The sequence below is a fragment of the Enterobacter chinensis genome, from assembly GCF_034008295.1.
Lineage (GTDB): Bacteria > Pseudomonadota > Gammaproteobacteria > Enterobacterales > Enterobacteriaceae > Enterobacter > Enterobacter chinensis.
On the sequence record NZ_JARDVI010000006.1, the window covers coordinates 115,344 to 173,014 of the forward strand.

Annotated in this window: 54 protein-coding genes (2 of these 54 cut by a window edge); 15 read left to right on the forward strand and 39 right to left on the reverse strand. The window is 55.8% G+C overall.

Annotated elements, in window-relative coordinates:
• Nucleotides 1–694: the 3' portion of a formate-dependent phosphoribosylglycinamide formyltransferase gene (purT, locus tag PYW49_RS17975; RefSeq protein WP_320387125.1), read on the forward strand. Its footprint begins 485 nt before the window's first position; 694 of the gene's 1,179 nt are visible here — the last part of the coding sequence; its start codon lies off the left edge, out of view; the stop codon is at nt 692–694.
• Between the two features lie 41 nt (nt 695–735).
• Here purT and kdgA read toward each other — a convergent pair whose 3' ends face one another.
• The 3 genes from kdgA to zwf all read right to left on the reverse strand — a co-directional run bounded on the left by kdgA (nt 736) and on the right by zwf (nt 4,937).
• On the reverse strand, nt 736–1,377 hold the full coding sequence (gene kdgA / locus PYW49_RS17980; protein ID WP_134350674.1) for a bifunctional 4-hydroxy-2-oxoglutarate aldolase/2-dehydro-3-deoxy-phosphogluconate aldolase: 642 nt from the start codon (nt 1,375–1,377) through the stop codon (nt 736–738).
• A 39-nt stretch (nt 1,378–1,416) separates the two neighbouring features.
• On the reverse strand, nt 1,417–3,228 hold the full coding sequence (gene edd, locus PYW49_RS17985; RefSeq protein WP_134350675.1) for a phosphogluconate dehydratase: 1,812 nt from the start codon (nt 3,226–3,228) through the stop codon (nt 1,417–1,419).
• A gap of 233 nt (nt 3,229–3,461) precedes the next feature.
• On the reverse strand, nt 3,462–4,937 hold the full coding sequence (gene zwf, locus PYW49_RS17990) for a glucose-6-phosphate dehydrogenase (protein ID WP_134350676.1): 1,476 nt from the start codon (nt 4,935–4,937) through the stop codon (nt 3,462–3,464).
• A 356-nt stretch (nt 4,938–5,293) separates the two neighbouring features.
• Here zwf and PYW49_RS17995 point away from each other — a divergent pair, with 356 nt between their 5' ends.
• Together PYW49_RS17995 and pyk are read left to right on the forward strand one after the other, a co-directional pair.
• Nucleotides 5,294–6,163, forward strand: a complete 870-nt coding sequence (locus PYW49_RS17995; RefSeq protein WP_023336102.1) for a MurR/RpiR family transcriptional regulator — start codon at nt 5,294–5,296, stop codon at nt 6,161–6,163.
• 140 nt (nt 6,164–6,303) lie between these two features.
• Nucleotides 6,304–7,746 carry a pyruvate kinase gene (pyk, locus tag PYW49_RS18000; RefSeq protein ID WP_134350677.1) on the forward strand — a complete coding sequence of 481 codons (1,443 nt, stop codon included), beginning with the start codon at nt 6,304–6,306 and terminating at the stop codon, nt 7,744–7,746.
• A gap of 45 nt (nt 7,747–7,791) precedes the next feature.
• Here the strand turns inward: pyk and lpxM are convergent, their stop codons facing one another.
• The 3 genes from lpxM to znuA all read right to left on the reverse strand — a co-directional run bounded on the left by lpxM (nt 7,792) and on the right by znuA (nt 11,164).
• Nucleotides 7,792–8,763: a lauroyl-Kdo(2)-lipid IV(A) myristoyltransferase gene (lpxM, locus tag PYW49_RS18005; RefSeq protein ID WP_134350678.1), complete on the reverse strand. Its 972-nt coding sequence runs from the start codon at nt 8,761–8,763 to the stop codon at nt 7,792–7,794.
• Between the two features lie 121 nt (nt 8,764–8,884).
• A complete protein-coding gene (mepM, locus tag PYW49_RS18010) occupies nt 8,885–10,204 on the reverse strand; it encodes a murein DD-endopeptidase MepM (protein ID WP_134350679.1) in 1,320 nt (439 codons plus the stop codon).
• A gap of 15 nt (nt 10,205–10,219) precedes the next feature.
• Nucleotides 10,220–11,164, reverse strand: a complete 945-nt coding sequence (gene znuA, locus PYW49_RS18015; protein WP_134350798.1) for a zinc ABC transporter substrate-binding protein ZnuA — start codon at nt 11,162–11,164, stop codon at nt 10,220–10,222.
• A 77-nt stretch (nt 11,165–11,241) separates the two neighbouring features.
• On the opposite strand from znuA, the gene znuC reads away from it, so the two are divergent.
• Entirely contained in the window at nt 11,242–11,997 is a 756-nt protein-coding gene (znuC, locus tag PYW49_RS18020; RefSeq protein ID WP_134350680.1) for a zinc ABC transporter ATP-binding protein ZnuC, read from the forward strand.
• The gene (gene znuB, locus PYW49_RS18025; RefSeq protein WP_320387126.1) at nt 11,994–12,779 is read left to right on the forward strand and encodes a zinc ABC transporter permease subunit ZnuB; all 786 of its coding nucleotides are present in this window, start codon (nt 11,994–11,996) and stop codon (nt 12,777–12,779) included. Before znuC ends, znuB begins: the two co-directional genes overlap by 4 nt.
• A 54-nt stretch (nt 12,780–12,833) precedes the next feature.
• Here znuB and ruvB read toward each other — a convergent pair whose 3' ends face one another.
• From ruvB to aspS, 6 genes are all read right to left on the reverse strand, one after another.
• Nucleotides 12,834–13,844, reverse strand: coding sequence for a Holliday junction branch migration DNA helicase RuvB (gene ruvB, locus PYW49_RS18030; protein WP_320387127.1), 1,011 nt, complete (start codon nt 13,842–13,844; stop codon nt 12,834–12,836).
• An 8-nt stretch (nt 13,845–13,852) separates the two neighbouring features.
• The gene (gene ruvA / locus PYW49_RS18035; protein ID WP_023617042.1) at nt 13,853–14,467 is read right to left on the reverse strand and encodes a Holliday junction branch migration protein RuvA; all 615 of its coding nucleotides are present in this window, start codon (nt 14,465–14,467) and stop codon (nt 13,853–13,855) included.
• Nucleotides 14,468–14,546: 79 nt separating this feature from the next.
• The gene (gene ruvC / locus PYW49_RS18040; protein ID WP_320387128.1) at nt 14,547–15,068 is read right to left on the reverse strand and encodes a crossover junction endodeoxyribonuclease RuvC; all 522 of its coding nucleotides are present in this window, start codon (nt 15,066–15,068) and stop codon (nt 14,547–14,549) included.
• A 34-nt stretch (nt 15,069–15,102) separates the two neighbouring features.
• Nucleotides 15,103–15,843, reverse strand: a complete 741-nt coding sequence (locus tag PYW49_RS18045) for a YebC/PmpR family DNA-binding transcriptional regulator (RefSeq protein ID WP_010432574.1) — start codon at nt 15,841–15,843, stop codon at nt 15,103–15,105.
• A gap of 27 nt (nt 15,844–15,870) precedes the next feature.
• Nucleotides 15,871–16,314 (reverse strand): dihydroneopterin triphosphate diphosphatase, encoded by a 444-nt coding sequence (gene nudB, locus PYW49_RS18050; protein WP_047345934.1) that lies wholly within the window; start codon nt 16,312–16,314, stop codon nt 15,871–15,873.
• Nucleotide 16,315: 1 nt separating this feature from the next.
• Nucleotides 16,316–18,088, reverse strand: coding sequence for an aspartate--tRNA ligase (gene aspS, locus PYW49_RS18055; RefSeq protein ID WP_134350683.1), 1,773 nt, complete (start codon nt 18,086–18,088; stop codon nt 16,316–16,318).
• A 263-nt stretch (nt 18,089–18,351) separates the two neighbouring features.
• On the opposite strand from aspS, the gene PYW49_RS18060 reads away from it, so the two are divergent.
• From PYW49_RS18060 to cmoB, 5 genes are read left to right on the forward strand one after another with little or no spacing between them, the layout of a single operon-like run.
• A complete protein-coding gene (locus PYW49_RS18060; RefSeq protein WP_320387129.1) occupies nt 18,352–18,918 on the forward strand; it encodes a hydrolase in 567 nt (188 codons plus the stop codon).
• Nucleotides 18,915–19,733 (forward strand): DUF72 domain-containing protein, encoded by an 819-nt coding sequence (locus tag PYW49_RS18065; RefSeq protein ID WP_134350685.1) that lies wholly within the window; start codon nt 18,915–18,917, stop codon nt 19,731–19,733. Before PYW49_RS18060 ends, PYW49_RS18065 begins: the two co-directional genes overlap by 4 nt.
• Nucleotides 19,734–19,784: 51 nt before the next feature.
• The gene (locus tag PYW49_RS18070) at nt 19,785–20,180 is read left to right on the forward strand and encodes an MAPEG family protein (protein ID WP_021240443.1); all 396 of its coding nucleotides are present in this window, start codon (nt 19,785–19,787) and stop codon (nt 20,178–20,180) included.
• A gap of 40 nt (nt 20,181–20,220) precedes the next feature.
• A complete protein-coding gene (cmoA, locus tag PYW49_RS18075; RefSeq protein WP_320387130.1) occupies nt 20,221–20,964 on the forward strand; it encodes a carboxy-S-adenosyl-L-methionine synthase CmoA in 744 nt (247 codons plus the stop codon).
• Complete coding sequence (gene cmoB, locus PYW49_RS18080; RefSeq protein ID WP_320387131.1) at nt 20,961–21,932, forward strand: tRNA 5-methoxyuridine(34)/uridine 5-oxyacetic acid(34) synthase CmoB; 972 nt, start codon at nt 20,961–20,963, stop codon at nt 21,930–21,932. The genes cmoA and cmoB overlap by 4 nt, the downstream gene beginning before the upstream one ends.
• 175 nt (nt 21,933–22,107) lie before the next feature.
• On the opposite strand, the gene cutC is transcribed toward cmoB, so the two are convergent.
• Both cutC and PYW49_RS18090 read right to left on the reverse strand, forming a co-directional pair.
• Complete coding sequence (gene cutC / locus PYW49_RS18085) at nt 22,108–22,851, reverse strand: copper homeostasis protein CutC (RefSeq protein ID WP_320387132.1); 744 nt, start codon at nt 22,849–22,851, stop codon at nt 22,108–22,110.
• 78 nt (nt 22,852–22,929) lie between these two features.
• A complete protein-coding gene (locus tag PYW49_RS18090; RefSeq protein WP_320387133.1) occupies nt 22,930–23,490 on the reverse strand; it encodes a VOC family protein in 561 nt (186 codons plus the stop codon).
• Between the two features lie 239 nt (nt 23,491–23,729).
• Here PYW49_RS18090 and argS point away from each other — a divergent pair, with 239 nt between their 5' ends.
• Nucleotides 23,730–25,463: an arginine--tRNA ligase gene (gene argS, locus PYW49_RS18095; RefSeq protein WP_320387134.1), complete on the forward strand. Its 1,734-nt coding sequence runs from the start codon at nt 23,730–23,732 to the stop codon at nt 25,461–25,463.
• 56 nt (nt 25,464–25,519) lie between these two features.
• On the opposite strand, the gene flhE is transcribed toward argS, so the two are convergent.
• The 14 genes from flhE to PYW49_RS18165 all read right to left on the reverse strand — a co-directional run bounded on the left by flhE (nt 25,520) and on the right by PYW49_RS18165 (nt 40,896).
• On the reverse strand, nt 25,520–25,912 hold the full coding sequence (flhE, locus tag PYW49_RS18100) for a flagellar protein FlhE (RefSeq protein WP_134350691.1): 393 nt from the start codon (nt 25,910–25,912) through the stop codon (nt 25,520–25,522).
• Complete coding sequence (flhA, locus tag PYW49_RS18105) at nt 25,912–27,990, reverse strand: flagellar biosynthesis protein FlhA (RefSeq protein ID WP_134350692.1); 2,079 nt, start codon at nt 27,988–27,990, stop codon at nt 25,912–25,914. The genes flhE and flhA overlap by 1 nt, the downstream gene beginning before the upstream one ends.
• Nucleotides 27,983–29,131 carry a flagellar biosynthesis protein FlhB gene (gene flhB / locus PYW49_RS18110; RefSeq protein WP_134350693.1) on the reverse strand — a complete coding sequence of 383 codons (1,149 nt, stop codon included), beginning with the start codon at nt 29,129–29,131 and terminating at the stop codon, nt 27,983–27,985. The genes flhA and flhB overlap by 8 nt, the downstream gene beginning before the upstream one ends.
• Before the next feature lie 148 nt (nt 29,132–29,279).
• Nucleotides 29,280–29,924, reverse strand: coding sequence for a protein phosphatase CheZ (cheZ, locus tag PYW49_RS18115; RefSeq protein WP_023312251.1), 645 nt, complete (start codon nt 29,922–29,924; stop codon nt 29,280–29,282).
• Nucleotides 29,925–29,934: 10 nt separating this feature from the next.
• Entirely contained in the window at nt 29,935–30,324 is a 390-nt protein-coding gene (gene cheY, locus PYW49_RS18120) for a chemotaxis response regulator CheY (RefSeq protein ID WP_008500431.1), read from the reverse strand.
• Nucleotides 30,325–30,341: 17 nt separating this feature from the next.
• Nucleotides 30,342–31,391: a protein-glutamate methylesterase/protein-glutamine glutaminase gene (locus tag PYW49_RS18125; RefSeq protein WP_063143692.1), complete on the reverse strand. Its 1,050-nt coding sequence runs from the start codon at nt 31,389–31,391 to the stop codon at nt 30,342–30,344.
• On the reverse strand, nt 31,388–32,254 hold the full coding sequence (gene cheR / locus PYW49_RS18130) for a protein-glutamate O-methyltransferase CheR (protein ID WP_023312253.1): 867 nt from the start codon (nt 32,252–32,254) through the stop codon (nt 31,388–31,390). Before cheR ends, PYW49_RS18125 begins: the two co-directional genes overlap by 4 nt.
• 19 nt (nt 32,255–32,273) lie before the next feature.
• Nucleotides 32,274–33,875, reverse strand: a complete 1,602-nt coding sequence (gene tap, locus PYW49_RS18135) for a methyl-accepting chemotaxis protein IV (protein WP_320387135.1) — start codon at nt 33,873–33,875, stop codon at nt 32,274–32,276.
• A 44-nt stretch (nt 33,876–33,919) separates the two neighbouring features.
• Entirely contained in the window at nt 33,920–35,587 is a 1,668-nt protein-coding gene (gene tar / locus PYW49_RS18140) for a methyl-accepting chemotaxis protein II (RefSeq protein ID WP_320387136.1), read from the reverse strand.
• 84 nt (nt 35,588–35,671) lie between these two features.
• Entirely contained in the window at nt 35,672–36,634 is a 963-nt protein-coding gene (locus PYW49_RS18145; protein WP_320387137.1) for a Csu type fimbrial protein, read from the reverse strand.
• Nucleotides 36,631–39,015, reverse strand: a complete 2,385-nt coding sequence (locus PYW49_RS18150) for a fimbria/pilus outer membrane usher protein (RefSeq protein ID WP_320387138.1) — start codon at nt 39,013–39,015, stop codon at nt 36,631–36,633. Before PYW49_RS18150 ends, PYW49_RS18145 begins: the two co-directional genes overlap by 4 nt.
• Complete coding sequence (locus PYW49_RS18155; RefSeq protein WP_320387139.1) at nt 38,991–39,746, reverse strand: fimbrial biogenesis chaperone; 756 nt, start codon at nt 39,744–39,746, stop codon at nt 38,991–38,993. The genes PYW49_RS18150 and PYW49_RS18155 overlap by 25 nt, the downstream gene beginning before the upstream one ends.
• A gap of 16 nt (nt 39,747–39,762) precedes the next feature.
• A complete protein-coding gene (locus tag PYW49_RS18160) occupies nt 39,763–40,311 on the reverse strand; it encodes a Csu type fimbrial protein (RefSeq protein WP_320387140.1) in 549 nt (182 codons plus the stop codon).
• A gap of 12 nt (nt 40,312–40,323) precedes the next feature.
• On the reverse strand, nt 40,324–40,896 hold the full coding sequence (locus PYW49_RS18165) for a spore coat protein U domain-containing protein (protein WP_134350700.1): 573 nt from the start codon (nt 40,894–40,896) through the stop codon (nt 40,324–40,326).
• 429 nt (nt 40,897–41,325) lie between these two features.
• Here PYW49_RS18165 and PYW49_RS18170 point away from each other — a divergent pair, with 429 nt between their 5' ends.
• Nucleotides 41,326–42,591 carry a dicarboxylate/amino acid:cation symporter gene (locus PYW49_RS18170; protein ID WP_320387141.1) on the forward strand — a complete coding sequence of 422 codons (1,266 nt, stop codon included), beginning with the start codon at nt 41,326–41,328 and terminating at the stop codon, nt 42,589–42,591.
• A 96-nt stretch (nt 42,592–42,687) separates the two neighbouring features.
• Here PYW49_RS18170 and cheW read toward each other — a convergent pair whose 3' ends face one another.
• The 6 genes from cheW to flhD form a co-directional block, all read right to left on the reverse strand.
• Nucleotides 42,688–43,191: a chemotaxis protein CheW gene (cheW, locus tag PYW49_RS18175; protein ID WP_134350702.1), complete on the reverse strand. Its 504-nt coding sequence runs from the start codon at nt 43,189–43,191 to the stop codon at nt 42,688–42,690.
• Nucleotides 43,192–43,210: 19 nt separating this feature from the next.
• Nucleotides 43,211–45,247 (reverse strand): chemotaxis protein CheA, encoded by a 2,037-nt coding sequence (cheA, locus tag PYW49_RS18180; RefSeq protein ID WP_320387142.1) that lies wholly within the window; start codon nt 45,245–45,247, stop codon nt 43,211–43,213.
• Between the two features lie 4 nt (nt 45,248–45,251).
• A complete protein-coding gene (gene motB / locus PYW49_RS18185; RefSeq protein WP_134350704.1) occupies nt 45,252–46,181 on the reverse strand; it encodes a flagellar motor protein MotB in 930 nt (309 codons plus the stop codon).
• Complete coding sequence (motA, locus tag PYW49_RS18190) at nt 46,178–47,065, reverse strand: flagellar motor stator protein MotA (RefSeq protein WP_008500417.1); 888 nt, start codon at nt 47,063–47,065, stop codon at nt 46,178–46,180. The genes motB and motA overlap by 4 nt, the downstream gene beginning before the upstream one ends.
• Nucleotides 47,066–47,188: 123 nt before the next feature.
• Nucleotides 47,189–47,767 (reverse strand): flagellar transcriptional regulator FlhC, encoded by a 579-nt coding sequence (gene flhC, locus PYW49_RS18195; RefSeq protein WP_134350705.1) that lies wholly within the window; start codon nt 47,765–47,767, stop codon nt 47,189–47,191.
• A 2-nt stretch (nt 47,768–47,769) separates the two neighbouring features.
• Nucleotides 47,770–48,120 carry a flagellar transcriptional regulator FlhD gene (flhD, locus tag PYW49_RS18200; RefSeq protein WP_023312264.1) on the reverse strand — a complete coding sequence of 117 codons (351 nt, stop codon included), beginning with the start codon at nt 48,118–48,120 and terminating at the stop codon, nt 47,770–47,772.
• A gap of 795 nt (nt 48,121–48,915) precedes the next feature.
• On the opposite strand from flhD, the gene uspC reads away from it, so the two are divergent.
• A complete protein-coding gene (uspC, locus tag PYW49_RS18205) occupies nt 48,916–49,344 on the forward strand; it encodes a universal stress protein UspC (RefSeq protein ID WP_320387143.1) in 429 nt (142 codons plus the stop codon).
• A gap of 15 nt (nt 49,345–49,359) precedes the next feature.
• On the opposite strand, the gene otsA is transcribed toward uspC, so the two are convergent.
• The 5 genes from otsA to araF form a co-directional block, all read right to left on the reverse strand.
• A complete protein-coding gene (otsA, locus tag PYW49_RS18210; RefSeq protein WP_134350707.1) occupies nt 49,360–50,784 on the reverse strand; it encodes an alpha,alpha-trehalose-phosphate synthase in 1,425 nt (474 codons plus the stop codon).
• Nucleotides 50,759–51,562 (reverse strand): trehalose-phosphatase, encoded by an 804-nt coding sequence (gene otsB, locus PYW49_RS18215; protein ID WP_320387144.1) that lies wholly within the window; start codon nt 51,560–51,562, stop codon nt 50,759–50,761. Before otsB ends, otsA begins: the two co-directional genes overlap by 26 nt.
• A gap of 177 nt (nt 51,563–51,739) precedes the next feature.
• Entirely contained in the window at nt 51,740–52,726 is a 987-nt protein-coding gene (gene araH / locus PYW49_RS18220; RefSeq protein WP_023336141.1) for an L-arabinose ABC transporter permease AraH, read from the reverse strand.
• Between the two features lie 14 nt (nt 52,727–52,740).
• A complete protein-coding gene (gene araG / locus PYW49_RS18225; RefSeq protein ID WP_134350709.1) occupies nt 52,741–54,255 on the reverse strand; it encodes an L-arabinose ABC transporter ATP-binding protein AraG in 1,515 nt (504 codons plus the stop codon).
• A 71-nt stretch (nt 54,256–54,326) separates the two neighbouring features.
• Nucleotides 54,327–55,316 carry an arabinose ABC transporter substrate-binding protein AraF gene (gene araF, locus PYW49_RS18230; RefSeq protein ID WP_134350710.1) on the reverse strand — a complete coding sequence of 330 codons (990 nt, stop codon included), beginning with the start codon at nt 55,314–55,316 and terminating at the stop codon, nt 54,327–54,329.
• A gap of 789 nt (nt 55,317–56,105) precedes the next feature.
• Here araF and PYW49_RS18235 point away from each other — a divergent pair.
• Together PYW49_RS18235 and PYW49_RS18240 are read left to right on the forward strand one after the other, a co-directional pair.
• The gene (locus PYW49_RS18235; RefSeq protein WP_320387145.1) at nt 56,106–56,609 is read left to right on the forward strand and encodes a non-heme ferritin-like protein; all 504 of its coding nucleotides are present in this window, start codon (nt 56,106–56,108) and stop codon (nt 56,607–56,609) included.
• A gap of 157 nt (nt 56,610–56,766) precedes the next feature.
• On the forward strand, nt 56,767–57,671 hold the 5' portion of the coding sequence (locus tag PYW49_RS18240) for an anaerobic C4-dicarboxylate transporter (RefSeq protein ID WP_134350712.1). Its footprint extends 439 nt past the window's final position; only the first 905 of its 1,344 coding nucleotides appear in the window; the start codon lies at nt 56,767–56,769; the stop codon falls past the right edge of the window.

Sequence of the window (57,671 nt, forward strand, 5' to 3'; positions counted from 1 at the left end):
TAAGGGGCAGAGCTTCATTCGCGACAGCAGCACGCTGGACAAAGCGTGGGATTATGCCCAGCAGGGTGGCCGCGCCGGAGCCGGTCGCGTGATTGTCGAAGGCGTGGTGAAGTTTGATTTCGAGATCACCCTGCTGACGGTCAGCGCCGTTGACGGCGTCCATTTCTGTGACCCGATTGGCCACCGCCAGGAAGATGGCGATTACCGTGAATCCTGGCAGCCGCAGCAGATGAGCGCCCTTGCGCTGGAACGTGCGCAGGAGATCGCTCGTAAGACCGTCCTGGCGCTGGGCGGATATGGCCTCTTCGGCGTGGAGCTGTTTGTTTGCGGTGATGACGTGATTTTCAGCGAAGTCTCCCCTCGCCCGCATGACACCGGCATGGTCACGCTCATTTCGCAGGATCTTTCCGAATTCGCCCTGCACGTGCGCGCGTTCCTCGGCCTGCCCGTCGGCGGTATCCGCCAGTACGGTCCGGCCGCCTCAGCGGTGATCCTGCCGCAATTAACCAGCCAGAACGTCACGTTTGATAACGTCGACGCGGCGGTGGGTGCAGGGCTGCAGGTGCGTTTGTTCGGCAAGCCGGAAATCGACGGCTCCCGTCGACTTGGCGTGGCATTAGCCACCGGGGATAACGTGGACAATGCCGTGGCGAGAGCGAAAGCGGCCGCAGCGAGCGTAAAGGTAGCAGGATAAAAAAACGGGCCGTAAGGCCCGTTTTTCATACGGCGTATAACTTACTGCTTCGCGCCTTCAACCGCTTCACGAGCCAGTCTGGTGATACGATCCCAGTCGCCCGCTTCCAGCGCATCTGCAGGAACCAGCCATGAGCCACCGATGCACAGCACGCTTTTCAGCGCCAGGTAGTCACGGTAGTTAGCAGGAGAGATACCGCCCGTCGGGCAGAAACGCACCTGAGAGAATGGGCCCGCAATCGCCTGCAGCGCTTTGGTGCCGCCGTTCGCTTCCGCCGGGAAGAATTTGAACTCTTTCAGACCGTAGTCCATGCCCAGCATCAGTTCAGAGACGGTGCTGATACCCGGGATCAGCGGAATAGTGCCTTCGGTGGCGGCTTTCAGCAGCGGCTCGGTCAGGCCCGGGCTGATGGCAAACTGTGCGCCCGCTTCGGTCACTTCGGCCAGCTGCTGTGCATTAAGAACGGTACCCGCACCGATGATGGCATCCGGCACTTCTTTCGCAATGGCGCGAATAGCATCCATCGCGCAGGCGGTACGCAGGGTCACTTCCAGAACGCGAACGCCGCCCGCAACCAGCGCTTTCGCCATCGGTACAGCGTGCTCCAGCTTGTTTACCACGATAACCGGCACGACAGGGCCAGTGGTCAGGATTGCTTCTGCACTTGTTTTCCAGTTTTTCATCAGAGTCTTCTCTCGCCAGATCGTTAAAATCAAGTCGTCTTAAAACGTAATACAGGTTGCGCCCTGCTCAGCACCGGAGAGTTTCTCACGCAGCGCACCAAACATTTCGCGTCCAGTCCCCACGCGCGAGGCGCTCAGGTCAGGAATATGGGGTTTACGTGCTGCCAGCTCTGCGTCATCAACCAGCAGGGTTAACTCACCTGTCTGACCGTTAACGCGGATCATGTCACCGTCACGCACTTTCGCCAGCAGGCCGCCGTCGTAAGCTTCCGGCGTCACGTGGATGGCTGAAGGCACTTTACCGGATGCGCCAGAGAGGCGTCCATCGGTCACCAGCGCAATTTTGAAACGGCGGTCCAATAATACACCAAGTGGTGGCATAAGTTTATGTAATTCTGGCATCCCGTTGGCTTTTGGCCCCTGATGACGCACCACCACTACGCAGTCTTTGTCGAGAAGACCGGCGTCAAAGGCGGGTAATACGTCGTGCTGGCTTTCAAACACCACTGCCGGCGCTTCGATAATCTGGTTCTCTTCCGGTACGGCAGAGGTTTTCATCACCGCACGACCGAGGTTGCCGCTCAGCACTTTGGTGCCACCGTGAGGAGAGAAAGGTTTATCGATGGTGGCAATCACCTGCGCATCAAGAGAGACGCTTGCCCCATCACGCCAGTCCAGCTCGCCGTTGTTCAGCCACGGCTCCTGGGTATAGCGCTGCAGGCCAAAGCCCGCCACGGTGTTTACATCTTCATGCAGCAGACCGCCCTTCAGCAGCTCGCGCATCAGCAGCGGTACGCCGCCTGCAGCCTGGAAGTGGTTAATATCCGCCGGGCCGTTTGGATACAGGCGAGCCATCAGAGGTACCACGGAAGAGATCTCGGAGAAATCATCCCAGTTAATCAGAATACCTGCCGCACGCGCCATAGCCACCAGGTGCATGGTGTGGTTAGTTGACCCCCCGGTTGCCAGCAACGCGACGATACCGTTGACGATGACTTTCTCGTCAACCATTTTGCCCATAGGCATCCATTCGTTGCCGTTGCCGGTCAGACGCGTGACCTGACGGGCCGCGGCCTCGGTCAGCGCCTTGCGCAGCGGTGCATCCGGCTGGATAAAGGACGAGCCCGGAAGCTGCATCCCCATAAACTCCACGACCATCTGGTTTGTGTTAGCCGTACCGTAGAAAGTACAGGTACCCGGCGCATGGTAGGACGCGGCTTCCGCCTCCAGCAGCGCCTGGCGGTCTGCCTTCCCTTCCGCGTACAGCTGACGAATACGGACTTTTTCTTTGTTCGGCAGACCGCTTGCCATTGGGCCGGACGGCACGAAGATCGCAGGCAGATGACCAAACGACAGGGCTGCCATCACCAGGCCCGGGACAATCTTGTCACATACGCCGAGATACAGTGCGCCATCAAACATGTTATGCGACAGGCCCACCGCCGCAGACATGGCAATCACTTCGCGACTCAGCAGGGACAGCTCCATACCGTCCTGACCCTGCGTCACGCCGTCGCACATCGCGGGTACACCGCCCGCCACCTGGCCCACGGCATTCACGCTGTGCAGCGCTTTACGGATGATATCGGGATAAACCTCATAAGGCTGGTGCGCGGAAAGCATATCGTTATAGGAGGTAATGATGGCGATATTGTTACGCAACATGCTTTTCAAGGAGGCTTTATCATCGGGTTGGCAGGCGGCGAAACCGTGCGCCAGGTTACCGCAGGCCAGCTGCGAGCGATGTACGGTGTTGCTCTTTGCCTGTTCAATGCGGGCGAGGTAGGCCGAACGGGTCTCTTTCGAGCGCTCGATAATGCGCTTTGTTACGCGTAACAATGTCGGATTCATAAAAGCTCCTCTTATTTATCTGTCCGGGCTCGGGAGTTTACAAAGTCGCTGGCAGTTGTTAACAACGCTGAAACGCTTGCTGTCCGGAGCTCAGGGGCAAAATCACTTCCGGCAGTGTAATAAAAAAAGCTCCGCGGGTGAATCCACGCGGAGCTTAAAAGTTGAAAATTGTGCCTCTAGCTGTGTTAGATCATGTTACCGGTAAAATAACACTTTCGAGCTAGAGGATTATCTTACTCAAACTCGTTCCAGGAGCGGCCATCGCGGGTGATCATCGCAACCGACGCCACAGGTCCCCAGGTACCCGCCTGATACGGTTTTGGCGCATCCTGATCGGCAGCCCAGGCTTCGGTAATGGAATCGACCCATTTCCACGCCTCTTCCACTTCATCGCGACGCACGAACAGCGCCTGAATACCGCGCATGGTTTCCAGCAGCAGACGCTCGTAAGCATCGGCCAGGTGCGTCTGGTTGAAGGTTTCGGAGTAGCTCAGATCCAGCTTGGTGGTCTGCAGGTTGTGTTTATGATCCAGGCCCGGCACTTTGTTCAGGATCTGGATATCCACCCCTTCGTCCGGCTGCAGACGGATGGTCAGTTTGTTCTGCGGAAGTTCCTGCCAGGACTCTTTGAACAGGTTCAGTTCCGGGTTTTTGAAGTAAACAACCACTTCGGAGCACTTGGCTGGCAGACGCTTACCGGTGCGCAGGTAGAACGGAACGCCCGCCCAACGCCAGTCGTCGATATCTACGCGGATCGCCACAAACGTCTCGGTGTTGCTGGACTTGTTCGCGCCCTCTTCTTCCAGGTAGCCAGGCACTTTTTTGCCTTGCGCAAACCCGGCGGTGTACTGACCGCGAACGGTCTTCTCGCGCACGTTGGAGCGGTCGATGCGGCGCAGTGACTTCAGCACTTTCACTTTGGCGTCACGGATGCTGTCAGCCGTCAGGTCAGACGGCGGAGACATGGCGATCATACACAGAATTTGCAGCAGGTGGTTCTGGATCATGTCGCGCATCTGGCCTGCCTGGTCAAAGTAACCCCAGCGGCCTTCAATCCCCACCTCTTCCGCCACGGTAATTTCCACGTGGTCGATGGTACGGTTGTCCCAGTTATTCACAAACAGGGAGTTCGCAAAACGCAGCGCCAGCAGGTTCAGAACCGTCTCTTTACCGAGGTAATGGTCAATACGGTAAACCTGACACTCTTCAAAGAACTCGCCCACCTGGTCGTTGATTTCACGCGAGGTGGCCAGTGAGGTACCCAGCGGCTTTTCCATCACGACGCGAGCTGGCTTGGCGTTCAGCTTTGCTTCGCCCAGACCTTTGCAAATGGCGCCGAAGGTGCTTGGCGGCATGGCGAAATAGTTAATGGTGACACGGTTTTTCTGATCCAGCATCGCGCCTAAACGGTTAAACGCGCTGACGTCATTCACGTCCAGGTTGCAGAAATCGAGACGTCCACTCAGGGTATCCCACAAACTTTCATCAATTTTTTCTTTCATGAAAGTTTCGAGCGCCTCGCGGACGACTTTGGTATAAGCGTCCTTGTCCCAGTCGGCGCGCCCTACACCCAGGATACGGGTATCCGGATGAATTTGGCCCGCTTTCTCCAGTTGATACAGGGAAGGCAGCAATTTTCGGCGTGCAAGATCGCCTTTCGCGCCGAAAATGACCAGGTCACATGCCTGGGCTGTTTGCGTTACCGCCATGTCATTCTCCTCAGTTGGATCACCTGGTACTTCTGCCAGGTATCGTTGTAATTTTATTACAATGCACTGTACTGCTTTTACGTCATTCCCGAAACCATTAGCGCTTATCGTCGCGTGCGATACCGCGATTTTTCACCCTCCGAGTGATTAAGATGGCGTAATGACGCAACAACCGTCGATTCTTTGCGCAACAGGGTCACAGCAAAACCCGACACCGATCAAGTAATGAAAAAAAACAACAACATTATCTTGTCGGTTGTTACCCTTTATGGAAGCCGCAAGGGTAATATCGGCTAAATCGAATCACGATTTCATCAATTTATGAAATCGTTTACACCCATGAGCGTCCTGTTAACATGAACATGCTGGAAAAAATCCAGTTTCAACTGGAACACCTTAGCAAATCCGAGCGAAAAGTGGCCGAGGTCATTCTGGCTTCTCCCGCTCAGGCGATTCATTCAAGCATCGCCGCTCTGGCGCAGGAAGCAGGTGTGAGCGAACCGACGGTCAATCGCTTTTGCCGCAGCCTGGAAACGCGCGGCTTTCCTGATTTTAAACTGCATCTGGCACAAAGTCTGGCTAATGGCACCCCTTATGTTAATCGTAATGTGGATGAAGACGACAGCGTAGATGCCTATACCGCGAAAATATTTGAATCGGCCATGGCCTCGCTTGACCACGTTCGTCAGTCTCTGGATATGAGTTCCGTGAATCGCGCGGTGGATTTGCTCACCCAGGCTAAGCGGATTGCGTTCTTTGGTCTCGGGTCGTCAGCGGCTGTGGCACATGACGCCATGAACAAATTTTTCCGCTTTAACGTTCCGGTGATTTACTCCGATGACATTGTGCTGCAACGCATGAGCTGTATGAATTGCAGTGAAGATGACGTCGTGGTACTGATTTCGCATACCGGACGCACCAAGAGCCAGGTCGAGCTGGCGCAGCTGGCCCGTGAAAACGATGCCATGGTGATTGCCCTTACCACGGCGGGTACGCCGCTGGCGCGTGAAGCGACGCTGGCACTCACCCTCGACGTGCCGGAAGACACCGACATTTATATGCCGATGGTCTCTCGTCTGGCGCAGCTTACGGTGATTGACGTGCTGGCAACCGGTTTTACCTTACGTCGGGGGGCAAAATTCCGGGATAACTTGAAGCGGGTCAAGGAAGCGCTGAAGGAATCGCGTTTTGATAAAGAATTGCTTATAAAGAGCGATGTTCCCTGATAGTTGATAACGAAGACGTCACGAATAATGACGAAGTAACGATTTACGGCATTCGGTCCACTCTTTGCTGCCTTGCGGCAGATGAAGGCCGATTCAATGTTCACGCAACACCAAAGTTGTTTCAGTCAACGGAGTATTACATGTCCAGAAGGCTTCGCAGAACCAAGATCGTAACCACCTTAGGTCCGGCCACCGATCGCGATAATAATCTTGAGAAAATTATCGCCGCTGGCGCCAACGTGGTGCGTATGAACTTCTCTCACGGTACGCCAGAAGACCATAAATTACGTGCCGATAAAGTGCGTGAAATCGCAGCAAAACTGGGCCGCCACGTTGCTATCCTTGGCGATTTACAGGGTCCTAAAATTCGTGTTTCGACCTTTAAAGAGGGTAAAGTTTTCCTCAATATCGGCGACAAATTCCTGCTTGATGCCAACCTGGGCAAAGGCGAAGGCGATAAAGAGAAAGTCGGTATCGACTATAAAGGCCTGCCAGCTGACGTAGTGCCGGGCGATATTCTGCTGCTCGACGACGGTCGCGTACAGCTGAAAGTACTGGAAGTTCAGGGCATGAAGGTGTTCACCGAAGTTACCGTCGGCGGCCCGCTCTCTAACAATAAAGGCATCAACAAACTGGGCGGCGGTCTCTCTGCAGAGGCGCTCACCGATAAAGACAAAGCAGACATCGTAACTGCGGCGCTGATTGGCGTTGACTACCTGGCCGTCTCCTTCCCACGCTGCGGCGAAGATCTGAACTATGCGCGTCGTCTGGCTCGCGATGCAGGCTGTGAGGCCAAAATCGTCGCCAAGGTTGAACGTGCGGAAGCGGTTTGCGATCAGGACGCCATGGACGACGTGATCCTCGCGTCTGACGTGGTGATGGTTGCGCGCGGCGACCTGGGCGTTGAAATCGGCGACCCTGAGCTGGTGGGTATCCAGAAAGCGCTGATTCGTCGCGCGCGTCAGCTGAACCGCGCGGTGATTACCGCCACTCAGATGATGGAATCCATGATAACTAACCCTATGCCAACCCGTGCGGAGGTCATGGACGTGGCCAACGCCGTGCTGGACGGTACCGATGCGGTCATGCTCTCTGCAGAAACCGCTGCGGGACAGTATCCGGCAGAAACCGTGGCCGCCATGGCGCGCGTTTGCCTGGGCGCTGAAAAGATCCCGAGCATTAACGTTTCTAAACACCGTCTGGACGTGCAGTTCGACAATGTGGAAGAAGCGATTGCCATGTCCGCCATGTATGCCGCTAACCATCTCAAAGGCGTTACAGCGATCATCACCATGACCGAATCCGGCCGTACCGCGCTGATGACCTCCCGTATCAGCTCCGGTCTGCCAATCTTCGCCATGTCGCGTCACGAACGTACGCTGAATCTTACAGCGCTGTACCGCGGGGTGACGCCGGTTCACTTCGACAGCACCAATGACGGCGTAGCAGCGGCACACGATGCCGTAAACCTGCTGCGTGACAAAGGCTATCTGGTCTCCGGGGATATCGTTATTGTGACCCAGGGCGATGTGATGAGTACCATTGGTTCAACCAACACCACGCGAGTTATGACCGTCGAGTAATGACGTCTCTGTTAAAAAGCCCTCTCCGGATGGAGAGGGCTTTTTTTATTTCGTCGGATAAAGCTCTTTGCGCTTATACGGCTCTTTTTCACCCGGTTTGCGCGTTTTGAGCAGCTTCAGTATCCACGTGTACTGCTCGGCATGCGGTCCCACCAGGAGCTCCACCTCTTCGTTCATTCGACGCGCAATGGTGCGATCGTCCGCGGTGAGGAGATCGTCCATCGGCGGACGAACCTCAATGCTCAGGCGATGGGTGTTGCCATCGTAGACCGGGAAAAGCGGAATGACCCGGGCGCGGCACACTTTCATCAGACGGCCAATCGCAGGCAGGGTCGCCTTGTAGGTGCCGAAGAAATCAACAAACTCGCTGTGCTCCGGGCCGTGGTCCTGATCCGGCAAATAGTAGCCCCAGTATCCCTGGCGCACGGACTGAATAAACGGCTTGATGCCATCATTTCGCGCATGAAGACGGCCACCAAAACGACGACGCACGGTATTCCAGACGTAATCGAAGATCTTGTTGCCCTGATTATGGAACATTGCCGCCATCTTCTGGCCCTGCGATGCCATCAGCATGGCAGGAATATCAACGCCCCAGCCGTGGGGAACGAGAAAAATCACCTTCTCATCGTTGCGACGCATCTCGTCGATAATCTCCAGCCCTTTCCAGTCAACGCGTTCCATCACTTTATCCGGCCCTTTCAGCGCCAGCTCTGCCATCATCGCCATTGCCTGTGGTGCGGTGGTATACATAGCATCAATAATGGCCTCCCGCTCCGCATCGCTCTTTTCCGGGAAGCAATAATAGAGGTTAATTTGCGCGCGACGACGGGCACTTTTGCCTAAGCGTCCGGCCAGACGACCTATTTTACCCAGCACAGGATCGCGAACGGAGGCCGGTAGCATCGCGATACCCGCAAATGCGTAAACGCCAAACCAGGCGCCCCAGTTGCGCGGATGGCGAAAAGATTTTTCAAACTCAGGAATGTATTCAATATTGTTTTTTTGGGTTTCCATGCTGGATCCAGGGTCTGATGACGCAAAATTTTATGCAGATAGTGTAGCGAGGCAGTCGCTCACGCACAAAAGAAAAAGCCGGCGCATTCTGACGCCGGCTTTTTTAACAAAAACAGAGAGCTTAGTTTAAGCTCAGCTGCGGCATCACCTCTTTCACCTGCGCCAGATAATCAGTACGATCTTTACCTGTCAGGCCTTCGGTGCGCGGCAGTTTCGCCGTCAGAGGGTTCACAGCCTGTTGGTTGATCCACACTTCATAGTGCAGGTGCGGGCCGGTAGAACGCCCGGTGTTTCCGGAGATCGCGATACGGTCGCCACGCTTCACTTTCTGGCCCGGTTTGACCAGCAGCTTACGCAGGTGCATGTAGCGGGTCGTATACGTACGACCATGACGCACCGCAACATAATATCCGGCGGCACCGCTACGTTTGGCGACAACCACTTCCCCATCCCCAACCGCCAGTACCGGCGTTCCCTGCGGCATAGCAAAGTCAACGCCACGGTGCGGTGCAACACGCCCGGTCACCGGGTTCAGACGTCGCGGGTTAAAGTTAGAGGAGATACGGAACTGTTTAGCCGTCGGGAAGCGCAGGAAACCTTTCGCGAGGCCCGTACCGGTGCGGTCATAGAATTTGCCGTCTTCTGCACGAATCGCGTAGTAATCTTTGCCCTCGGAGCGCAAACGTACGCCCAGCAACTGGCTCTGCTCGCGCTTGCCGTCCAGCATTTCGCGGGACATCAGAACGGAAAACTCGTCACCCTTCTTCAGCTTGCGGAAATCCATTTGCCACTGCATGGCTTTAATCACCGCACTGATTTCAGCGCTGGTCAATCCTGCATCTCGCGCACTGGAGACAAAGCTCGCGCCCACGGTGCCTTTCAGAACGCTATTAACCCAGTCGCCCTTCTGCATTTCGCTGGTCATTTTGAAACCGTTTGCAGTGCGATCGTAGGTGCGGGTTTCACGGCGGGACATTTCCCAGGTCAGACGCTGCAGATCCCCATCAGCCGTTAATGTCCAGGAGAGCTGTTGCCCGATTTTCAGGTTGCGAAGATCTTTATCTGCAGCCGCCAGCTGGCTGATATTACCCATGTCGATGCCGTACTGGTTCAGCACGCTGCTCAGCGTGTCTCCGGTAGACACAACATATTCGTGGATACCCGCTTCGTTCTCGGTTTTATCGTCCAGTTCATCCTGCGGAATAGCTTCATCTTCCTGAGCCGCCTGGTCGATAGGCTCACTGGCTTCAGGCAGCAAAGAACGGATTTCGCTCTTTTCAAGCTCAATGGTTTTGATGATAGGGGCAGAACTCGGGTGGTACACATAGGGCCGCCAGACGGCGACCGCTAAGGTGAGTACTGTAAGCGACCCCAGCATAACGCGATGGGGTCGAGGCAGATTGTTAAATGCCAGGGCGACAGAGCGGGCTATCTGTTGCACGTATTCACTTCCTCGTTAATCTCCTTTCAGGCAGCTCGCATACTGATTCGCCAGTTGGCTGAGGAACTGCGAATAGCTCGCTTTGCTCAACTGGATATTCGTACCTAGCGGGTCAAGGGTTCCCATGCGCACGGTTGTCCCCCTGGCCACGGCTTCAACGACCGCTGGCCTGAACTGTGGCTCAGCAAAAACGCATGTCGCTTTTTGCTCAACCAGCTGTGTTCTGATTTCATGTAAACGCTGCGCACCAGGCTGAATTTCAGGGTTGACGGTAAAGTGACCCAGCGGGGTCAGGCCGTAGTGTTTTTCGTAATAGCCATAGGCGTCATGAAAAACGAAATACCCTTTTCCTTTCAACGGTGCGAGCTCATTACCTACCTGCTTATCGGTTGCGGCTAATTGTGCCTCAAAATCCTTCAGGTTGGCGTCAAGTTTGGCTCGACTTTGCGGCATAAGTTCCACTAATTTGTCATGGATTGCAACCGCCGAAAGCCGCGCTATCTCTGGGGATAACCAAAGATGCATGTTGTACTCGCCGTGATGGTGATCTCCATCACCTTTTTCAGCGTCTGCAGGGTGATGGTCATGTTCGTCACCGTCGTCGTCAGCCCCTTTCATGAGCAGCGGTTTTACGCCGGGCAGAGAGGCAATGGCGACCTGTTTTTCGCCAGCAATCTGTTTTGCAGACTTCTGCATAAACGCTTCCATCTCTGGACCAATCCACACAACTAAGTCTGCGTTTTGTAAGCGTTTTACATCTGATGGACGCAGGGAATAGTCATGCTCGGAGGCCCCGTCGGGAAGCAGAACCTGGGTTTCCGTTACCCCATCTGCAATGGCCGAGGCGATGAAACCGAGCGGTTTAAGCGAAGCGACAACAGCGGCGTTAACATCTTGTGCTGCTGAACCCCAAAGGGCAGCGGATAATGCTGCGAAAAGAAGCGTATTTTTATGTAACATAATGCGACTAATCATCGTAGTGAATGCGTGAAATGTGATATTATAACATTCGTTGACTTCTTCAAGCTTAAAATGACATGACGACATTGGTTTCTCTTGAAAATATTTCGGTCTCATTTGGCCAGCGCCGCGTCCTCTCTGACGTGTCGCTTGATCTGAAGCCCGGCAAAATTCTGACGCTGCTCGGGCCCAATGGCGCCGGTAAATCCACCCTGGTGCGCGTGGTGCTGGGTCTGGTCGTCCCCGATGAAGGCGTGATCGTTCGTGAGGAAAAATTGCGTATCGGCTATGTGCCGCAAAAGCTTCACCTCGACGCCACGCTACCGCTGACGGTCAGCCGTTTCCTGCGTCTGCGCCCCGGCACGCGGAAAGCAGACATCCTCCCGGCACTGAAACGCGTACAGGCGGGTCACCTTGTCGATGCGCCGCTGCAAAAACTGTCCGGCGGTGAAACACAGCGTGTTTTACTTGCCCGCGCGCTGCTGAGCAGCCCGCAGCTGCTGGTACTGGATGAGCCAACCCAGGGCGTCGACGTTAATGGCCAGGTCGCGCTTTACGACCTTATCGACCAGCTGCGCCGGGAACTGAATTGCGCGGTGCTGATGGTGTCCCACGATCTGCATCTGGTGATGGCTAAAACCGACGAAGTGCTGTGTCTCAACCATCATATATGCTGCTCCGGTACGCCTGAAGTGGTGTCAATGCACCCGGAGTTTATTTCGATGTTCGGCCATCGGGGTGCAGAGCAGCTGGGAATCTATCGCCATAATCACAATCACCGCCATGATTTACAGGGACGAATTGTCCTGCGCCGGGGAAATGGACACTCATGATTGAACTGTTACTGCCCGGCTGGCTGGCCGGGATTATGCTTGCCTGCGCCGCAGGGCCGCTGGGCTCGTTTGTGGTGTGGCGTAGAATGTCCTACTTCGGTGACACCCTGGCGCATGCGTCTCTGCTGGGTGTTGCCTTTGGTCTGCTGCTGGATGTGAATCCTTTCTACGCGGTGATTGTGGTCACGCTGCTGCTGGCGGCCGGTCTGGTCTGGCTGGAAAAACGCCCTCACCTCGCCATTGATACTTTGCTCGGCATTATGGCGCACAGCGCCCTGTCTCTGGGTCTGGTGGTGGTCAGCCTGATGTCAAATATCCGCGTCGACCTGATGGCCTACCTGTTTGGTGACCTGCTGGCCGTGACGCCGGACGATCTGATCGCCATCGCTATAGGCGTGGTTGTGGTACTGGGGATTTTGCTCTGGCAATGGCGTAATTTACTGGCGATGACCGTCAGCCCGGATCTGGCATTTGTTGATGGCGTGAAGCTGCAGCGCGTGAAACTGCTGCTGATGCTGGTGACGGCGTTAACGATCGGTGTAGCGATGAAGTTTGTCGGCGCGCTGATCATTACCTCGCTGCTGATCATTCCTGCCGCCACGGCGCGTCGTTTCGCCCGTACGCCGGAGCAGATGGCGGGTGTGGCGGTTATCGTCGGGATGGTTGCGGTAACGGGTGGGTTAACCTTCTCAGCGTTCTATGACACGCCTGCGGGGCCGTCTGTGGTGCTAAGTGCGGCGGTGCTGTTTATCTTCAGTATGATGAAGAAGACCGCGCAGTAGTCAGCATGTCCCCGGTGGCGCTTCGCTTACCGGGGCTACAAAACCCTTCCCCACTCAGGGCATTGACGGTGGCGTAATGCCGAAGTGATTCCACGCCCGCACCGTTGCCATGCGTCCACGCGGGGTGCGCTGCAGGAAGCCCTGCTGGATAAGATAGGGCTCAAGCACATCTTCGATGGTTTCGCGCTCTTCACCGATAGCCGCCGCCAGGTTATCCAGCCCCACCGGACCGCCAAAGAACTTGTCCAGCACCGCCAGCAGCAGCTTGCGGTCCATATAGTCAAAACCTTCTGCATCGACGTTCAGCATATCCAGCGCCTGCGCGGCAATCTCGGCGGAAATCGAGCCATCATGCTTCACTTCGGCAAAGTCACGCACGCGGCGCAGCAGGCGGTTAGCAATACGCGGCGTGCCGCGGGAACGCTTCGCTACTTCAAACGCCCCCTCTTCGCTCATTTCCAGCCCCATGTAGCGCGCACTGCGCCCAACGATGTGCTGCAGGTCAGGCACCTGATAAAACTCCAGACGCTGCACAATGCCAAAACGGTCACGCAGCGGAGAGGTCAACGATCCGGCGCGGGTCGTTGCGCCAATCAGAGTAAACGGCGGGAGATCGATTTTGATGGAGCGCGCAGCCGGGCCTTCACCAATCATGATATCCAGCTGGTAATCTTCCATTGCCGGATAAAGCACCTCTTCCACCACCGGTGACAAACGGTGGATCTCATCGATAAACAGCACGTCATGCGGTTCGAGGTTGGTCAGCATCGCCGCCAGATCCCCCGCTTTCTCCAGCACTGGGCCGGAGGTGGTGCGCAGGTTGACGCCCATCTCATTGGCGACGATATTCGCCAGCGTGGTTTTTCCCAACCCCGGAGGGCCAAAAATCAGCAGGTGATCGAGCGCATCGCCGCGCAGTTTTGCCGCCTGGATGAAAATCTCCATCTGAGAACGTACCTGCGGCTGGCCGATATACTCATCAAGCAGTTTCGGGCGGATCGCGCGATCCACCACGTCTTCTGCCTGAAGGGTGCCTGCCGACACCAGGCGGTCTGCTTCAATCATCCTTTACCTCACAATGCAGCGCGCAGCGCTTCACGAATCAGGGTTTCACTGCTGGCATCCGGTTTGGCAATTTTGCTCACCATACGGCTGGCCTCCTGAGGTTTATAGCCCAGCGCCACCAGCGCAGCAACCGCTTCCTGCTCGGCATCGTCATCCGTCGCAGGCGCGCCAGGGGACGTCAGCACCAAATCAGCAGCCGGGGTGAAGAGATCGCCATGCAGCCCTTTGAAGCGGTCTTTCATCTCGACAATCAGGCGCTCGGCGGTTTTCTTGCCGATGCCAGGGAGCTTAATCAACGCCGCAGGATCTTCGCGCTCAACGGCATTCACAAACTGCGGGGCTGACATGCCGGATAAAATTGCCAGCGCCAGCTTCGGCCCCACCCCGTTGGTTTTAATCAGCTCGCGGAACAGGGTGCGTTCCTGCTTGTTATTGAAGCCGTACAGCAGCTGAGCATCTTCACGCACTACAAACTGAGTAAAGACAATCGCCTCTTTGCCCGCGTCCGGCAGCTCGTAGAAGCAGGTCATTGGCATATGGACTTCATAGCCCACGCCACCCACTTCCAGCAGCACTAACGGGGGTTGTTTTTCAATGATGATGCCTCTGAGTCTGCCTATCACGTGACGCTCCTGCGTTTTGGAAAATTTTACTTGCGACATAATAAAAAAAGGCTGGATAAACATCCAGCCTGATTTACTATTATCGTAACCTGCCTCGCGCCAGATTGAGCCGCGTCTCGCTCATTTGCATCGCGTTTTGGCTGACGTGGCAGTGGGTAATCGCGATAGCCAGCGCATCCGCGGCGTCCGCCTGCGGGTTCGCAGGGAGCTTAAGCAAGGTTCGCACCATGTGCTGCACCTGGCTTTTCTCCGCGCTACCGATGCCCACCACCGTCTGCTTGACCTGTCTTGCCGCGTATTCGAACACCGGCAAATCCTGGTTCACCGCAGCCACGATAGCAACCCCTCGCGCCTGACCGAGCTTTAGCGCCGAATCGGCGTTTTTCGCCATAAAAACCTGTTCGATAGCGAAAAAATCCGGCTGAAATTGGGTGATGATCTCCGACACGCCCGCATAAATGAGCTTAAGGCGTGACGGCAGATCGTCCACTTTGGTGCGAATACACCCGCTTCCGAGGTAGGTTAGCTGGCGTCCCACCTGACGGATGACGCCATAACCGGTGACGCGCGAGCCGGGGTCAATCCCAAGGATAATCGACATCACGCGTCTCCTGTAACGGATTTACACGCTCTCATTAGAGAGTCGCTGCAACCTCATCAGAGATTTCACCGTTGTGATACACTTCCTGCACGTCGTCGCAGTCTTCGAGCATGTCGATCAGACGCAGCAGTTTTGGTGCGGTTTCCGCATCCATGTCCGCTTTGGTAGACGGGATCATGGAGACTTCAGCGTTGTCGGCTTTCAGGCCAGCCGCTTCCAGCGCATCACGTACGGCGCCCATCTCTTCCCACGCGGTGTAAACGTCAATAGCACCATCGTCGAAGGTCACTACATCTTCCGCACCGGCTTCCAGCGCCGCTTCCATGATCGCATCTTCGTCGCCTTTCTCGAAAGAGATGACGCCTTTTTTGCTGAACAGGTAAGCAACGGAACCGTCAGTGCCCAGGTTGCCACCGGTTTTGGTGAACGCGTGGCGCACTTCCGCTACGGTACGGTTACGGTTGTCTGACAGACATTCAACCATTACCGCCGTACCGCCAGGACCGTAACCTTCATAAATGATGGTTTCCATGTTCGCGTCTTCATCACCGCCCACGCCACGTGCGATAGCACGGTTCAGGGTGTCACGCGTCATGTTGTTAGACAGCGCTTTATCGATCGCTGCACGCAGACGAGGGTTAGAACCCGCATCGCCGCCGCCCAGACGCGCTGCTGTCACCAGCTCGCGAATGATTTTGGTAAAGATCTTACCGCGCTTGGCATCCTGTGCCGCTTTGCGGTGTTTGGTGTTGGCCCACTTACTATGACCTGCCATAAAAATATCCTCAAAGAGCGCGCCTTTTCAGGCAGCGTTAATTACAAATTCTTCAATCGCCTGCCGGTTGCTCCACGACTTGGTCAGTGCGGCGGCATCCGCCGCATTCACCCAGCGGTAGGTCAGGTGTTCGGTAAACACGATCTCCCGCTCGTGGGGGAGTGCAAGACAGAACCAGGATTCCGTGTTGCGCTCGGTACCCGGCGCGTAGCGATGACGTAAATGGCTAAAAATTTCAAACTCCACCGTGCGCTGACAGTCCTTCAGGGTCAGTTGCTCGCGGGCAACATCAATGGCGACCTCTTCCTTTACTTCGCGCGCGGCGGCCTGCGACGCGGTTTCCCCCTCTTCCAGACTACCGGTAACCGACTGCCAGAAATCAGGATCATCGCGCCGCTGCAACATCAGCACCCGCTTCGTGTCTTCTGCATAAATGACAACCAGAACAGAAACGGGAAGCTTATATGCCATATCAGTTTTTCTCTTCCTTCTTCACCACTTCAATGCCCAGCTCGGCCAAAGAGGCCGGGTTGGCAAAGCTTGGCGCTTCGGTCATCAGACACGCCGCTGCGGTGGTTTTCGGGAAGGCGATAACATCACGGATGTTATCGGTGCCGGTCAGCAGCATGGTCAGACGGTCAAGACCGAAAGCCAGACCCGCGTGCGGAGGCGTACCGTATTTCAGCGCGTCCAGCAGGAAGCCGAATTTCTCGCGCTGCTCCTGCTCGTTAATGCCCAGGATGCCGAACACGGTCTGCTGCATTTCACCGCTGTGAATACGCACGGAGCCCCCGCCCACTTCGTAGCCGTTGATGACCATATCGTAGGCGTTAGCGACCGCATCTTCCGGCGCTGCTTTCAGTTCAGACGCCGTCATGTCTTTTGGCGAGGTGAACGGGTGGTGCATCGCGGTCAGGCCGCCTTCACCGTCGTCTTCAAACATCGGGAAGTCGATGACCCACAGCGGCGCCCATTTGTTCTCATCGGTCAGGTTCAGGTCTTTGCCCAGCTTCAGACGCAGCGCGCCCATCGCATCCGCAACGACTTTCTTGTTATCTGCACCGAAGAAGATCATATCGCCGTCCTGCGCGCCGGTGCGCTCAAGGATCGCTTCCACGATGTCCGCGTTCAGGAATTTCGCGACCGGGCTGGTGATACCTTCCAGACCTTTCGCGCGTTCGGTCACTTTAATATAGGCCAGACCCTTCGCGCCGTAGATCTTGATGAAGTTGCCGTAGTCGTCGATCTGCTTACGGCTCAGTGCCGCACCGCCCGGTACACGCAGCGCTGCTACACGGCCTTTAGCATCGTTGGCCGGGCCCGCGAATACGGCGAACTCTACGGATTTCACCAGGTCAGCCACGTCCACCAGCTCCATCGGGTTACGCAGGTCTGGTTTGTCAGAGCCGTAGCGACGCTCGGCTTCCGCGAAGGTCATGATTGGGAAATCACCCAGCTCAACGCCTTTCACGTCGTTCCACAGGCTACGCACCAGGGCTTCCATCACTTCACGCACCTGCTCGGCGGTCATGAAGGAGGTTTCCACATCGATCTGGGTAAATTCTGGCTGGCGGTCAGCGCGCAGGTCTTCGTCGCGGAAGCATTTTACGATCTGATAGTAGCGATCGAAGCCGGACATCATCAGCAGCTGTTTGAACAGCTGCGGAGACTGTGGCAGCGCGTAGAATTTGCCTTTATGAACGCGGGATGGAACCAGGTAATCACGCGCGCCTTCTGGCGTGGCTTTGGTCAGCATCGGGGTTTCGATATCGAGGAAACCGTGGTCATCCATAAAGCGACGCACCAGGCTGGTGATTTTCGCACGGGTTTTCAGGCGCTGGGCCATTTCCGGACGACGCAGATCCAGGTAGCGGTATTTCAGACGCGCTTCTTCAGTGTTGACGTGGTTGGAGTCCAGCGGCAGCGCTTCTGCACGGTTGATGATCGTCAGATCGGACGCCAGCACTTCAATGGCGCCCGTCGCCATGTCGGCGTTGACGTTTTTCTCGTCACGCGCACGCACGGTACCGGTGACCTGAATGCAGAACTCATTACGCAGCTCAGAAGCCAGCTTCAACGCGTCTGCGCGATCGGGATCGAAGAACACCTGAACGATACCTTCGCGGTCGCGCATATCGATGAAGATAAGGCTACCAAGATCACGACGACGATTGACCCAACCACACAGGGTGACCTGCTGTCCGACGTGGGACTGACGCAGCTGCCCGCAATATTCTGTACGCATGAGATATCCCTTAATTAGCCGCAGGCTAAATGTCGCCTGGTATGCAGGCTACTATGTCGCAGCTTTCTGTATGTCACAACTGGATGAAAAAAGGCGGCTATTATACTGGAAATTCCGCCGGACGATAAGTGCGAACCACGGCCAGACGGTCGTTTGCTGCACTCTTATTGCGCATTCTCACAAAAATTAACAAAATTATCCGACCGATAACAGGCCATCACGTCGTATGGTGTCAGGAAGTGATTAATTTTACGGGAGTAACGATGTTAACACTTAATGCCAGCAAAACCGCGCTTGTCGTGATTGATTTACAGGAAGGCATTCTGCCCTTTGCCGGGGGTCCGCACACCGCGGACGATGTCGTCAGCCGCGCCGCCCGCCTGGCGGAAAAATGTCGCGCCAGCGGTGCCCCTGTTGTCATGGTGCGCGTCGGCTGGTCCGCCGATTTCGCCGAAGCCTTAAAACAGCCCGTCGACGCTCAGGCTGCGGCACATTCTCTACCGGAAAACTGGTGGTCGTACCCGGTCTCACTCGGCAAACGTGATAGCGATATCGAAGTGACTAAACGCCAGTGGGGCGCATTTTACGGTACCGATCTCGAGCTGCAACTGCGCCGTCGCGGCATAGACACCATCATCCTGTGCGGCATTTCCACCAATATCGGTGTGGAGTCTACCGCCCGTAACGCGTGGGAGCTGGGCTTTAATCTGGTGATTGCTGAAGATGCCTGCAGCGCGGCCTCCGCGGAACAGCACCAGGGAAGTATGACCCATATATTCCCGCGGATCGGCCGCGTGCGCAGCACGGATGAGATTATCAGCGCGCTATGATGTATGTCGGTTTGCCCCAATGGTCGCACCCGAAATGGGTGCGCCTTGGCATCACCAGCCTTGAGGAATATGCCCGGCACTTCAACTGCGTCGAGGGTAACACTACCCTGTACGCGCTTCCCAAAGCAGAGATTGTGGCGCGATGGCGGGAACAAACAACCGACGACTTCCGCTTCTGCTTCAAGTTTCCGGCCACCATTTCCCACCAGGCTGCGCTGCGCAACTGCGGGGATTTGACCGAAGAATTTTTTACGCGCATGTCGCCGCTGGCGAATCGCATCGGTCAGTACTGGCTACAGCTTCCGGCCGTCTTTGGTCCGCGCGATCTGCCTGCACTCTGGCAGTTTCTTGATACGCTGCCCCGGACGTTTACCTACGGCGTAGAAGTCAGACATCCTGAGTTTTTTGCAAAAGGTGAAGCTGAAAAAGCGCTTAATCGCGGCCTGCTTGAACGTTCCGTTAACCGGGTGATCCTCGACAGCCGTCCGGTGCACAGCGCTATACCGCACAGTGAAGCCATCATCGATGCGCAGCGTAAAAAGCCCAAAGTGCCTGTTCACGCCCTGGTGACCGCACGTAACCCCATGGTCAGGTTTATCGGCAGCGATAATATGCAGCAAAACCAGGAGATGTTCGCCGTCTGGCTGCAAACATTAGCGAAATGGGAACACACCACCACGCCGTATCTCTTTTTGCACACGCCGGATATCGCCCAGGCCCCCGAACTGGTCGATGCTCTGTGGCAAGCCTTACAGGCTGCGGTTCCGTCCGTGGGTAACGCCCCTTCCATCCCACAACAATCTTCTCTTTTCTGATATCACCCCCTATCATAGTGAAGTGCTATCTGCCAAAAACAGGGAGTTTGTATGGTCAGCGCGCTGTATGCGGTGTTAGGTGCATTACTGCTGATTAAGTTTTCATTTGATGTTGTGCGCCTCAGAACGCTGTACCGCGTCTCTTACGGTGACGGCGGATTTTCCGAGCTACAAAGCGCTATCCGCATTCACGGCAATGCGGTCGAATACATCCCCGCAGCCTTAATCCTGCTGCTTTTTATGGAGATGAATGGCGCAGAAACCTGGATGGTGCACATCTGTGGCCTGCTTCTGATTGCTGGCCGGCTAATGCATTATTACGGTTTTCACCACCGCTTGATCCGCTGGCGTCGTTCCGGCATGAGTGCGACCTGGTGTTCGCTTTTGCTGATGGTGCTGGCTAACCTGTGGTATATGCCGTGGGAGTTGGTTTTCTCCCTCCATTAGCGCACAATACGCCACTTTATTTTTCCCGGATTTTTACGTTATGTCAGATCGCGACACGCTTTTTTCCGCGCCTATCGCCAGCCTGGGCGACTGGACCTTCGATGAACGGGTAGCCGAAGTCTTCCCGGATATGATCCAGCGCTCTGTTCCCGGTTATTCCAATATTATCTCTATGATCGGTATGCTGGCTGAGCGTTTCGTTCAACCCGGCACGACGATCTATGACCTGGGCTGCTCGCTCGGCGCGGCAACGCTGTCGGTTCGTCGTAATGTTCGCCATGAAGGCTGCCGAATCATTGCCGTCGATAATTCCCCGGCCATGGTTGAACGTTGCCGTCGCCATATTGACGCTTACAAAGCCCCTGTTCCGGTGGACGTGGTGGAAGGTGATATCCGTGATATCGAGATCAATAACGCGTCGATGGTGGTGCTGAATTTCACCCTTCAGTTCCTGGTGCCCGAAGACCGCCAGCTGCTGCTGGACAAAATTTATAAAGGGCTGAACCCTGGCGGCGCGCTGGTGCTCTCCGAGAAATTCAGCTTTGAAGATGCCGAGGTTGGCGAGCTGCTGTTCAATATGCACCACGATTTCAAGCGTGCGAACGGCTACAGCGAGCTGGAGATCAGCCAAAAACGCAGCATGCTCGAAAACGTGATGCTGACGGACTCTGTGGAAACCCATAAAGCGCGCCTGCGTCAGGCCGGATTTGAGCATAGCGAACTGTGGTTCCAGTGCTTTAACTTTGGCTCTCTGGTGGCGCTGAAATCGGGAGAATCCGCATGATCGAATTCAGCAACTTCTACCAGCTGATTGCCAAAAACCAGCTTTCACACTGGCTGGAGACGCTGCCTGCACAGATTGCCGCCTGGCAGCGGGATCAGCAGCACGGCTTGTTAAAGCAATGGTCTAATGCGGTGGAGTTTCTGCCCGAGCTGACCCCGTATCGTCTGGATCTCCTGCACAGCGTGACCGCTGAGAGTGAAGAACCACTCCCGCCAGGTCAGGTCAACCGCATCGAAACGCTGATGCGTAACCTGATGCCGTGGCGCAAAGGGCCATTCTCACTATACGGCGTGAACATCAATACCGAATGGCGCTCTGACTGGAAATGGGATCGCGTTCTGCCCCACCTTTCCGACCTGACCGGGCGCACCATTCTCGACGTGGGTTGCGGCAGCGGTTACCACATGTGGCGCATGATTGGCGCGGGGGCACATCTGGCGGTGGGTATTGACCCGATGCAGCTCTTCCTGTGCCAGTTTGAGGCGGTGCGTAAATTGCTGGGTAATGACCAGCGCGCGCACCTGCTGCCGCTGGGCATTGAGCAACTCCCTGCCCTGAAAGCATTTGATACCGTGTTCTCCATGGGCGTGCTGTATCACCGTCGTTCCCCGCTTGAACACCTGTGGCAACTGAAAGACCAGCTGGTCAGCGGCGGCGAGCTGGTGCTGGAAACGCTGGTCATTGAAGGTGATGAACATGCCGTTCTGGTGCCGGGCGATCGCTACGCGCAGATGCGCAACGTTTACTTCATCCCTTCCGCGCTGGCGCTGAAGAACTGGCTTGAGAAATGCGGGTTTGTGGATGTGCGGATTGCCGACGTGAGCGTGACCTCAATCGAGGAACAACGCCGCACCGACTGGATGATCACCGAATCGCTGGAGCAGTTCCTTGACCCGGCCGACCACAGCAAAACCATTGAAGGCTATCCGGCCCCGATGCGTGCGGTACTGATAGCGACCAAGCCGTAGCCTTTTAGCCGGGTGGCGGCTGCGCCTTACCCGGCCTACCATCGCTTTTGTAGGCCCGGTAAGCGCAGCGCCACCGGGCACAGGAGAAAAAAAGGCCCCTGTTGAAATTGCAGGGGCCTGGTACAAGCAAGCATCATATTGGGCGACATGATGCGCGGTAAAAATCGGTACGTTGCTACACGTGATGGCGCTCAATCAGCGACTTCATTTCCGCAACCGACTCTCCATCTACACCGTAGCGTGAGTACTCATCCGCTTCAGCATCCGTCGACATTGACAACCCTGTATTGCGATAACGCATGGGTGACGGCATCCATTTGCCTGCCGAGCTGTGAAGCTCTTCTACCCCGGCGTTTAAAAACAGTTCCAGATTGCTGGCACGAACTCCCGCGCCCGCCATTATTATTGGAACACCGGAATGTGCTTTTAGTTCCGTAATTAATTGCAGTCCTTTTTCAGCAGAGGCCTGCTGTCCTGATGTCAGGATGCGCGCCACACCCAGTTCGGCAAGCGTATCAAACGCTTGCAGGGGATCTTTACACATATCAAACGCGCGATGAAAAGTGACGGCCATCCCTTTCGCGGCGTCCATGACCTGACGCATACGCGGCAAATCGACCTGACCGTCTTCATCAAGCAGTCCGATCACCAGCCCGGGGAATCCCAGATCGCGCACGAGGGCGATATCTTCAAGCATGGCACCGAACTCGCCCGGCGTGTAACAAAAATCACCGCCGCGAGGACGAATAATCGGGTGTACCGGAACAGTGACAGCCTGACGGGCAGACTTCAACACGCCGTACGAAGGCGTTAACCCACCTTCTTTCGGGGCCGCGCACAGTTCAATGCGGTCAGCACCCTGCCGTTGTGCCGTCACGGCACACTCCACGCTGTAACAACAAATCTCCAGCAGCGCCATTCAATCCTCCTTAAAATCGACGTAACGCACCATCATGACACGCTGACCGCTTGCGGTCTCAGCGTGGAATCACAACTCTCAGGCTTCACTGGCAACAATCTGCTCGATGGTCCACGGATGAAACTTCACTGTGACCTGTCCGTCCGTGACGGCCAGCGTCGGGTTCGGTAACCGCTCGCGTTCACCTTTGGGTGAGCTCGTCTTAACAAAGATCCCCGGCTTGCTTAAGCCTTCGTCGGATAACAGGGCCAGCGCGCGCGCGTTCAGCGTTTCCGGCTCACCCGGCAGGACAATTTCGATATGTTCCCAGCCTTCGTGCGGATAGCGTTTCTCACCCGGCCACGGCAGTTCAACTACGGTGAATTGCCAGTGCGCCACGCTGACCGGCTGATGCAGTTTGAACAGGCAAATGGGGCGACCGTTAATGATATTCTCGGACAGCAGCTCACCACACTGTTCGAACCCGCGACGCCAGCGCTCGGCGGTCGCGTTCTGATGACAGCGCAAAGAGATGTGATCGGCCTCAAGCGGCGCGATATCCAGACCAAGACGGGTGGCAAGTTCTGTGAACGCCTGGGTGAAGCGCGGTAAATCTGCGGAAATATCATGCAGTTCGTCAATGGATTGCCAGTTCGCCATAAATCAGTCTCTTTTCGTGTCGCAAAGGCGCTAATTTACTCTGTTGCCCTGTTTTGACCAACCGCAGAATACGGCTTTTTATGACTGCATGATTATGCACTCCTTCTTAGCCTGGATTCTGAACAATCTTCGGCCCCCGCGATGCTGACGCCAGAAGGCATTTGCAGTATACTCCCGCCCTAAATTCTTTAACTGGCGCGGGCGGTTGTAAGCCCGCATCAAAAACGTAAGGTATCCAGGTGAATATTCAGGCTCTTCTCTCCGAAAAAGTCAGTCAGGCACTGATTGCCGCAGGTGCGCCTGCGGATTGCGAACCGCAGGTTCGTCAGTCAGCAAAAGTACAGTTTGGCGACTATCAGGCTAATGGCGTGATGGCAGTGGCTAAAAAACTGGGCATGCCGCCGCGACAGCTCGCTGAGCAGGTACTGACGCATCTGGATCTCACCGGCATTGCCAGCAAAACCGAAATTGCCGGCCCGGGCTTTATCAATATTTTCCTGGAACCTGCGTTCCTGGCCAGCCACGTTGACGCGGCGCTGAAATCTGACCGTCTGGGTGTTTCCCAGCCGGAGGCGCAGACCGTCGTGATCGACTACTCTGCCCCTAACGTGGCGAAAGAGATGCACGTAGGCCACCTGCGCTCCACCATCATCGGTGATGCCGCAGTGCGCACGCTCGAGTTCCTCGGTCACAAGGTGATCCGCGCAAACCACGTGGGCGACTGGGGTACCCAGTTCGGCATGCTGATTGCCTACCTGGAAAAACAGCAGCAGGAAAACGCGGGTGAAATGGCGCTGGCGGACCTGGAAGGGTTCTATCGTGAAGCCAAAAAACACTACGATGAAGACGAAGCCTTTGCCGAACGCGCGCGCAGCTACGTGGTAAAACTGCAGGGCGGCGATCAATACTTCCTCGAGATGTGGCGCAAGCTGGTTGACATCACCATGTCTCAGAACCAGCTCACCTATAACCGTCTGAACGTGACCCTGACCCGTGACGACGTAATGGGTGAAAGCCTCTATAACCCAATGCTGCCGGGCATTGTGGCCGACCTGAAAGCAAAAAACCTGGCGGTTGAGAGCGAAGGCGCAACGGTAGTGTTCCTTGATGAGTACAAAAACAAGGAAGGCGAACCGATGGGCGTGATCATCCAGAAAAAGGATGGCGGCTACCTCTACACCACTACCGATATCGCCTGCGCGAAATACCGTTACGAAACGCTGCACGCCGACCGCGTGCTGTACTACATCGATTCCCGTCAGCACCAGCACCTGATGCAGGCGTGGACGATAGTGCGTAAAGCCGGTTACGTGCCAGATTGCGTTCCGCTGGAACACCACATGTTCGGCATGATGTTGGGCAAAGACGGCAAGCCGTTCAAGACCCGCGCGGGTGGTACCGTAAAACTCTCCGACCTGCTGGACGAAGCGCTGGAACGCGCCCGTCGCCTGGTGGCTGAGAAGAACCCGGACATGCCGGCCGATGAGCTGGAAAAACTGGCGAACGCCGTGGGTATCGGCGCTGTGAAATACGCGGATCTCTCCAAGAACCGCACCACCGACTATATCTTCGACTGGGATAACATGCTGGCGTTTGAAGGCAACACCGCGCCGTACATGCAGTACGCCTATACCCGCGTGCTCTCGGTATTCCGTAAAGCCAATATCGACGAAAGCGCGCTGGCGAATGCTGCCGTGACCATCACTGAAGATCGTGAAGCACAGCTGGCGGCGCGTCTGCTGCAGTTCGAAGAGACGCTGACGGTTGTTGCGCGTGACGGCACACCGCACGTGATGTGTGCTTACCTGTACGATCTGGCGGGCCTGTTCTCCGGCTTCTACGAGCACTGCCCTATTCTGTCTGCGGAAAATGAATCGGTCCGCAACAGCCGCCTGAAGCTGGCGCAGCTCACGGCGAAGACCCTGAAGCTGGGTCTGGATACCCTGGGTATCGAAACCGTAGAGCGTATGTAAAAAAGAAACCCGGCAATCGCCGGGTTTTGTTTTTTGCAGTCCTGATAATACGACCGTCAGCGGTAGTTCACGATGACGGAATTACTCTGCACCTTCAGCGCCGGGATCAAACGTCCCCCGCCCGGCACTTCCCAGATAAAACGCAAAGGCTCAATGGCAGGCACGCCGTTGAACGCCTGCGTCGTACCGTTTTCTCCGTCGATTTCCGTGCAGCGCGTCTGAGAACAGAGGCGCACCTGCAGCCCGGCAGGCGTTGGGCCAATCAGCCGGTAGTTCCAGACCACAAGGCCCATCTGGCCGGAAACCGCGTCAGAAGGCGACAGCGGGTTAGATGACATAGCCACACCCCGGTTGCTGAGCGTCACGCCCATGCTGCTTGCCTGCCAGGTGCCTCCCCCGGCAGCCTGCGCTGCCAGCGGGAAGAGCAAAATCCATAACCATTTACGCATTATTTTCCTCCAATCGTCGCGGTCATGCGGATATGACGGTTATCCGACAGCTCCAGATTCGACAGCACGACCAGCTGGTTCAGGCTGCGACGCAGGAAGCGCGACAGCAGCGGACGCAGCGCGTGGTTCACCAGCAGCACCGGCGGCGCGCCCAGCATCTCCTGACGCGCCAGCGCCTCCTGCGTTTGCGCCAGCAGACGGTCCGCCAGGCCCGGCTCCAGCCCGCCACCGCCCTGCAGGGCCTGAAGCAGCAGACGCTCAAGCGGCGTATCGAGACCAATAACCTGCACTTCCCCGGTGCCCGGGAACCACTGCTGGGTGATCGCACGCCCCAGCGCCACGCGCACTACCGCCGTCAGCTCGTGCGGATCGCTCTGGATTGGCGCATGCTCTGCCAGCGTTTCCAGAATGGTGCGCATATCGCGGATCGGCACTTTTTCGTCGAGCAGGTTTTGCAGCACCTTGTGCAGCGTGGTCAACGTCACCACGCCCGGGACCAGATCTTCGGTCAGCTTCGGCATCTCCTGCGTGACGCGGTCGAGCAGCTGCTGCGCTTCCTGGCGGCCAAACAGCTCTGCTGAGAATTGCCCAATCAGGTGATTTAGGTGGGTCGCCACCACGGTACTGGCTTCTACCACCGTATAACCCTGGATTTGCGCCTGCTCTTTCAGGGCACTTTCAATCCAGATAGCGGCCAGGCCAAAGGCCGGATCGATGGTTTGCTCGCCCGGCAGCGTGCCTGCTGCGGTGCCGGGGTTAATCGCCAGCCAGCGGCCCGGATAGGCATCACCGCTGCCAATTTCGACACCTTTCATCAGGATGCGATAGCGCGCGGGCGGCAGGTCCATATTGTCCCGGATGTGCACAACCGGCGGCAGGAAGCCCATATCCTGCGCGAATTTTTTACGGATACTGCGGATACGACCAAGCAGCTCGCCATCCTGCTGGAAATCGACCATCGGAATCAGGCGATATCCGACTTCCATTCCCAGGGAATCTTCCAGCTGAACGTCGTTCCAGGTCGCTTCTACGGCCTGGGTGTTCTCCGGCATTTTTACCGGAACAGGTTCCGCTGACGGTTTGGTCTCACGGCCACGCATCCACCAGGCAAGCCCCAGCAGCCCCGCGGTAAACAGCAGGAACACCAGGTTTGGCATCCCCGGCACCAGGCCGAGTAAACCCAGAACGGCAGCGGCCAGCAGCATAACGCGCGGGTTACTGAAGAGCTGGCCCACCATCTGCTCGCCAACGTCCTGGTCAGTACTGACGCGAGTCACAATCACACCCGCCGCCGTGGAGATAACCAGCGCCGGGATCTGCGCGACCAGACCGTCACCAATGGTCAGCAGCGTATAGCTTTCCGCCGCGTGGCCCATGTCCATCCCGTGCTGCAATACCCCCACCAGCAGGCCGCCGACCACGTTAATCACCATGATCAGAATGCCCGCGATGGCGTCACCGCGCACAAACTTACTCGCACCGTCCATGGAGCCGTAGAAGTCCGCTTCCTGCGTCACTTCCGAACGGCGTTTTTTGGCTTCATCTTCGGCGATAAGCCCGGCGTTCAGGTCGGCGTCGATCGCCATCTGCTTGCCCGGCATCCCGTCCAGCACAAAACGCGCGCCCACTTCCGCGATACGCCCTGCACCTTTGGTGATAACCATAAAGTTGATGATAACGAGGATAACGAACACCACGATACCGATAGCGAAATTGCCGCCCACCAGGAAGTGGCCAAACGCCTCCACCACTTTACCCGCCGCTGCCGCACCGGTGTGGCCTTCCATCAGAATGATACGCGTGGAAGCCACGTTCAGCGCCAGTCGGAGCAAGGTGGTAAACAGCAGAATGGTCGGGAACGCGGCGAACTCCAGGGTACGCTGGGTGAACATCGCCACCAGCAGCACCATAATGGACAGCGCAATGTTGAAAGTGAAAAGCAGATCGAGGATGAACGCCGGGAGCGGCAGTACCATCATCGACAGAATTAGCAGGATCAGAATCGGCCCGGCAAGGATCTGCCATTGGGTCGATTTCAGGTTGCCGGGCAGGCGCAACATTGCCACCAGATTAGCCATCAGTGTCCTTCTCGTTCATAAAATCCAGCGCGGCAGGCACCGGAAGGTTCTCAGGTTTCACAGGCCGTTGACCGCCGGCCAGACGCCAGCGCTTCAACTGCCATACCCAGGCCAGCACTTCCGCCACGGCGGCGTAGAGTTGCCCGGGGATCTGTTGTCCAATATCCGCATGGCGGTACAGGGCACGCGCCAGCGGAGGGGCTTCGAGGATTGGCACGCGATGTTCGGTGCCAACTTCCCGGATACGCAGTGCGATCAGTCCCGCCCCTTTCGCCACCACTTTCGGCGCGCTCATTTTGTTTTCGTCATAGCGCAGCGCAACGGAATAGTGTGTCGGGTTGGTAACGATGACGTCGGCCTTCGGCACATCGTCCATCATGCGGCGACGGGCGGCGGCACGCTGCATCTGGCGGATGCGCCCTTTCACGTGCGGGTCACCTTCCATCTGCTTGTATTCGTCACGGATGTCCTGACGTGACATCCGCAGTTTCTTAAAGTGGGTATAAAGCTGGAAGATCACGTCAAAACCCACCATCGGGATAATGCTGAGCACCACCAGCAGCGCGCAGAGCCCAACCAGGTTCAGCGCGTTGCTCATCGCGGTGAGCGGCGATTCGCTGATAAGACGCATCATTTCCGGCCAGTGGTACCAGAGGTAAAACCCCGCGGAACTGCCCATCAGCACCGATTTGAGAACGGCTTTGAGCAGCTCAGCCCCGGTCTGGGCAGAGAACATTTTCGCAATGCCCGGCAGCGGGTTCAGTTTAGAAAATTTCGGCTGCAGCGATTTGGCGCTAAAGACCAGACCGCCGAGCATCACCGGGGAAACCAGCGCGACCAGCACAACCCCGGTAATCAGGGGCAACAGCGCGGCCATGGCCCCTTTGATAAGCTGAATAATCTGGCTGAGGATCAGATTCGGATCGTTGACCATGCTGTGGTCAAACCGTAAGCCGGTTGAGAGCATTCCCGCCAGCTTGCGGGCGAGCGACTCCCCACCCCACCAGATAATGCACACGCCTACGATAAGGATCAGCAGGGAGGTCAATTCTCGGGATCGGGGGATCTGCCCTTCCTCACGCGCCTTTTCTAGTCGGTGGGGTGTGGGGGCTTCCGTTTTGTCGTCGTTCTCTTCTGCCACAGTGCATGCTCAGCCCATTACGTCACGGGTATCATGCCAGCGCAGCGGAAATCCAATGGCGGGAAAAGCCCGTTTATTCGGGCTCTTTTCGGTGATTTTGTCGCAAACCGCCTCAGGGGGCATTAACCTCCTGAGGCGGAATGGACAATCAGAAGCCGAGGCTGTCCAGCAGGTCGTCGACCTGATCCTGGCTCGCCACAACGCCCGCTTTGCTGGCGTCGAGCTGTGGCCCATTGAGCAGGCTTTCATTCTCGCGTTTTGGACGGGCTGCCGGTTCCGGGATGTTCTCCAGCAGAACCATCAGCAGCTGACGCTCAATCTCCTGGATAACATCCATCATGCGCTTGATCACCTGACCGGTCAGGTCCTGGAAATCCTGTGCCATCATGATGTCCAGCAGCTGGGCGTTGGTGAAGCTGGTGTGGCCCGGCACATCACCCAGGTACTGTCGGGTATCCGTCACCAGTTCGCGGGCATCCGCCAGCTCGATAGGGTTTTCAAACCACTCGTCCCAGCGTTTGCTCAGCGCTTTCGCCCCCTTTTCCATCGCATCCTGGTGCGGCTGCGATGCTTCAACGCTGTTCAGCGCACGTTCAGCGGCCTGGGCGGTCATCTGCACAACGTAGTCCAGACGATCGCGGGCATCAGGAATCGCTTCCGCCGCTTCGGCAATCGCCTGATCCAGACCCAGCTCACGCAGGCTGTCACGCAGCATGCGCGTCAGGCTGCCGATGCGGACGATGATATCGCTCGGCGAGTGTTCTTCAACGGGTTTCATAGCAGGTTGCAACATTTCCATCACCTCACATGCCGAGTTTCTCGAAGATCTTACCGAGCTTCTCTTCCAGGGTTGCCGCGGTGAATGGCTTCACCACATAGCCGCTTGCGCCCGCCTGTGCAGCGGCAATGATGTTCTCTTTTTTCGCTTCCGCAGTGACCATCAGAACCGGCATAGACGCCATTCCCGCATCGGCACGAATGGTTTTCAGCAGTTCCAGACCGTCCATGTTTGGCATGTTCCAGTCAGAGATAACAAAACCAAATCCGCCAGCCTGCAGTTTGTTCAGCGCATCAACGCCGTCTTCTGCTTCTTCAACGTTGTTGAAGCCCAGCTCTTTCAGCAGGTTGCGCACAATGCGACGCATGGTGGAAAAGTCATCCACAACCAAAAACTTAAGCTCTTTATCCGCCATAAAATAATACTCCTGAGTCAAATACGTATTGCCTGTCCGGCACTGATTTTCGCCAGCATCTGCTGGCTTACCTGGCTAAGATCGACCACTTCGCTCACGCCACCCATATTGATGGCCTCGCGCGGCATGCCGAACACCACACAACTTGCTTCATTCTGCGCAATCGTCCAGGCACCAGCCTGGTGCATTGCAAGCATTCCGGCGGCACCGTCGTTGCCCATCCCCGTCAGGATCACCCCAACGGCGTTGCGCCCCGCATGTTTCGCCACCGAATGAAACAGCACATCCACCGACGGACGGTGCCGGTTAACCGGCGGTCCGTCATGAATTTTGATTTGATAGTTAGCGCCGCTGCGCGACAGCTCCATATGCTTGTCACCCGGGGCGATATAGGCATGTCCCGGGAGCACGCGCTCGCCGTCTTCCGCCTCTTTCACGCTGATCTGGCACAGCTTATTCAGGCGTTCGGCGAACGATCGGGTAAAGCCTGGCGGCATATGCTGAGTGATCAGAATACCCGGACTTGAAAGCGGCAATGGCTGGAGTACATGACGAATTGCCTCTGTTCCTCCGGTTGACGCCCCAATGACCAGCAGTTTTTCCGAGCTGAGTAAGGGACCGGCCTTCAGGGTTACCGGCGCGGCCATCGGCGTGTGGGCGGCAAGCTTTGCGCGCGACGCGGTGCGGATCTTCTCAGCGATCATTTCGCTGTACGCCAGCATCCCTTCACGAATGCCGAGCTGCGGTTTAGTGACAAAATCCACCGCCCCCAGCTCCAGCGCGCGCAGGGTGATTTCCGAGCCTTTCCCGGTCAGGGAGGAGACCATCACCACCGGCATCGGCCGAAGTCGCATTAACTTTTCGAGGAAATCTATGCCATCCATGCGCGGCATCTCGACATCCAGCGTTAGCACATCGGGGTTATATTTTTTAATTAAATCCCGCGCTACCAGTGGATCAGGCGCTGTAGCCACCATCTCCATGTCGCTGTGGCTATTGATAATTTCAGTCATGATCTGACGCATCAGCGCTGAATCATCGACAGACAACACCCTGATTTTACTCATGCTTTTTCCTTACTCAGCGCATATACCGTTTGCCCACGCAGGCTAAACTCACGCGCGAGGTTGCTGAAGTTTTCCGAGTGCCCGGCAAACAGTAAACCGTCAGGCTTGAGCAACGGAACAAACCGACGCAGAATGTCCTGTTGCGTCGTTTTATCAAAATAGATCATGACGTTACGGCAAAAAATGGCGTCGAAAGGCCCCGGCACGTTGTACTGCTTATCCAGCAGGTTAACGGGCGCGAACTCCACGCAGTTCGCCAGCTCCTGGCGTACGCGTACCAGGCCTTCATGCGGGCCTGTCCCGCGCATGAAATAACGCTGCAGCTGCTGCGGCGACAGCGTTTTCAGCTCATCCTGGCGATAAACACCGTTGCGCGCCTTCTCCAGCACCTCGGTATCGATATCGCTGGCGTAAACTTTCCAGCGTCCGGGCGTCATTCCCAGCGTGTCTGCAAGGGTGATCGCCAGCGAGTAAGGCTCTTCGCCCGTCGAGGCAGCCGCACTCCAGACGCGATACTCTCCGGTGCGACGGCGCGCGTGCTCTGCCAGTACCGGGAAGTGGTGAGCTTCACGGAAAAACGCCGTCAGGTTGGTGGTTAAGGAGTTAATGAAAGCCTGCCACTCTGCGCTGTTCTGGTTCGCCTCGAGCATGCTCAGATAGCGACCAAAATCATCCAGTCCCAGCGTACGCAAGCGCCGCACCAGACGGTTGTAGACCATGTCTCGCTTATGATCCGCAAGCACGATCCCCGCACGCTGGTAGATTAACTGACATATCCGACGAAAATGCGCGTCGGACAGCGCGAGGCGCTGTGTCATCTGCAACAATAATGACGTTTGCCCAGGGGGCATTGGTGATGTCATAGCGCCTTCTTAATTACATTCAGGATACAACTGGCACGGCCTGCGACCGCCCGACTTCTGTTACTGCTTCAACGTGCTCTTTCACATTAAATACCGCGACCAGCCCGGTCAGGCGATCCGCCTGGCTGGCCAGCTGATCGGTTGCCGCTGCCGCTTCCTCGACTAACGAGGCGTTTTGTTGCGTCACCTGATCCATCTGGCTGACGGCCTGGGCAACCTGCTCAATGCCGCGACGCTGCTCGTCCGACGCCGAGGCAATTTCGCCCATGATGTCGTTCACCCGCGTGACGGAGGTGACAATCTCGTGCATGGTTTTCGCCGCCGTGTCCACCAGCGTTGAGCCCTGCTGAACGCGCGAGACCGACTCTTCAATCAGCACCTTAATCTCTTTTGCCGCGTTGGCGCTGCGGCTCGCCAGGTTACGCACTTCACCCGCCACCACTGCAAACCCGCGCCCCTGCTCTCCGGCACGCGCCGCTTCAACGGCGGCATTCAGCGCCAGAATGTTGGTCTGGAACGCAATACCGTCAATCACGCTGATGATGTCACCAATTTTCTGCGAACTGGTGGCAATCTCCTGCATGGTGCTGGCGACGTGAGAGGCCTGATCGCCGCCCTTCTTCGCCGTCATCGCCGCCTGTTTTGACAGGTCAGACGCCTGACGCGCGTTATCGGCGTTCTGGCTTACCGTCGCGGTCAGTTGCTCCATGCTGGCCGCCGTCTGCGCCAGCGAGGCTGCCTGCTGCTCGGTGCGGGAGGAGAGATCGTTATTGCCTGCCGCAATCTCTGAGATCCCGGTGTGCATGGCATAACTGCCCTGACGCACATCGGATACCGTTTCCCTGAGCGATCCCTGCATCGCCTTCAGGCTGGCAAAGATCGCCGAAATTTCGTTCTTACCGAACACCGCCACCGGACGCGCCAGGTCACCCTTCGCAATGCTGTCGAAGTGGCTGCTGACAATCGCCAGCGGTTGTACAATCATTCTGCGCGCCCAGAGCAACGCCCCGCCGGTCAGCAGCCCTGCCAGAATCACAACCACGGCAAAGATGACGCCCGACATGTGATAGCTTTTACGACTGTCTTCGCCGGCACGCTGAACGGACTGGTTAATATCCTGCTGCCACGCGTTAAAGCTGCCGTCAAACGCTGCCTGAGAGGCCTGAACTGGTGCGGTCATGAAGTCCGAAAGCTGGTTGTTCTCAAGCCAGGTCGCCTGGTGGTCGAGATCGCTGTACCACTGCTCAAAGTTCGTCTTCATCGCGGCCTTCAGCGCTTTCTCTTTCTCGCTGTCGGCGGACTGCGCCGTAAAGGCCTTAAACTGTGCGTCTGCCTGTTTCAGGCTGTCGCGCGCGGTCGCCATCAGCGCTTTAATGTCATCCGGCGGATAGCTCAGCGCGGTTAAGGTTCCCGCCTTGTTCAGCGCAGTGCTTGCCTGCAACAGCACGGCACGCGTTTGTGCCAGTGCGGAGCGCTGCTGGTTACTCGCCTCAACTTCCTGCAAATTCTGATAGCCATCGCGAAACGCCCAAAAAGACAACCCGTTACTGCCAACCTGCAACACACCGCAAAGGATCAGAATCAAAAACAGTGTGGTCGAGATACGAATACGATTTAACATCCACGCTCCCATCAAGCGGCAAGCAGCCGCGGTTTAATTGTCAGTCAAAATGTTTCCCAGTTTTCATCATGTCCGGTCGTCGCGGTACGCGTACGGTTGGCAGCCGATTCTGCGGCTGGCACGCGATACGTCGCCTGCGGAGCGACCGTGTTTCCAGCGAGTGAAGCGAGACGAAACGCCGAGACGGCCATCTTCAGACGGCTCGCCTGGTCTTCCAGGGCAGCGGCCGCCGCAGCGGACTCCTGCACCAGGGCGGCGTTTTGTTGTGTCACGCGGTCCATTTCCGATACCGCCAGGGCAACCTGGTCGATACCACGACTCTGCTCATCAGACGCAGAGGCGATTTCACCCATGATGTCCGTCACGCGGGTAACGGCATTCACGATGTCATTCATGGTCTCTCCGGCGCTTTCCACCAGCACGGAACCGGTATCCACGCGGGAGACGGAATCTTCAATCAGCGATTTGATCTCTTTCGCCGCATTGGCGCTGCGGCTGGCCAGGTTACGGACTTCCCCGGCCACCACGGCAAACCCGCGCCCCTGTTCGCCCGCGCGCGCCGCTTCCACGGCGGCGTTCAGCGCCAGAATGTTGGTCTGGAAAGCAATACCGTCGATCACGCTGATAATGTCGGCAATTTTCTTCGAGCTGTCGGCGATTTCGTGCATGGTTTTGACCACGCCATCCACCACGCGACCGCCACGCTGCGCCGTCTCGGAGGCACTTTCCGCCAGCTGAGACGCCTGACGGGCGTTATCGGCGTTCTGCTTCACGGTCGCCGTGAGCTGCTCCATGCTGGCGGCCGTCTCTTCCAGGGCGGACGCCTGCTGTTCAGTGCGAGAAGAGAGGTCGTTATTCCCCATCGCAATTTCGCTGGTGCCGGTATAGATCGCCTCAGACCCGTTACGCACGTTGGCGACGGTCTCGATGAGCGAACGCTGCATATGGTCAACGCTGTTTGCCAGCTCGGTGATCTCATTGCGCCCGGACACGGTCAGCGTTTTGGTTAAGTCGCCGCCGGCAATTTCACGAATGTGGGCAATAACGCGGCCGAGAGGGTTAAGCAGGATATGGCGAATGCCGTACCATACCGCCACCAGCACAATGACCAGCGCCAGCGCCAGCACCGCCATCTGCCATTTCGCAAAGCGGTAGTCATTCTGGCTTTCAGTGAAGGCCGAGTGATACAGATCGCCGCTGACCTTCGCGTATTCCCCCAGCGCCGCGCCAAGTGCGTTTTGCATCCCTTGCGTAGGCTGCGCGAAATAGGCGTCCATGTTGCCGCTCTCCAGGAACTGAATCAGCTCTGTCAGGCCGGCAAAGTAGGTGTTGTATTTTTCATCAATATTCTGGCTCACCTGCTCCATCGCAGGCTGCGGGGTAATCTTTTTGAAGGCGTCGTAGTGTTTCGCGGCGTCAGCAAGGGTGGCACGGGCATTTTTCAACAGATCGGTTTTCGCGCTGCTCTGCTGATTGTTGGGATCCATCATCATGCGCGCGGACGAGCGGCTCAGGTTGATACGCGTTTGCAGCATCAGATCCCACGTTGACGTGAGTTCACTCTGCTGCAGGCGGAGATCGTTTGAGGCCGCGAAACTGTCCTGGTTCTGTTTTAATGACGAGAAAAAAAGCCCGCCGGAAATGAGCTGAAGAAGTGCGAAAATGACCAGCACCATCATGAGCATTGTGACAACGCGGATACGGTTCAACATACAACACCTTCTCATAGATTTATTAACGGTGTTATCGGCACTGCCCACAGGAACTTTACATTTGAGAAAGGGAAAAGCGCGGGGTTAAAACGCCACGTCGACAATCAGCGTATCGGTGTAGGTTCCGGCGGGGGGCGTGGCCTGACTGGTCAGGACTTTCGCGGTGTAGTTGTAGGTGCGCAGTAAACCGTCGGTACTGACCTGTGACGATACCGCACTGGACCAGCGCTCGCTGCCGCTGCCGCCCCAGCGGCTACCGGTGGCTTCCTTATAGATGTCATAGCTCATGGTGTTGCTGCCGCTCACCATCCGCCGCACGTTGTTCAGCGCGTTAGCACCATTATTAATGCCGATGGTATACGTACTTCCTTTGGTACAGGTGACGGCAATCGCCTGCGAGACGGTGGGGAAACTTTGCACCAGCGGCGCGCTATTAAAGTTGACGTCCGGGGTGGTCATCGCGCTGCAGTCGTTGGTGACGTTCATATCAAGCAGGATGCTGGCTGTCGCGGTGCCCGTCTGGGGATTCGTACAGAGGCTTCCTACACCGAAGGCACAGACGCTGTAGTTGATGCTGAAGGTCAACAGCACCTGATAGGGACCGGCAGTGACGTTTTGTCCGGCGACGGTGCGAAAATAGAGCGGAATGTTGTACTGCTTTGTCCCCAGCAGTCCCAGCAAAGTATTGCCGCTCCAGGTATACGATTTACTTATCTGTACCTCGCTGCTGCTCGCGCATGCCGATAATCCGCACAGCCGGGTGGGGATCACGTCCGTGATGGCCGCATTATCCGTGCGTTTCATGGTCGCGCGACTGTTGCCCGTCACCGATGCCGCGGTGTAGTTCAGCGTCACCGAGTCGTTGGTCAGAACGTTGAGCACGGTATCACACGCCACCACCAGCGTGCCGGTGGTTTCCACCTCCCCAGTTCCGCTGAGCGCGAACGAGGTGACGCTGCCAAACGACGCATTGACCGTATTGACGGTACACGCCGCCCAGCCGCCGCCGGAGAAGAGCAGCAGCATCAACAGCAGCAGGCGCCTCACGGCCCCTCCCGACAAATCAGCGGACCGTAGGTTTCCAGCTTGTGCTGGGGATTTGCCCCCACGGTCAGGGTGGCCGTGCAGCGTTTCCCGTCAGGCGTCGTCACCTCAAGCGGGTTTACATCGCTGAGATTTTCCAGCCAGGCGATGCCGTCATACCCCACCACCGCATTGCTGCGCGAGGCACGCCGGACCTGGCTTCCAACCGGTATCGCCTGCCCGTGCGCATCCTGCAGGATGACGCTCGCTACTCGCTCCTGCTCCATGGGGAAATCGACCAGATAGCCGCTGTGACGCCGGATAGCAATTCGACGCTCGGTCTCTTTCAGCCGGGTATCGGCAGGCAGATTTAGCGTATCAATCCGGTAACTTGCCGGGTAATACGCCGACACCCCGCTGACCAGCAGATAACCGTTGCCGTTTGTTTTTCCGACGGGCTGGTTCTCATAGCTGACGGGCACATCCGGATGGCCGTCGGTACTGATAACCACAAACGCATCGTTGACTTTGTTCGCCGCAAACAGCTCGCCGTCCATCAGCACAACGGAACCCATCGCCTCGCCCCACCAGGTCATCATGTCCCTTTCACCATAGCCACCGCCCTGCAGCTCAATATTATTATTGCGCCAGCCCAGCGTTCCCTGCTGATAATCACTGGCTCTCGACTGGTTGGCCCACGCCATGTTCCAGCTAAACCCGCCGTCAGAGGGCATGGAGTGGTTGTAGTTGACCCGCTGGGTGCTGCCTGCGTCCGGGGTGTTTTCAACGGTGACGGCGGCGCTGTCGCGCGCGCCCAGCGGCACCTGCAGCGACAGCGCGACCGTCCAGTCTCCCCGCTGCTGGTCCCGGCTGCCGGCGAGGTAAATACTGCTCGCGCCCCACAGATTGCGGCTCCAGGAGAGATTCAGCAGCTCCGTTTTTTGACTGTCAAAGCTCTCGACGCCAATCCAGGCCGCACCAATGTTGCCGTACTGCCCCAGATTGAAGGTCAGAGAATACTGGTCCGTATTACGGCTAAAACTGGCGATGGGTTTGTCGTTTTCGTCATAGACCGTCGGCTGGTCGTAGAGGGCGAGATTGCCAAAGCCGCGGCCGCGGCGCGTGTGCTGGGTCGCCACGCTAAACTCGCTGGTGCTGTACTGGTAACCCCAGCTGATTTGTCCGCCCGCATCCCCGCGCATGCGGCTTTGCGAGTAAGCGGTATTCACCACGCCAAGCTGCCCGAGTTTTATCACCGTCCCCGCCCCACCCAGCGCCAGCTCCTGCGCCCCTTCCGCGTGGCCCTCCAGCGTCAGCCAGTCCGTCACCCCGTAGCGATACGAGCCGCTGCCTGCCGCCGAGCCGTAGTCAAAGTTCTTAATGCCATAATTACGCCGCAGGCTGCCCAGGGTCACGGCGCCGTCGCTCAGCCCTTGTTTCAGCAAATCACTGGTGACATAAAACGGTAGCGTGGTGCTCACCTGGCGCCCGAGCGCATCGGTGGTCACCAGCACCGCATCCCCTGCGCCGTTAATATAGGGCAGATTGGTCAGGGTGAAGGGGCCAGGCTGAAGCTGGGTTGAGCCGGAACGATAGCCATTGATAAAGAGATCGACCGAGGTGGGTACCGCGGCTTCCCCCGAGAACTCGGGCAGCGGCCATGTCACCAGGTCAGGACGCAGGGAGAAATCCCGCCCTATGCTTACCCCGCCCATCCGCACGCTGGAGCTCCAGCTCAGGGCATCACCGATCACATCCCCCACGCTCCAGCTCATCGCGTCATCTTCATTCGTGAACAGCAGAGTCGTGTCATAGCGAACATAGCCTTCCTGCTGGCCGTCGCTACCGGTGAAATTTTCCCGGGCATAGCCGGTGGAGGAAAACGAGCCGTTCTCATTGAAGTAGCGGAATTCGTGCCAGAGCGAGGCCTGACCGCCGATATGCTCCGTGTGGTTGGTGTAGAAATCGTAATTCAGCAGCGCCCCGCGTCCGAAGTGCGGTTTGGTCTGCGCCGTTTGGGCGCTGAAGGGGGTAACCCGGACAGTGACCCAGTCGCGGGGAACGGTCAGCAGCAGGCGCTGCGCGGCGCTGTCGTACTCCACCCGAACCCGGGTAAGCGAGGAGAGATTCACCTCTCCGGTTGGCACATGCTCCGGGGGCAGCCCCGCGCGCAGTAAATCGGCGCTGGAAATAAAGAAAGCGCCGTTACGCTGCGTCACCGGCACAACCAGGCCGGTATCGTAGTGGTTCAGCACAATGGCAAGCTGGAAGACTGCCTCATCGTTTATCGCCTGCGCCTGGGGCGGCGGCGGTAAACTGTCGTCGCCGGGTTCAGCCCAGGTCGAGGAACTGACGCAAAGCAGGATCATCATCGCTGGCTTCAGTTGACGGGCGTCGACTGCCATTGTGCATCCCTGGCATTAATCTGCGCACTCATCCGCTCTGGCTGACGAACGCCAGCGGGTATCGGCCAGCTGCGGGTGCTGCCCGGGAGGACGTAACCCAGTAATCCCTCCGCGACCGTACGCTTCTGCCCTCCCTGCTCCAGCGCCACCTGGCTCAGCCTGACGTGGACATCCCCCCGATTTCGGACCTCCAGCGCAGGCTCCCCGCCCGTCTGCGTCACCCGCCAGCTCAGGTTTTGGGTCTCCGCCAGCGCGTGATGCGCACCCTCTTTTATTGTTGGGATCCCCTGCCCATAAACAAACAGAGGAATGGAGTAGCGCATCTGTAACTTGAGGCCGATGGTGGGTTCGGCTTTGGCATCAGGTTGGGGAATTTCATCCACAATAATGCGGTAGGCTTGTTCGACGCCTGCGGGAACCGAAGCCTGTTTGATAAGACGAATAAGCTGCTTGCTGCCAGTTCCAATCGTGACAATGGGGGGACTGGCCACCACGTCCTGCTGCGCGGTATAGCGCTCGTGCCCGTCCTCCTGCTTCCAGCGCACAATGCGCACCTGCATCGTCGTGGCGCTGCTTCCCTGGTTCTGGATCCACAATTCCGTGGCTTTGGCGTCTGCTGCAAGCCACGGATCGATAGGCCATAGCAGAATGGTGGCTGCCGCCTGCGCCTGGCCGGCTGTCGCCATTCCCAACGCGAATACCAGACAAACAGGTCTGAAAAATGGCTTCATCGGCACTCTCCCTTTATTACCATGACAAGGTCACGGTGAGCTGATCGGAATACGATCCTGCCGGGCTAAACCCGGTCAGTAGCGCCACGCCAAAAAGCGGCAGCGCGATGTTATTGCTGTTGGTGTAGGTCACCGGTATCGCCTGGTTGACGCCAATTTCGCTGTTCGCGGCCAGCGAACTGCTGCTGTAGAGCCGGTATGCCACCACTTCGGTTCCGCCCGAGCGTTTCATGCGGCGAACGGATGCATAATTTTGACCACCATTGATGCTCATGCTCAGCGACACGCCTGGCGTACAGGCGATGGACAACGCCCCGTTTGGCACAAAGCTGGTGCTTACCGGCGCGCTTTCGACGCCGTTATGGGTGCCAAAATCCAGCGTACCGAAAAGCCCTCCGCTGCCCGTGGCCACCGCGCATCCCGGCACAATGGTCGCGCTGACTTTGAAGGATTGTGATGTCACCGCACCGGCCGTGGGCATCATTAGCAATCCGACGATCAGCGCGAAAATAGGCTGCACGTGTCCCTCTGCGCGTTTGCGCAGACCTGTAATAAATGCCTTCATGGCGGTGCAGGACTAATAGGTCACGCTGACGTTTATCGTGTCGGTGTAGGTTCCCGGTACGACCGTTACGCTGTTACCGCCGCCGGTAATACGCCCGTAGAGAGTGTAACTATCGACACCTCCCGCCGTTGAAGCGATCGGCAATGCGGCGTTATTGGCAACCACGGTGTTAAACCCGCTGTCGCTGTACAGGCTGTAAGCCACACCCTGTGCCGCGTTGGCCGTATTGATCAGATAACGCGCAGGGGTTCCCGTCGTGCCGACAACGGTACCGGGGGCTGTGGAGTTGGTGTTGCCGGTGATCGCCACCGTATAGCTGGCGGTCGTGCATTGAATGGTGAAGGTGTTTCCGCCGCTGGCGCCGCTTAACTGCGTGGTCAGGGTGGAAAATGTTGCGGGATGGGTACCGAAATCAAGCGTCCCGAAGTTAATGCCGTTTTGCGTGGGCGATCCGTTTATCAGACAACCGTTTGTCAGCGTCAGCGTCGCGCCGATGGTGCCGCTGCTGGTGACGGCCAGCGCCTGATGGGCCGTTGTCGCAGCCAGTAAGGTGCCTGTACAGATCAAAAGGAGTTTTCTTTTCATTTACCACCCTCCAGAAGACGTCTCCGTTCCCTTGCTACATTTTATTTTTGTCGTTCAAGCTGTTAGCCCCGCTTAAGGTTCCTCTGAGGGGGTTATTGAGAATTTAGTTTACGGATATCGCTTCGACCACCTGCCCCAGGACATCTAAGGCATATGTCTTATTGACTGAATATTTCCATAAATAACAGATGGTTAAATTAATTCAGTCAGAGATTTTATTTTATCCAGAGAGAATATATCCATTAAAATGTGATCACGATCACAATATATCGTCAGCGCATTAACAACAAAATTAATAAAACTTAAAAAGGAGTTGTATCCCCCTACACTTTGCGTCAATTTATGTGCCGAATAATTTACCGCGTCGTAATAAAAAATTTATATGTATCGACGCGGACGACAACCGAAGCGCATAGAGGGTCTTTTTTCGTGGCAAGTGCAAACAAACTCACACTCTTCATCGTGATATTCATGCTGGCGGGTATTCTTTCAGGGGCAGCAATTCATGAGTATGCATCTGCGGATGCCATCAAAGCCTGGTCGGATACTATTACCCTTCTGACCGATATTTTCCTGCGTCTGATCAAAATGGTCATTGCACCACTTGTCTTCAGCACGCTCACCGTCGGCATTATGAAGCTTGGCGAAACCTCCACCATTGGCCGCGTGGGTGGCAAAGCGATGGTGTGGTTTATCAGCTCATCCGTGCTCTCTATTCTGGTAGGGCTGTTTATTGTCACCCTGGAGCATCCGGGAAGCGGACTTAACCTGACGGTCCCAACCGAGGCGGTCGATACCGGTCTGGCCGTTGGGGGCATGACGCTGAAAGCGTTCCTGTCTCACACCATTCCAACCAGTATCGCAGGGGCGATGTCGAACAATGAAATCCTGCAGATTGTGGTGTTCTCGATGTTCTTTGGCATCGGTGGCGCGTCGCTGGGGCAGAAATTCAACGCACCGCTGGTAGCCGCGCTGGATGTGGTTTCCCATATCATGCTGAAGGTAACGGGTTACGTGATGTACGTTGCCCCGCTGGCCATTTTCGCGGCGATTTCGTCCGTGATTGCCACTCAGGGTCTTGGCATTCTGTTGAACTATGCCTCCTTTATTGGCGGCTACTATGTTGCCATTCTTATCACCTGCATGGTGCTGCTGGCCGTGGGTTACATGGTGTTGAAAAAAGAGGTGTTTCGCCTGGTCAGCATGCTGAAAGACCCAGTACTGGTGGCGTTTACCACCAGCAGTTCAGAAGCGGCTTATCCAAAAACGCTGGAGCAGCTGGAGCGTTTTGGCTGTTCGCGTAACATCGCCTCTTTCGTTCTGCCGATTGGCTACTCCTTCAACCTGGTGGGTTCGATGGTGTACTGCTCTTTCGCCTCGATGTTTATCGCTCAGGCGTACAATATTCATCTGAGCTTCTCTGAAGTGACGGTTCTGATGCTGACCCTGATGCTGGCCTCAAAAGGGATTGCGGGCGTACCGCGCTCCTCGCTGGTGGTACTGGCGGCGACGATCCCGAGCTTTAACATTCCGGTGGCCGGCATTCTGCTGCTGATGGGGATTGACCACTTCCTGGATATGGGCCGCTCTGCAATTAACGTGCTGGGGAACGGGATTGCAACCGCGATGCTGTCGCAGAATGAAGGTGCGCGAGAAGCTGAAGCGGAAGCTGAGCTGGTAAAGCAGGAAGCGTAAGGGTATGAAAAAGCCGGGTGGCGGCGTCGCCTTACCCGGCTTACAAATAGCTCGAACACGTAGGCCGGGTAAGCGTCAGCGCCACCCGGCTTTGTTTTATGCTACGTGGCTCGCCGCGATATCCAGCAGCGCCATCTCATCGCTGTTCAGCAGCTTCTCAATGTTCACCAGAATCAGCATACGCTCGCCGAGCGCGCCCAGACCGGTCAGGTATTCGGTCGACAGCGTGACCGCAAACTCCGGCGCAGGACGGATTTGGTCAGAGGTCAGAGAAAGCACGTCAGAGACGCCATCCACCACAATACCCACCACGCGCTGACCCAGGTTGAGGACAATCACCACGGTGTTCTCGTTGTAGTCAACGTCGCCCTGGCTGAACTTCACGCGCAGATCAACGATAGGGACAATAACGCCACGCAGGTTGGTGACACCTTTAATAAAAGCAGGCGTATTAGCGATGCGGGTAACCTGATCATAACCACGGATTTCCTGCACTTTCAGGATATCGATGCCGTACTCTTCATCGCCTAAAGTGAATACCAGGAATTCCTGCCCTGATGGCTCGCCCGCCAGCTTCGTTACATTACTCATACCGGTCATGTTTTTACCTTCTACTTAATCAGGCGGCTGTGTACGCCACACGTTGTTCACGATTTAATCCCTGAAGCGCCGACACGTCGACGATCAGCGCCACGCTACCATCACCCAGAATGGTGGCGGCCGAAATACCCGGCACTTTGCGGTAGTTGCTTTCGAGGTTCTTCACCACCACCTGGTGCTGGCCAATCAGCTGATCAACCAGCAGCGCGTAGCGGCGGCCCGCACTTTGCAGGATCACAACGATACCCTGCGTGGCCTCTGTCTTCGCCCCGTCCACCTCGAACACTTTCCACAGTTCCACCAGCGGCAGGTACTCACCGCGCACTTCGAGTACGCGCTCGCCGCCCGCCAGCGGATGCAGATCTTCCTCACGCGGCTGCAGGGATTCCATCACGGCGTTCAGCGGCAGGATAAAGACTTCGTCCGCCACTTTCACAGACATGCCGTCCAGAATCGCCAGCGTCAGCGGCAGCAGGATACGAATGGTCGTGCCGGAACCCTGTTTAGATTTGATTTCAACGTGGCCGCCCATCTCCTGGATGTTACGTTTCACCACGTCCATACCCACGCCGCGCCCGGATACGTCTGTCACCTGCTCAGCAGTTGAGAAGCCCGGCGCGAAAATCAGCATGCCCACTTCTTCGTCGGTCATGTTTTCATTGACCGCCATCCCCTGCGAAATCGCTTTCGCCAGGATACGCTCACGGTTCAGACCTGCACCATCATCCGTCACTTCGATGCAGATGTTCCCGCCCTGATGTTCCGCGGACAGGATCAGATTCCCGACCGGGGATTTTCCGGCGGCAATACGGTTTTCCGGCAGTTCGATACCGTGGTCGAGACTGTTACGCACCAGGTGCGTTAACGGGTCAATGATGCGCTCGATCAGGCTTTTATCCAGTTCGGTTGAGCTGCCCATCAGGGTCAGTTCAATCTGTTTATTCAGCTTGCTGGCGAGATCGCGGACCAGACGCGGGAAGCGGCTGAAGACATATTCCATCGGCATCATACGGATGGACATGACCGATTCCTGCAGGTCGCGGGCATTACGCTGCAATTGACCCATGCTGGTAATCAGATCGCCATGGGTGACCGGGTCCAGTTCGTTAGAACGCTGGGCCAGCATCGACTGCGTGATGACCAGTTCACCCACCAGGTTAATCAGCTGGTCAACCTTCTCAACGGCAACGCGGATGCTGGTAGACTCGCTGGAGCGCGCGGCGGGTTTTTCACCACGGCCTGGCGCGGCAGCCTCTTTTGGCACCGCTTTTAACGCCGGAGCCGCAGGCGCAACGGCCGGTGCCGCAGCCTGAGCGACCACAGCCACCTCTTCCTCTGCCGCCGGGGCGTCAACCGCGGCGGTTTCGGTTTCAAAGGCAATCTGGTCGGCTTCGATCACAAAGCACAGCACCGCCACGATATCGTCCTGACCAATACCGCCATCAAGCGTCGCCGCAAGGCTGTCTTTACCTTTTACCACGTTGCTTAATGTCGCCAGGTTACCCAGCTCGTCTTCCAGCAGGTTAACTTCACTCTCTTTCAGGCGTGACAGTACAACGCGCAATTTACCCGCCGGTGCTTCGGCAGGGGCAGACTCCTGCCCGGCAACCGCATCGACAACGCTCAGTTTTGCGGCCGGAACCACGGCTGCAGCAACCTCACCTTTTGCTTCCAGCGCGAGCTGGCGCAGCGCATTGCAGATGTATTCGAAGCTGGCGGCATCAGGCTCTGCCGAGCTTTTATAGGCGTCGAGCTGTTCCTGCATAATATCTTTGGTTTCCAAAAACAGGTTGATAATGTCGGTATTGAGCTGCATCTCACCGCGTCGTGCTTCATCAAGCAGGTTTTCCATTAAATGGGTTGTTTCCTGCAGGATGGTAAATCCAAATGTTCCGGCTCCGCCCTTAATAGAATGCGCCGCACGGAAGATGGCATTGAGCTGCTCGGAGTCCGGTGCTTCGGGCACCAAATCGAGTAAGTGTTGCTCCATATCGGCCAACAATTCGTCGGCTTCATCAAAGAATGTCTGGTAAAAATCGCTAATATCCATGCTCACGCTATCACCTCGGATTGGCTGGTGGCGATGTTGGAACGGCAGCCGAAGGAACGGCCCCAGGCTGTTTTAAATCGTCCAGTGACTCATTCTGACTTTCGGCGTTTTCATGCAGGATGGCCTGCTCCGCCTGCTGGTTCAGCACTAAAAGACTGATACGACGGTTGATGGCGTCATCCGGCCCGCGGTCGGAGAGGCGCATGGTTGCTGCCATGCCGACCACGCGCAGTACCTTGCCATCATCAAGCCCACCTACCACCAGCTCGCGACGCGAGGCGTTGGCACGATCGGCAGAAAGCTCCCAGTTGCTGTATCCCTTTTCCCCACTGGCGTACGGGAAATCATCCGTGTGTCCTGACAGGCTGACCCGGTTAGGAATGCCGTTCAGCACCGGGGCAATGGCGCGCAGAATATCGCGCATGTACGGTTCAACTTCCGCGCTCCCGGTTTTAAACATCGGGCGGTTCTGGCTATCAATAATCTGAATGCGTAACCCTTCCTGCACCAGATCGATTTTCAGATGCGGGCGCAATGCGCGCAGCTTTGGATCGGCTTCAATCAGTTGATCGAGATCGCCACGCAGTTTCTTCAGGCGCGCCTGCTCCATCTTTCTTTTCAGCTCGTCGATGTTCGGCTCTTTTTTCACCTCACCCTTCTGCTGGGTGTAATCATCGCCCCCGCCGGGGATCGGGCTTTCACTGTTAGAGATACGCGGTCCACCGGCAACCGCCGTCGCCAGCGGCGTTCGGAAATATTCGGCAATCTGGATCAGTTCTTTTGGGCTGGAGATAGAGATCAGCCACATCACCAGAAAGAACGCCATCATTGCGGTCATAAAGTCGGCGTACGCAATTTTCCACGAGCCGTGTGCGCCATGCCCGCCGCCCTTGTGCTTGCGTTTTTTTACGATGACGATCGGATGGGACTGGTTTTTCATGCGTCCTCAGTTGTCGTCTGTTGGTTTGGGTTTTTCACCGCACGCACGTGTTCTTCGAGCTCGATAAACGACGGACGCTCGCTGGAATAAAGCGTTTTACGGCCAAACTCAACCGCGATCGGTGGCGCGTAACCGTTGAGGTTAGAGAGCAGCGTGATCTTCACGCACTGCATCATTTTGGTGGTTTCCGCGCTCTTCTGGCGCAGAACGCTTGCCAGCGGAGAGATAAAGCCGTACGCCAGCAAAATACCGAGGAAGGTTCCCACCATCGCATGGGCAATCAGCGCACCCAGCTCGGCTGCCGGACGGTCTGCCGAGGCCAGAGCGTGAACAACGCCCATCACCGCGGCGACGATACCGAATGCCGGAAGGGAATCGCCCACCAGCGCCAGGCTGTTGGCCGGCACTTCAGATTCGCTTTCGTGGGTTTCGATCTCTTCGTCCATCAGCGCTTCGATTTCGAAGGTGTTCATGTTGCCGCTGATGATGAGTCGCAGATAATCGACGATGAAATCCAGCATCATGGCGTCAGCAAGAATGCGCGGATAGCTGGCAAAAATTTCGCTCTCTTTTGGGTTTTCAATATCCCGTTCAAGAGAGAACATCCCCTGCTGACGCGACTTCGCCATCAGGCGATAGAGCAGTGCCAGCAGATCCATATACATGCTTTTGGTGTATTTCGAACGACGGAACAGCAATGGAATAGCTTTCAGCGTCCCCTTGATCGATTTACCGTTGTTACCAACGATAAAAGCCCCTACCCCTGCACCGCCGATGATAATAAGTTCAGCCGGTTGATAGAGTGCTCCAAGGTGCCCGCCGGTCATCATATAACCGCCGAAAACTGTACCGAGAACTACCAGGTAACCTAATAAGATAAGCACGACATCATCCTTCCGCTAGTGACTATGGCAAGGACGTCCAGCTCGCAGCGTTTACCGTTTGCGGGGTAAAAAAAAGCAGCGGTAATTGCTTACCGCTGCTGGAATCTTGCCCACACGTTCGGGTTAAACAGCTTGTTCGATCTGTTCATCCAGCAGTTGTGGAATAATATCGGCAGCATCCCGGGAAAGTTTACGTCTTTTTACTGCGCGGGATGGAGGCTGACATAAACTACAGGCGAAGCTGCCTGCAGGCTGGTGAGCATGGGTAATGAAATTGCCATCGCAGCAATTGCAGCGCGACAGTTCAAGCATTCCGCTCTCAACAAAACGCACCAGCGTCCATGCGCGGGTCAGCGCCAGCAGAGGACCTTCGTCCTGCTGTGGGCATTGTTCAAGGTAAAGTTTGTACGCTTTGATCACGGCATCAACGCCGCTACACAAACCGGTTTTGAGAAGATACTGCCAGGCATTACAGAACATGGAAGCGTGAATATTCTGCTCCCACGTCATAAACCAGTCGGTAGAAAACGGCAGCATGCCTTTCGGCGGGGGACTACCACGTAACTCTTTGTACAGTTTGATGAGGCGACCACGGCTCAACTGAGTCTCGCTTTCCAGCATTTGTAAACGAGCACCCAGTGTAATCAGCTCCATGGCCAGCTGTATGTCACGCGCTTCCTGAACAATGCTTTTCTCGCTCATTGCTAGGCCCTTTTCTTACGGGCTGCGTCATCAGGCTGGCTGATTTCGTTAAGCAAGCGAGTGGAGAGAAGAATACCGGTATGGATCTGTTGAAGATCGTCAACACGGGACTCCTGCGTCAGACGCGTTATTGTCTGCGAATCATCGAAACGGAACTGGCAAACCAGTTGATTCGTTTCAGCCAGTTTAACCATCTGCGGGAGGGTTAAACCGCCCAGCATGGTTGCCATCTCTTCGTTAATACCCAGACGAAACATCGCGGACGCCTTGTCCTGACTAATCAAACGCTGCGCGAGCAGTAAATACGACAAATTGATGTCATAGATATGTTTTAGCAACTCGGATGTATGCATTGTTCCCATCCCGAATAACCAACTATTATTTTTATGCGGAAAGACCGCACCCCGTGATGTCGCCGGGAAATCACCCGGTATAAAAAAGAAAAGGCTAAATGCATAGTTGAATTTAGGTTTGTATTCACTGAAACGTGTAAGAGATGAAACGCGAACGCGTCTCTTACATGATTTATCATTTCTTACAAATAACTAAGATTTTTCCTAATTCGACGCAAACTCTACTCGTCAGTTTTGACACATACAATCCAACCACCCTCAAATTTAAAAAAAATGTGATCCACGTCACACAATTTAAGTGAATATGACCCATAAATCCATCAGTATGACTTGTAATTTGTTCATTTTTTAACCTGTCAGCACTGTTTTGTATTCTTAATTGACGAATACTCATGCAGAAGGGTGATCCGAACTGGCATGCATCGTGCTTTTCCTGCTGTAAGCGCCGCGCGGAAACATTCACATCAAACACCTCTCCCGGAAACATTTTTCTTACCGTGAAAAAACATATAGTTATGCAGGTAGCACAAAAAAACTGTTTCAGTTCGTGATCATTCGAAATGGTTTTGTAACATACCTAAACGATTCAACAGTGAAAGCGGGAATTTGTGTGATTTACGTTAAGTTGTTAATTTTTTTCATTTAGGCGCATTTTTCAGTTATTCTTCTTATAAGAATAATTAATGAATAATTATGATAAGCTTCACACTAATGTCGTAATCCGCTCTTGCAGATCCAGGCAATTCGCGGTAATGGTGATCAAACGCTGTCTGTCAGACACCAAAGGAGTGCGCCATGAGTTACTCCCATATTCTTGTTTCTGTTGCAGTTTCTCCCGAAAGCCATCAACTCGTCGCACGGGCAGTCTCCATTGCCAGGCCCCACAATGCCCGTATCAGCCTCATCACTCTCGCGGCAGAACCCGAGATGTATAATCAGCTGGCCGCCCCGATGCTGGAGGATATTCGTGAGGTTCTTCAGGAGGAAACACAGCAATTTCTGCGAGAGTTAGTTGAAAAGGCACAATATCCTGTTTATGAAACCGTTATTGCGACGGGGGAACTTAACGCCCATATTCTCGATATGTGTCGTAAACACCATATTGATTTGGTGATATGCGGAAATCATAACCACAGCTTTATATCGCGCGCAGCCTGTGCGGCGAAATCCATTGTCGCGTCAAGCCAGGTTGATGTGCTATTAGTGCCGCTTGGGGGGCATTAACCCCCCAGTGGTAAATCAGGCTAGTTTAGGAAAGGTCGCGATCTTTTTTTGTAGATCGCCTTCATGACTTTGTGGGGCGATATTACGGAGATCCTGAATAAAGCGCGCCTGCCAGTGATTAATATCGTTCTTACGGATCGTCTCCATCATTTCAGCATGACGGGAAATACGCTCCGTGAGCGGCATCGTCAGGGCACGATTCAGCGCGTTCGCCACGTCATCCCTGTCGTAAGGGTTAACGATAAGCGCCGACGTGAGTTCATTCGCCGCACCGGCAAACTGGGAAAGCACCAGGACGCCCGGATCAGCAGGATCCTGGGCCGCCACATACTCTTTCGCGACCAGGTTCATCCCGTCACGCAACGGCGTGACCAGGCCCACATCCGCATAGCGGAAGACCTTCATCAGGATCTTACGGTCAAAATGCTGATTCAGGTAAAAGAGCGGCGTCCAGCCCAGCTGGCCATAACGGCCATTAATGCGCCCTGCTTCGGTCTCCAGCTGATGGCGAATATCCTGGTAGGCCTGAACCTCACCGCGCGACGTCGGCGCTATCTGGGTATAGCGAATCTTACCGTGATGCTGCGGGTATTTATCCAGCAGCGTCTCATACGCCTGGAAGCGTTCCGGCAGCCCTTTGGAATAATCAAGACGCTCTACCGAGAAGATATTTTTCACGTGCTTGAGTTCATTCTTAAGCTGCGCCAGCTTCGGCGGCAGCGGGCCGGAAGCCTGTTCCGCGATTTCGTCAGGCTCAATCCCTATAGGATACACTTCGGTGTGGAAGGTTTTCCCCCACGCCGTATGGGTTTTCCCGCCTTTGGTCACCAGACGCGCTTTTCCTGACACGGAGTCGAGGAACGCGAGGCGGTCATTCTCGGTCTGGAAGCCCAGTAAATCGTAATCACACAGCGCCTCCAGCAGCGCTTCGTGCGGCGGCAGTGCGGTAAAGATTTCCGGCGTCGGGAACGGGATGTGCAGGAAGAAGCCAATCCGGTTATTTACGCCCCTTTTTCGCAGCTCTCTGGCGAAGGGCAGCAGGTGGTAATCGTGGATCCATAAAATATCGTCTTCCTCGATTAAAGGCAGCAGTTTATCTGCCAGCAACGCATTCACGCGTGAGTAGCCTTCAAACGATTCCCGCTGGAATTTGACCAGGTCAAGACGATAGTGAAATGCGGGCCACAGAACGGCATTAGAGAACTGCGAGTAATACTCGTCATAGTCTTTCTCTTTCAGCGCAAACGAAGCCCAGGTAATATTTCCGCGCGTCACTTTTTTGAGCGGTTTTTCTTCTTCACTGATTTCACCACTCCAGCCAAACCACAGCCCACCAGCAGCTTTTAAGGCACCTAACACCCCTACCGCCAGGCCACCCGCGCTGGCTTTTTTATCATCCGGCGGTGCAATTCGGTTAGAGACGACGACTAAGCGACCCATAATGGTTTCCCCCTTTGTTTTGCGCTATTTGTTGTTGTTGCTGGTTAGCGATGTCAGATATCCACTTCCAGACGCTGGCGACATCCGCCAGCCGCCATTCGGCGACAGTGTCACCAGGCCCCACCTTGACGGCTATCCCTCCGGCCTGATTCACCACACGAAACCCGGCCTCGTCGGTCAGGTCATCCCCAATGAAAACGGGCGTCCGCCCTTTGAAAGGCGGTGTCGCCATAAACGCGGCAATGGCCGCGCCTTTATTAATCCCTTTCGGTTTTAACTCCACCACGCACTTGCCGGGCTGCAATGCCAGCTGTGGATGCGCATCCGCCACCGCCTGAGCCAGTGCAAGCACGGCCTCTTCATGCTGCGGTGCCTGACGATAATGCAGGGCAAAGGCCATACCTTTGGCTTCCAGCTCGGTGCCAGGCAACGCTTCCAGCGCAGCAGAAAGCTGCTTCTGCAGCGTTTGCGTGAGTGCGGCGGGGAGTGAAACGATATGCGTGTGATCATGGATGTCGCGGCGCTCCGCTCCGTGTACACCGGCCAGCGGAAAGTGGTAAGGACTGGCGAGCATATCCAGCTCGGCCATTGAGCGCCCTGATATCAATGCCAGTGCTCCCTCATTCATGAGCGAGAGCTGATGCAAATCCTGTAATACCGCATCCGGAATAGACACCTGATCGGGGTGCGGCTTTATCCCGGCGAGCGTGCCGTCGAGATCAAAAAAGAAAGCATAATGTCCGGGCAGTACAGGCGGTGCGGTTAACATGTCAGCCACCCTTTTCCTCCTTACGGTTTACTGAGAGGTAAACGCCTTTACCTCTTTCATAGCCATGTAAGTATAGACAGTGTGACGTCGCTCGCCATTTGACAACCGCCCCGCCAGTTTTACTGGCGGGGCGGTTAAGGGGTCAACTAAGGTTATAAGTTGAGCAATAAAAGACGGGGAAAAGGGTTACACGGTACGCTTCGCTTTTTGCTTGTAACGGTCGAAAATCACGGCTGCGAGCAGGATCAGGCCACGAACCACATACTGAGAGAACGGCGAAATATTCAACAGGTTCATGGCGTTCTCTACCGTCCCTAAAATCAGGATACCGGCCACCACATATGAGATTTTTCCGATGCCGCCCTTGAGGGAAACGCCCCCTAACACGCAGGCCGAAATGACGATCAGCTCATAACCGATAGAGGTCATGGGCTGGCCGCTGGTCATACGCGAAGCCAGAATAATCCCCGCAGCGGCAGAAACCAGCCCTGAGAGCACAAAGATAATAATCTTGGTTCGCACGACCGGCACCCCCGCCAGACGAGCGGCCTCTTCATTCCCGCCAATCGCCAGCGTGTTACGGCCAAAAGTGGTCCGGTTCAGCAGGAAGCCGAACAGGATCAGGCAGGCCACGGTCAGCCAGATAGGCGCAGGCAGGCCCAGCCAGTTGGCGTAACCCAGCGTAAAGAAGCGCTCGTCTTCAATCCCCACCGCTTTACCGTCGGAGATGATATAGGCCAGCCCGCGGACAATTTGCATCGTCGCGAGCGTGGTGATCAGGGCGTTAATCTTCAGGCGAGCGATAACAAAACCGTTCACCAGACCGCTGATGACGCCGAGTAACAGACCGGCCAGAACGCCAATCCACAGGCTCTCCGTCATGTTGATTACCACGGCCGTCGTGACGCCCGCACAGGCAATCACCGACGCCACCGACAGGTCAAAATCGCCGGAGGCCAGGCAGAACAGCATCCCGCAGGCCACCATCCCGGACATGGAAATGGCCAGCCCCAGCCCCTTCATATTAATGAAGGTGGCAAAATTAGGGACAAAGATGGCACAGGCGAGGAAGAGTGCGGCAAAGACCACCAGCATGCCGTACTGATCCCAGATACGCCCAAAACTCAACGCCGACTTCGACTTCGGCACTCCGGATGTAGTAACAGAGGACATCATTAACTCCTTACTCAGGCGACAGCCTGGCTGACTTTAGGCATGGCGAGGTTCAACGCCTGTTGTTCATTCGCCTGTTCATGAAGTAATTCACCGGCAATTTCGCCTTCACGCATCACCACAATGCGGTCGGCCACGCCAAGCACCTCCGGCAGATCGCTGGAGGCGAAGAGCACCGCCACGCCGCGTTTTGCCAGCTCATAGATCACGTTATAAATCTCGTGCTTTGCCCCCACATCGATACCGCGCGTCGGCTCATCCAGTAAAATGACCTTCATATCCTCTGACAGCCAGCGACCTAAAATGGCCTTCTGCTGGTTTCCGCCTGAAAGATTCATGATCAACTGCTCTGGACCCGGCGTTTTGATATTCAGTGAGCGAATATGGTGGTCGGCGTTGCTCGACTCCCAGCTATCGTTTATCAGGCAACCTGCGCGAATAAACTTGCGGCGGGCGGAAATGTTAATGTTGTCGCGCACCGAATGCACCGGAATAATGCCCTCGGCTTTACGGTCTTCCGGGCAGAGCATCATCCCCGCTTTTATCGCGTGGGCCGGTTTCAGGATATCTACCCGCTCACCGTCAATGGAGACCTGCCCATCGGTAATGCGGGTACCGCCGAACAGGCCTTTCATTAATTCACTGCGCCCCGCGCCCACCAGACCAAACAGCCCGACGATTTCGCCGCTGCGTACAGATAATGAAACCGGCGCACGCACGCCCGGCGCCTTGACGTTATCCAGACGCAGGCGTTCAGGCCCGTATGCCCGCGGCTGCCAGTGATAAATATCACCCAGCTCGCGCCCGACCATCGCCTGAACTAGCTGGTCATGGTTAACCTGCTCCATGTCGGTAAAGGTGCGCACATAGCGGCCATCTTTAAATACGGTAATAGCATCGCTCAGGGCAAAGATCTCTTCCATACGATGCGAAACATACAAAATCGTACGGCCTTCCTGACGCAGCTCGCGGATCACGCGGAACAGATTGTCGATTTCACGCGCAGAGAGCGAACTGGTGGGCTCATCAAAGGCAATAACTCTGGCGTTACGCGCCAGCGCCTTAGCAATTTCAACCATCTGCCACTGGCCGATGGAGAGATATTTCAGCGGGGTCTGAGGATCGACATCCAGACCCAGGTGTTTGAGCTGCAGCCCCGCTTCATAATTAAGTAGCGAACGATTCACCACGCCGCCTTTGTGCGGGAGCTGGCCTAAATAGATATTTTCCGCCACGGTCATCTCAGGGATGAGGTGCAGCTCCTGGTAGATAATGGCAACCCCGGCATTGAGTGCCGCCGTGGTATCGGCAAAGGTCACCTCTTCGCCGCGAATAGCCAGCGTGCCGGTTGTTGGCGCGTAGTTGCCGCTGAGGATTTTTAACAGCGTGGATTTTCCCGCACCGTTTTCCCCCATCAGGGCGTGAACCTGGCCGGCATAGCAGTCGAAGCTGATATCGGTCAGCGCGTTAACACCGGGGAAGGTTTTCCCGATGCCGCGAAAAGAGAGATACGGATCAGACTGTCGCATAACGTCTCCGTGATTCCTGTAGTGTGTACGTCTGGCCCCTCACGATGCGTGAGGGGCACAATCACAGCGTATTACTTACCGCCCAGTCCTTTTTTCGCCAGCTCCTCTTTGAAGTTGTCGCGGGTAATCAGCACCACGTCGGTCACTTCGGTAAATTTCGGCGGCTCAGCCCCTTTGGTTACCCAGTTGTAGAGCATCTCGCTAGATTTGTAGCCGTGAACGTCCGGGCTTGGCAGCAGAGAGCCGTAGAAGCCGGTAGCCTGCGCTTTGGACAGCTCGCTGACGGCGTCAACGCCGTTGATGCCAATCCCGATCACGTCAGCCGCTTTGAAGCCCTGGCCTTCCGTCGCGCGTACTCCGCCCAGCACGGTGTTGTCGTTCATGCCGACCACCAGCCAGTGTTTCACCTCCGGATGCTGAACCAGCATGGAGTTCGCGGCGTCGAAAGCACCCGGGATATCGTTGGATTTGGTGGGGACTTTGTAGATCTGTTTTTCCGGGAAGCCGGCCGCTTTCAGCGCGTCCATTGAACCGGAAGTACGGCGGCGAGCCGTGTCCAGCTCATCCGCAGTGATGGCCATCACTGCGGTCTCTTTGACATCCCAGCCACGCTTTTGCATCTCTTTATAAAGTTCCTGGCCCTGACGTTCGCCGATTTTGGTCGCCGCCATCATCACCAGCGGAACGCTGTCCATTGGCTTGCCTTTGGCGTTAACGAACTGATCGTCAACGGCAATGACTTTCATATCGTAACCTCGGGCTTTCGCCGCGATTGCCGAGCCGAGCTTTGGATCCGGAGTACAGATAACGAAACCTTTCGCGCCGCTGGCCGCCAGGCTGTCAATGGCGTTCAGGGTTTTCTCACCGTCAGGCACGGCGATTTTAATCACTTCAAAACCTAAATCTTTCCCGGCTTTATCGGCGAATTTCCACTCAGTCTGGAACCAGGGTTCTTCGGGCTGTTTTACCAAAAAACCGAGTTTTAAATTCTCAGCGATAGCGGATTGTGACATAACGGCAGCCAGACCGATGGCCGCCAGCGCTTTAGTAAATTTGTGCATGGTAAACTCCAGCTTTAGCATTCTTTTCTGTAGGGAATATTTGCGTGCTTCTTATTTAATCGGACTTAAAACAAGGCATTAGCGCTTACCTCGTCATAAGCGTTATTGCTGGTGATAGTTTTAGCGGGAAATTAATCATCCATAAGAGAGCCCCATCACACCGCAGAATTACAGTAATTGCGTACATAAATTCAGCGGAAAATGACATAAAAAAGGCAGGATTTGTCGGACAAATGAAAGAGGGTTGAGCAGGATTATCCATAAGATTAGCTAAGATATCCCTGATGCCCGGCTACGCACGAAAGGACTCCCGATGTTAAAAAGGATGCAGCATGTTTTTCATCAAAAATGTACCACGCCCTGAAGATTCGTTATTCCGCAGAATTTGATTTAGCGCAATTTAATTAATGCATCATATATTCGAAATAATTAATCCGTATTTCTTGTTTTTACGGAGCATTACTCCAACTTAATATCCCCCAAAGAGTAACAGTATATCTCTTCATTAAAAAACATTAATTATCAATCAATTAATGCATATTTATTCGATGGCGAGCTAATTGTATTTCTGTACTATATTAAAGTTTGTAATGTATGGTAAATACAGCCCAATTAAGAGTTTTCTTAGACCACAGACAAGGGTATGCTTATTTATATCGAACACAGGAAGTGAATTTCGGTCGACTTCTGTCGCTGCAGAATGCTTATTTCTGCTCTTTTTCTTCGTATTTGCCTGACGCTCAGGTTAAGCAACGGACATCACGTCCCACAGTCAATAAGGATATGAGTATGGCTACCCAAACGATGATGCAAAAACTTAATGCGCAGATGAACCTTGAGTTCTACGCCTCGAATCTGCACCTTCACTTAAGTGCCTGGTGTTCCGAGAAAAGTCTCACGGGGTCTGCCACATTCTTTCGCTCTCAGGCGCAAAGTAACGTCACCCATATGATGCGCGTCTTTAACTTCCTTAAAGCCGCAGGGGCCAATCCTGTCGTTAAAGCCCTTGATGGAATTAATGAAGACTACTCCTCACTGGAAGAACTGTTCCAGAAAACGCTTGAAGAATATGAACAACGCTGCAGCACGCTCAGCAAACTGGCCGATGAAGCCAGAGCGCAGCAGGACATTACCACACTCACGTTCTTACGTGATATGGACAAAGAGCAGCAGCAGGACGGCATGCTGCTGAAGACGCTGGCGGATGAAATCCATAATGCGCAGCAGGCAGGTTTATGCCCTGAGCAAACCGATCGTAATCTGCTCGACATCGTGGCCGTGCAGCATCACTGAGTCTTTTGACCTGCTTCCGTTCCGGGGGCAGGTTCCCCTTCTTAGCTCCAACCTTCTGCTTTTGCTGAAATTTAACAAATCAGATCTTGCTCCCAATGATTAACCACACAACGTGTAATGATTTATTTAATTACATAATCATTGTCGAGGGAGCATCATGATCACCATTGAATTTGTTGTCATTCTCCTCTGCCTGCTGACGGGTACACGTTTCGGTGGGATGGGGCTTGGGTTAATAAGCGGTATTGGCCTTTTTATTTTATGTTTTGTTTTTGGTCTGCAGCCGGGCAAGCCGCCGGTTGACGTCATGTTGACCATTCTCGCGGTGATTGGCTGCGCGGCTACCCTTCAGACTGCGGGCGGCCTCAACGTCATGATGCAGTTTGCCGAACGTCTGCTGCGCAAACACCCGCAACACATCACCCTGCTCGCCCCTTTTACCACCTGGATGCTGACCTTTCTGTGCGGGACCGGGCACGTGGTGTACACCATGTTCCCCATCATTGCGGATATCGCCCTGAAAAAAGGGATCCGCCCGGAACGCCCAATGGCCGTGGCATCGGTGGCATCGCAGATGGCGATTACGGCATCCCCCGTTTCCGTCGCCGTCGTATCGCTGATCTCCATCCTGGCGGCACAGCATGGGATCGGTCACGTATGGGGGATCCTGGAAATACTCGCCGTGTCGGTTCCCGCTTCACTTTTCGGCGTGGCCATTGCGGCCCTGTGGAGCTTACGCCGCGGGAAAGACCTGGCTGACGACGCGGAATTTCAGGAAAAACTGAAAGATCCTAAACAGCGCGAGTTTATCTATGGCGGGACGGAGACGTTAATGAACCAACGTTTCCCAAAACAGGCCTACTGGTCCACGTGGATTTTCTTTGCCGGGATTGCCGTGGTTGTTCTGCTGGGGGCATTTCCTGAACTGCGTCCCGCCTTTGAACTGAAAGGCAAAATGACGGCGCTGTCGATGAACCTTGTCATCCAGATGATGATGTTGATTGCGGGCGCCGTGATGCTGATGGCCTGCAAAGTGAACGCGTCCGCGATCTCTAACGGCGC

Coding starts and splice junctions, on each gene's coding strand:
- kdgA (WP_134350674.1), bottom strand. CDS start 1,377: ATGAAAAACTGGAAAACAAGTGCAGAAGCAATCCTGACCACTGGCCCT.
- edd (WP_134350675.1), bottom strand. CDS start 3,228: ATGAATCCGACATTGTTACGCGTAACAAAGCGCATTATCGAGCGCTCG.
- zwf (WP_134350676.1), bottom strand. CDS start 4,937: ATGGCGGTAACGCAAACAGCCCAGGCATGTGACCTGGTCATTTTCGGC.
- PYW49_RS17995 (WP_023336102.1), top strand. CDS start 5,294: ATGAACATGCTGGAAAAAATCCAGTTTCAACTGGAACACCTTAGCAAA.
- pyk (WP_134350677.1), top strand. CDS start 6,304: ATGTCCAGAAGGCTTCGCAGAACCAAGATCGTAACCACCTTAGGTCCG.
- lpxM (WP_134350678.1), bottom strand. CDS start 8,763: ATGGAAACCCAAAAAAACAATATTGAATACATTCCTGAGTTTGAAAAA.
- znuA (WP_134350798.1), bottom strand. CDS start 11,164: ATGTTACATAAAAATACGCTTCTTTTCGCAGCATTATCCGCTGCCCTT.
- znuC (WP_134350680.1), top strand. CDS start 11,242: ATGACGACATTGGTTTCTCTTGAAAATATTTCGGTCTCATTTGGCCAG.
- znuB (WP_320387126.1), top strand. CDS start 11,994: ATGATTGAACTGTTACTGCCCGGCTGGCTGGCCGGGATTATGCTTGCC.
- ruvB (WP_320387127.1), bottom strand. CDS start 13,844: ATGATTGAAGCAGACCGCCTGGTGTCGGCAGGCACCCTTCAGGCAGAA.
- ruvC (WP_320387128.1), bottom strand. CDS start 15,068: ATGTCGATTATCCTTGGGATTGACCCCGGCTCGCGCGTCACCGGTTAT.
- PYW49_RS18045 (WP_010432574.1), bottom strand. CDS start 15,843: ATGGCAGGTCATAGTAAGTGGGCCAACACCAAACACCGCAAAGCGGCA.
- nudB (WP_047345934.1), bottom strand. CDS start 16,314: ATGGCATATAAGCTTCCCGTTTCTGTTCTGGTTGTCATTTATGCAGAA.
- aspS (WP_134350683.1), bottom strand. CDS start 18,088: ATGCGTACAGAATATTGCGGGCAGCTGCGTCAGTCCCACGTCGGACAG.
- PYW49_RS18060 (WP_320387129.1), top strand. CDS start 18,352: ATGTTAACACTTAATGCCAGCAAAACCGCGCTTGTCGTGATTGATTTA.
- PYW49_RS18065 (WP_134350685.1), top strand. CDS start 18,915: ATGATGTATGTCGGTTTGCCCCAATGGTCGCACCCGAAATGGGTGCGC.
- PYW49_RS18070 (WP_021240443.1), top strand. CDS start 19,785: ATGGTCAGCGCGCTGTATGCGGTGTTAGGTGCATTACTGCTGATTAAG.
- cmoA (WP_320387130.1), top strand. CDS start 20,221: ATGTCAGATCGCGACACGCTTTTTTCCGCGCCTATCGCCAGCCTGGGC.
- cmoB (WP_320387131.1), top strand. CDS start 20,961: ATGATCGAATTCAGCAACTTCTACCAGCTGATTGCCAAAAACCAGCTT.
- cutC (WP_320387132.1), bottom strand. CDS start 22,851: ATGGCGCTGCTGGAGATTTGTTGTTACAGCGTGGAGTGTGCCGTGACG.
- PYW49_RS18090 (WP_320387133.1), bottom strand. CDS start 23,490: ATGGCGAACTGGCAATCCATTGACGAACTGCATGATATTTCCGCAGAT.
- flhE (WP_134350691.1), bottom strand. CDS start 25,912: ATGCGTAAATGGTTATGGATTTTGCTCTTCCCGCTGGCAGCGCAGGCT.
- flhA (WP_134350692.1), bottom strand. CDS start 27,990: ATGGCTAATCTGGTGGCAATGTTGCGCCTGCCCGGCAACCTGAAATCG.
- cheZ (WP_023312251.1), bottom strand. CDS start 29,924: ATGTTGCAACCTGCTATGAAACCCGTTGAAGAACACTCGCCGAGCGAT.
- cheY (WP_008500431.1), bottom strand. CDS start 30,324: ATGGCGGATAAAGAGCTTAAGTTTTTGGTTGTGGATGACTTTTCCACC.
- PYW49_RS18125 (WP_063143692.1), bottom strand. CDS start 31,391: ATGAGTAAAATCAGGGTGTTGTCTGTCGATGATTCAGCGCTGATGCGT.
- cheR (WP_023312253.1), bottom strand. CDS start 32,254: ATGACATCACCAATGCCCCCTGGGCAAACGTCATTATTGTTGCAGATG.
- tap (WP_320387135.1), bottom strand. CDS start 33,875: ATGTTAAATCGTATTCGTATCTCGACCACACTGTTTTTGATTCTGATC.
- tar (WP_320387136.1), bottom strand. CDS start 35,587: ATGTTGAACCGTATCCGCGTTGTCACAATGCTCATGATGGTGCTGGTC.
- PYW49_RS18150 (WP_320387138.1), bottom strand. CDS start 39,015: ATGGCAGTCGACGCCCGTCAACTGAAGCCAGCGATGATGATCCTGCTT.
- PYW49_RS18155 (WP_320387139.1), bottom strand. CDS start 39,746: ATGAAGCCATTTTTCAGACCTGTTTGTCTGGTATTCGCGTTGGGAATG.
- PYW49_RS18160 (WP_320387140.1), bottom strand. CDS start 40,311: ATGAAGGCATTTATTACAGGTCTGCGCAAACGCGCAGAGGGACACGTG.
- PYW49_RS18165 (WP_134350700.1), bottom strand. CDS start 40,896: ATGAAAAGAAAACTCCTTTTGATCTGTACAGGCACCTTACTGGCTGCG.
- cheW (WP_134350702.1), bottom strand. CDS start 43,191: ATGACCGGTATGAGTAATGTAACGAAGCTGGCGGGCGAGCCATCAGGG.
- motB (WP_134350704.1), bottom strand. CDS start 46,181: ATGAAAAACCAGTCCCATCCGATCGTCATCGTAAAAAAACGCAAGCAC.
- flhC (WP_134350705.1), bottom strand. CDS start 47,767: ATGAGCGAGAAAAGCATTGTTCAGGAAGCGCGTGACATACAGCTGGCC.
- flhD (WP_023312264.1), bottom strand. CDS start 48,120: ATGCATACATCCGAGTTGCTAAAACATATCTATGACATCAATTTGTCG.
- uspC (WP_320387143.1), top strand. CDS start 48,916: ATGAGTTACTCCCATATTCTTGTTTCTGTTGCAGTTTCTCCCGAAAGC.
- otsA (WP_134350707.1), bottom strand. CDS start 50,784: ATGGGTCGCTTAGTCGTCGTCTCTAACCGAATTGCACCGCCGGATGAT.
- araH (WP_023336141.1), bottom strand. CDS start 52,726: ATGTCCTCTGTTACTACATCCGGAGTGCCGAAGTCGAAGTCGGCGTTG.
- araG (WP_134350709.1), bottom strand. CDS start 54,255: ATGCGACAGTCTGATCCGTATCTCTCTTTTCGCGGCATCGGGAAAACC.
- araF (WP_134350710.1), bottom strand. CDS start 55,316: ATGCACAAATTTACTAAAGCGCTGGCGGCCATCGGTCTGGCTGCCGTT.
- PYW49_RS18235 (WP_320387145.1), top strand. CDS start 56,106: ATGGCTACCCAAACGATGATGCAAAAACTTAATGCGCAGATGAACCTT.